This window comes from Clostridium cibarium (assembly GCF_014836335.1).
GTDB lineage: Bacteria > Bacillota > Clostridia > Clostridiales > Clostridiaceae > Clostridium > Clostridium cibarium.
The window spans coordinates 1-57,671 of sequence record NZ_JACSRA010000030.1 but is presented as its reverse complement, the minus strand read 5'-3'; the positions used below and the strand labels follow the sequence as shown (position 1 = coordinate 57,671).

Annotated in this window: 47 protein-coding genes and 1 riboswitch (1 of these 48 running past the window's edge); of the genes, 4 read left to right on the top strand and 43 right to left on the bottom strand. The window is 29.4% G+C overall.

The features are described 5' to 3' along the window. From H9661_RS16205 to H9661_RS16115, 19 genes are all read right to left on the bottom strand, one after another. The coding region annotated (locus tag H9661_RS16205; protein ID WP_191769813.1) for a non-ribosomal peptide synthetase crosses the window boundary (this coding region is incomplete at its 3' end): on the bottom strand, nucleotides 1–5,651 show 5,651 of its 6,431 nt. 780 nt of the annotated region lie to the left of the window's left edge. Nucleotides 5,652–5,759: 108 nt separating this feature from the next. Continuing rightward, a complete protein-coding gene (gene kamA / locus H9661_RS16200; RefSeq protein WP_143316421.1) occupies nucleotides 5,760–6,953 on the bottom strand; it encodes a lysine 2,3-aminomutase in 1,194 nt (397 codons plus the stop codon). Between the two features lie 427 nt (nucleotides 6,954–7,380). Beyond that, the gene (locus H9661_RS16195; protein WP_185966778.1) at nucleotides 7,381–9,075 is read right to left on the bottom strand and encodes an ABC transporter ATP-binding protein; all 1,695 of its coding nucleotides are present in this window, start codon (nucleotides 9,073–9,075) and stop codon (nucleotides 7,381–7,383) included. 674 nt (nucleotides 9,076–9,749) lie between these two features. Beyond that, on the bottom strand, nucleotides 9,750–10,805 hold the full coding sequence (locus H9661_RS16190) for a glycosyltransferase family 2 protein (RefSeq protein WP_191769812.1): 1,056 nt from the start codon (nucleotides 10,803–10,805) through the stop codon (nucleotides 9,750–9,752). A gap of 17 nt (nucleotides 10,806–10,822) precedes the next feature. Next, the gene (locus H9661_RS16185) at nucleotides 10,823–12,157 is read right to left on the bottom strand and encodes an MATE family efflux transporter (protein WP_191769810.1); all 1,335 of its coding nucleotides are present in this window, start codon (nucleotides 12,155–12,157) and stop codon (nucleotides 10,823–10,825) included. After that, entirely contained in the window at nucleotides 12,150–13,472 is a 1,323-nt protein-coding gene (locus H9661_RS16180) for a DUF6271 family protein (RefSeq protein WP_191769808.1), read from the bottom strand. The genes H9661_RS16185 and H9661_RS16180 overlap by 8 nt, the downstream gene beginning before the upstream one ends. Nucleotides 13,473–13,510: 38 nt before the next feature. After that, entirely contained in the window at nucleotides 13,511–14,827 is a 1,317-nt protein-coding gene (locus H9661_RS16175) for a nucleotide sugar dehydrogenase (RefSeq protein ID WP_191769805.1), read from the bottom strand. Nucleotides 14,828–14,843: 16 nt separating this feature from the next. Further along, the gene (locus H9661_RS16170) at nucleotides 14,844–15,713 is read right to left on the bottom strand and encodes a GNAT family N-acetyltransferase (RefSeq protein ID WP_191769802.1); all 870 of its coding nucleotides are present in this window, start codon (nucleotides 15,711–15,713) and stop codon (nucleotides 14,844–14,846) included. Next, nucleotides 15,713–16,831, bottom strand: a complete 1,119-nt coding sequence (locus tag H9661_RS16165; protein ID WP_143316428.1) for a PLP-dependent aminotransferase family protein — start codon at nucleotides 16,829–16,831, stop codon at nucleotides 15,713–15,715. The genes H9661_RS16170 and H9661_RS16165 overlap by 1 nt, the downstream gene beginning before the upstream one ends. Nucleotides 16,832–16,947: 116 nt before the next feature. Then, nucleotides 16,948–18,111, bottom strand: coding sequence for a M20/M25/M40 family metallo-hydrolase (locus H9661_RS16160; protein WP_143316429.1), 1,164 nt, complete (start codon nucleotides 18,109–18,111; stop codon nucleotides 16,948–16,950). Then, on the bottom strand, nucleotides 18,104–19,045 hold the full coding sequence (locus H9661_RS16155) for a TIM barrel protein (protein WP_185966779.1): 942 nt from the start codon (nucleotides 19,043–19,045) through the stop codon (nucleotides 18,104–18,106). The genes H9661_RS16160 and H9661_RS16155 overlap by 8 nt, the downstream gene beginning before the upstream one ends. Then, the gene (locus tag H9661_RS16150) at nucleotides 19,038–20,021 is read right to left on the bottom strand and encodes an NAD-dependent epimerase/dehydratase family protein (protein WP_191769800.1); all 984 of its coding nucleotides are present in this window, start codon (nucleotides 20,019–20,021) and stop codon (nucleotides 19,038–19,040) included. The genes H9661_RS16155 and H9661_RS16150 overlap by 8 nt, the downstream gene beginning before the upstream one ends. Before the next feature lie 33 nt (nucleotides 20,022–20,054). After that, entirely contained in the window at nucleotides 20,055–21,200 is a 1,146-nt protein-coding gene (locus H9661_RS16145; RefSeq protein WP_191769798.1) for a DegT/DnrJ/EryC1/StrS family aminotransferase, read from the bottom strand. Nucleotides 21,201–21,497: 297 nt separating this feature from the next. Further along, the gene (locus H9661_RS16140; protein ID WP_191769796.1) at nucleotides 21,498–22,463 is read right to left on the bottom strand and encodes a tRNA dihydrouridine synthase; all 966 of its coding nucleotides are present in this window, start codon (nucleotides 22,461–22,463) and stop codon (nucleotides 21,498–21,500) included. Between the two features lie 78 nt (nucleotides 22,464–22,541). Beyond that, on the bottom strand, nucleotides 22,542–25,340 hold the full coding sequence (locus tag H9661_RS16135) for a sugar-binding domain-containing protein (protein ID WP_143316434.1): 2,799 nt from the start codon (nucleotides 25,338–25,340) through the stop codon (nucleotides 22,542–22,544). A gap of 232 nt (nucleotides 25,341–25,572) precedes the next feature. Further along, entirely contained in the window at nucleotides 25,573–26,754 is a 1,182-nt protein-coding gene (locus H9661_RS16130) for a DUF4179 domain-containing protein (protein ID WP_143316435.1), read from the bottom strand. Between the two features lie 9 nt (nucleotides 26,755–26,763). After that, a complete protein-coding gene (locus H9661_RS16125; RefSeq protein ID WP_191769794.1) occupies nucleotides 26,764–27,312 on the bottom strand; it encodes a sigma-70 family RNA polymerase sigma factor in 549 nt (182 codons plus the stop codon). Nucleotides 27,313–27,477: 165 nt separating this feature from the next. Next, on the bottom strand, nucleotides 27,478–28,179 hold the full coding sequence (locus tag H9661_RS16120; RefSeq protein ID WP_143316437.1) for an MBL fold metallo-hydrolase: 702 nt from the start codon (nucleotides 28,177–28,179) through the stop codon (nucleotides 27,478–27,480). Nucleotides 28,180–28,231: 52 nt separating this feature from the next. After that, on the bottom strand, nucleotides 28,232–31,198 hold the full coding sequence (locus H9661_RS16115; protein ID WP_191769792.1) for an MMPL family transporter: 2,967 nt from the start codon (nucleotides 31,196–31,198) through the stop codon (nucleotides 28,232–28,234). A gap of 171 nt (nucleotides 31,199–31,369) precedes the next feature. On the opposite strand from H9661_RS16115, the gene H9661_RS16110 reads away from it, so the two are divergent. Then, on the top strand, nucleotides 31,370–31,933 hold the full coding sequence (locus H9661_RS16110; protein WP_191769790.1) for a TetR/AcrR family transcriptional regulator: 564 nt from the start codon (nucleotides 31,370–31,372) through the stop codon (nucleotides 31,931–31,933). A 145-nt stretch (nucleotides 31,934–32,078) separates the two neighbouring features. Here H9661_RS16110 and H9661_RS16105 read toward each other — a convergent pair whose 3' ends face one another. From H9661_RS16105 to H9661_RS16040, 14 genes are all read right to left on the bottom strand, one after another. Further along, complete coding sequence (locus H9661_RS16105) at nucleotides 32,079–32,582, bottom strand: RNA polymerase sigma factor (protein WP_185966780.1); 504 nt, start codon at nucleotides 32,580–32,582, stop codon at nucleotides 32,079–32,081. A gap of 16 nt (nucleotides 32,583–32,598) precedes the next feature. Further along, nucleotides 32,599–33,330, bottom strand: coding sequence for a signal peptidase I (gene lepB / locus H9661_RS16100; RefSeq protein WP_191769788.1), 732 nt, complete (start codon nucleotides 33,328–33,330; stop codon nucleotides 32,599–32,601). Nucleotides 33,331–33,503: 173 nt separating this feature from the next. After that, nucleotides 33,504–33,755, bottom strand: coding sequence for a kinase to dihydroxyacetone kinase (locus H9661_RS16095; RefSeq protein WP_143316442.1), 252 nt, complete (start codon nucleotides 33,753–33,755; stop codon nucleotides 33,504–33,506). 40 nt (nucleotides 33,756–33,795) lie between these two features. After that, complete coding sequence (locus H9661_RS16090; RefSeq protein WP_191769787.1) at nucleotides 33,796–34,440, bottom strand: flavodoxin family protein; 645 nt, start codon at nucleotides 34,438–34,440, stop codon at nucleotides 33,796–33,798. 302 nt (nucleotides 34,441–34,742) lie between these two features. After that, nucleotides 34,743–35,309 carry a flavodoxin family protein gene (locus H9661_RS16085; protein ID WP_143316445.1) on the bottom strand — a complete coding sequence of 189 codons (567 nt, stop codon included), beginning with the start codon at nucleotides 35,307–35,309 and terminating at the stop codon, nucleotides 34,743–34,745. Nucleotides 35,310–35,571: 262 nt separating this feature from the next. Beyond that, nucleotides 35,572–38,055 (bottom strand): ABC transporter permease, encoded by a 2,484-nt coding sequence (locus H9661_RS16080; protein WP_191769785.1) that lies wholly within the window; start codon nucleotides 38,053–38,055, stop codon nucleotides 35,572–35,574. Then, nucleotides 38,055–38,726: an ABC transporter ATP-binding protein gene (locus H9661_RS16075; protein WP_143316447.1), complete on the bottom strand. Its 672-nt coding sequence runs from the start codon at nucleotides 38,724–38,726 to the stop codon at nucleotides 38,055–38,057. The genes H9661_RS16080 and H9661_RS16075 overlap by 1 nt, the downstream gene beginning before the upstream one ends. A 57-nt stretch (nucleotides 38,727–38,783) precedes the next feature. After that, complete coding sequence (locus H9661_RS16070; protein ID WP_191769783.1) at nucleotides 38,784–39,938, bottom strand: HAMP domain-containing sensor histidine kinase; 1,155 nt, start codon at nucleotides 39,936–39,938, stop codon at nucleotides 38,784–38,786. After that, a complete protein-coding gene (locus tag H9661_RS16065) occupies nucleotides 39,926–40,603 on the bottom strand; it encodes a response regulator transcription factor (RefSeq protein ID WP_191769780.1) in 678 nt (225 codons plus the stop codon). The genes H9661_RS16070 and H9661_RS16065 overlap by 13 nt, the downstream gene beginning before the upstream one ends. A gap of 239 nt (nucleotides 40,604–40,842) precedes the next feature. Continuing rightward, nucleotides 40,843–41,904 carry a galactose ABC transporter substrate-binding protein gene (locus H9661_RS16060; protein ID WP_191769778.1) on the bottom strand — a complete coding sequence of 354 codons (1,062 nt, stop codon included), beginning with the start codon at nucleotides 41,902–41,904 and terminating at the stop codon, nucleotides 40,843–40,845. Between the two features lie 119 nt (nucleotides 41,905–42,023). Beyond that, nucleotides 42,024–43,208 carry a serine hydrolase domain-containing protein gene (locus H9661_RS16055; RefSeq protein ID WP_191769776.1) on the bottom strand — a complete coding sequence of 395 codons (1,185 nt, stop codon included), beginning with the start codon at nucleotides 43,206–43,208 and terminating at the stop codon, nucleotides 42,024–42,026. Nucleotides 43,209–43,341: 133 nt separating this feature from the next. After that, nucleotides 43,342–44,196: a transporter substrate-binding domain-containing protein gene (locus H9661_RS16050; RefSeq protein ID WP_191769774.1), complete on the bottom strand. Its 855-nt coding sequence runs from the start codon at nucleotides 44,194–44,196 to the stop codon at nucleotides 43,342–43,344. Nucleotides 44,197–44,238: 42 nt separating this feature from the next. Further along, complete coding sequence (locus H9661_RS16045) at nucleotides 44,239–45,090, bottom strand: substrate-binding periplasmic protein (RefSeq protein ID WP_191769772.1); 852 nt, start codon at nucleotides 45,088–45,090, stop codon at nucleotides 44,239–44,241. Between the two features lie 34 nt (nucleotides 45,091–45,124). Continuing rightward, on the bottom strand, nucleotides 45,125–45,967 hold the full coding sequence (locus H9661_RS16040) for a substrate-binding periplasmic protein (RefSeq protein ID WP_143316454.1): 843 nt from the start codon (nucleotides 45,965–45,967) through the stop codon (nucleotides 45,125–45,127). A gap of 190 nt (nucleotides 45,968–46,157) precedes the next feature. On the opposite strand from H9661_RS16040, the gene H9661_RS16035 reads away from it, so the two are divergent. Beyond that, nucleotides 46,158–46,388, top strand: a complete 231-nt coding sequence (locus H9661_RS16035; RefSeq protein ID WP_143316455.1) for a DUF3892 domain-containing protein — start codon at nucleotides 46,158–46,160, stop codon at nucleotides 46,386–46,388. Between the two features lie 124 nt (nucleotides 46,389–46,512). Here H9661_RS16035 and H9661_RS16030 read toward each other — a convergent pair whose 3' ends face one another. After that, nucleotides 46,513–48,705 carry a heavy metal translocating P-type ATPase gene (locus H9661_RS16030; protein ID WP_191769770.1) on the bottom strand — a complete coding sequence of 731 codons (2,193 nt, stop codon included), beginning with the start codon at nucleotides 48,703–48,705 and terminating at the stop codon, nucleotides 46,513–46,515. 26 nt (nucleotides 48,706–48,731) lie between these two features. Continuing rightward, nucleotides 48,732–49,094 (bottom strand): ArsR/SmtB family transcription factor, encoded by a 363-nt coding sequence (locus tag H9661_RS16025; protein ID WP_143316457.1) that lies wholly within the window; start codon nucleotides 49,092–49,094, stop codon nucleotides 48,732–48,734. Between the two features lie 246 nt (nucleotides 49,095–49,340). On the opposite strand from H9661_RS16025, the gene H9661_RS16020 reads away from it, so the two are divergent. After that, nucleotides 49,341–49,769: a hypothetical protein gene (locus H9661_RS16020; RefSeq protein WP_191769768.1), complete on the top strand. Its 429-nt coding sequence runs from the start codon at nucleotides 49,341–49,343 to the stop codon at nucleotides 49,767–49,769. Nucleotides 49,770–49,900: 131 nt separating this feature from the next. Here the strand turns inward: H9661_RS16020 and H9661_RS16015 are convergent, their stop codons facing one another. Together H9661_RS16015 and H9661_RS16010 are read right to left on the bottom strand one after the other, a co-directional pair. Next, nucleotides 49,901–51,259, bottom strand: coding sequence for an amino acid permease (locus H9661_RS16015; protein ID WP_143316459.1), 1,359 nt, complete (start codon nucleotides 51,257–51,259; stop codon nucleotides 49,901–49,903). Nucleotides 51,260–51,393: 134 nt separating this feature from the next. Next, nucleotides 51,394–51,496, bottom strand: a riboswitch (glycine riboswitch). 203 nt (nucleotides 51,497–51,699) lie between these two features. Beyond that, nucleotides 51,700–52,962 carry a hypothetical protein gene (locus tag H9661_RS16010; RefSeq protein WP_191769765.1) on the bottom strand — a complete coding sequence of 421 codons (1,263 nt, stop codon included), beginning with the start codon at nucleotides 52,960–52,962 and terminating at the stop codon, nucleotides 51,700–51,702. 192 nt (nucleotides 52,963–53,154) lie between these two features. Between H9661_RS16010 and H9661_RS16005 the strand changes: the two genes are divergently transcribed. Beyond that, nucleotides 53,155–54,123 carry an alpha/beta hydrolase gene (locus tag H9661_RS16005; RefSeq protein WP_191769763.1) on the top strand — a complete coding sequence of 323 codons (969 nt, stop codon included), beginning with the start codon at nucleotides 53,155–53,157 and terminating at the stop codon, nucleotides 54,121–54,123. Between the two features lie 42 nt (nucleotides 54,124–54,165). On the opposite strand, the gene H9661_RS16000 is transcribed toward H9661_RS16005, so the two are convergent. The 6 genes from H9661_RS16000 to H9661_RS15975 all read right to left on the bottom strand — a co-directional run bounded on the left by H9661_RS16000 (nucleotide 54,166) and on the right by H9661_RS15975 (nucleotide 57,416). Continuing rightward, nucleotides 54,166–54,450 carry a hypothetical protein gene (locus H9661_RS16000; RefSeq protein ID WP_185966781.1) on the bottom strand — a complete coding sequence of 95 codons (285 nt, stop codon included), beginning with the start codon at nucleotides 54,448–54,450 and terminating at the stop codon, nucleotides 54,166–54,168. 229 nt (nucleotides 54,451–54,679) lie between these two features. Continuing rightward, complete coding sequence (locus H9661_RS15995) at nucleotides 54,680–55,102, bottom strand: N-acetyltransferase (RefSeq protein WP_191769761.1); 423 nt, start codon at nucleotides 55,100–55,102, stop codon at nucleotides 54,680–54,682. A gap of 31 nt (nucleotides 55,103–55,133) precedes the next feature. Further along, nucleotides 55,134–55,595: a hypothetical protein gene (locus tag H9661_RS15990; RefSeq protein ID WP_191769759.1), complete on the bottom strand. Its 462-nt coding sequence runs from the start codon at nucleotides 55,593–55,595 to the stop codon at nucleotides 55,134–55,136. A gap of 19 nt (nucleotides 55,596–55,614) precedes the next feature. Then, entirely contained in the window at nucleotides 55,615–56,385 is a 771-nt protein-coding gene (locus H9661_RS15985) for a GNAT family N-acetyltransferase (RefSeq protein WP_191769757.1), read from the bottom strand. An 81-nt stretch (nucleotides 56,386–56,466) separates the two neighbouring features. Next, entirely contained in the window at nucleotides 56,467–56,823 is a 357-nt protein-coding gene (locus H9661_RS15980) for a RidA family protein (protein WP_191769755.1), read from the bottom strand. Nucleotides 56,824–56,867: 44 nt separating this feature from the next. Continuing rightward, nucleotides 56,868–57,416, bottom strand: a complete 549-nt coding sequence (locus H9661_RS15975) for a GNAT family N-acetyltransferase (RefSeq protein ID WP_191769753.1) — start codon at nucleotides 57,414–57,416, stop codon at nucleotides 56,868–56,870. Between the last annotated feature and the right edge of the window lie 255 nt (nucleotides 57,417–57,671).

Sequence of the window (57,671 nt, the reverse complement as noted above, 5' to 3'; positions counted from 1 at the left end):
ATTTCATTCCATATAACACTAAGCCTTTCTTCTATCTCATTCCTTGGTTCTATATATTCTGCAGATATTATCATATTTTCTTCTAACTTAAGTAATTCTTTTCTATCTATCTTACCATTTGCTGTTAATGGCATCTTCTCTACCTGAACAAAATAGTTAGGAACCATATACTCTGGCAATTTCTCTTTTAGAAAAGTGCACAAATTATTCTTTGTAATAATTTGATTATCCAAAATATTTATTTTTCTTGGTTCATAGTAATCCTCTTCATAAACTGTTGAACTAATATCTTCCTGCTTTTTTATAGCAAAAACATTATATATATTAGTATTTTCAAATTCGCTATCTTTATCAGTCTGAACTTTATATCCATGTCCCTCAAATAAATTTACTACTGTATTTAATCTGCCATTTGAATCATTTACTTCAACGACTACCTGTTCGATTTTGTCCCAATCTCTATCTGAAATACCATCTAAAACATCCATCTCACTTTTTTCTACATCAATTTTTAATAAATTAATTTTATCTATATTGTTTTCTTTAATTATTTCAGATATAGTTTTCATTTTACAAACAATCTCTTTTGCTTCAAATCTACCTTCTAACATCTCACTATAATAATTTTCTTGCTCTTCATTTACTGTTTCTTCATCACTTTTCAGTGTTTGAATAAAAGTTTCTTTATCACTTTCTATATTTCCATATTTATTAGACATAATTGAAGCTTTTGGATAGAATGTAAACACCGTTTCTGTATTTTTATTTGAAAGTCCACAATTAAATACCTTCGTGTCTGTTCCGTACAATCTTGCATTAATTTCTAGTAAATTAAATAAATCTGGTATAGGTTCAAAAGCAAAAACTTTTACATTCTTGCATATGTTATTTATTAATAAACTAAATAAACCTATATTGGCACCTATATCAAATATGCAATCTCCATCTTTAATGCTGATACCATGTTTTAAATCGTTTTGCTCCTCAAAGATTTCTTTATACATAAAGTCAGTTTCATTTTTATTAAGATGAGCTATGGACATATTATTAGGAAGTGTATATCTTACTTTTCCATCAATTATAGGGAAATTGTTTATATCTGTTTCTACATATGCAGCTATATACTTACCCTTTTCCTTAGACTCTTTTTGTAATACAACCGCATTTCTTATAACTGGATGTTTTTTAAGATTATCCTCTATATCACCAAGTTCAATTCTATAGCCTCTAATTTTTACTTGCTCATCTCTTCTACCTAAAAATTCTATATATCCATCCCTATTGAATCTTCCCCAATCACCAGTCCTATACAACATTCCAAATTCATCATGCATTATAAATGCTTTCTTAGTTTTTTCTATATAATTAATATATCCATTAGCTAAACCAATACCACCAATATATAATTCACCTGTTACCCCATAAGGACATACTTCCATTTGCTTTCCAAGAACATAATACTTTTGATTAGCTAATGGCATTCCATATGGAATACTAACCCATTCGTCTTTAACCTCTTTAATTGGATAATATATGGACCAAATTGATGCTTCTGTAGCCCCACCTAAACTTATTGTCTCAGCATTTGAAAAATGTTTTTTTATTTCATTAGGCAATTCTAAAGGAATCCAATCTCCACTTAGCATCACTAATTTCAAGCTTTTATTTAAGAATTCATCTTTTACACTTTTTATAAGCATATACATTATTGCAGGTACTGAATTCCATACTGTTATACTATGTTTTTCTAATACCTCTATTATCTCATTTGCATCTCTCTGATCTTTAATCTCTACTAAAGTTGCTCCTACAATTAAAGCACCAAATATATCAAATACAGATAAGTCAAAACATACTGATGATAAGCCTATTATTTTATCTTCTTCATTAATATTAAATTTCTGATTAATATCCAAAATTGTATTTATTACCGAACCATGAGTAATAATTACTCCCTTTGGTTTTCCTGTGCTTCCAGAAGTATATATTATATAAGCTAAATGCTCTGGTAAATTTACCTTTACTAAATCATTATCATCTTCTTCATATATAGATTTATCTTCTATATCTAATATATCTCCATTTAATTTTACTTTTTTCATGAATTTATTTTGTGTTATAAATATATTCATTTTACTATCATTAACAATGTACTCTATTCTGTCTTCTGGATAATGAGGATCTATTGGTACATAAGCTCCTCCAGCTTTTAACACTGCAATTATCCCTACTATCATTTCTAGAGATCTTTCCACCATGACTCCTACTAAGCAGTTTGGTTTAACTCCCTTTCGTCTTAAAGTTCTTGCTAGTTTATTGGCTCTTTTATTTAATTCCTTATATGTTAATTCTTTTTCTTCAAATACTACTGCTACTTTATTAGGTGTATTTTTAACTTGCTTCTCAAACAATTCCATTAATGTTGTGTTAGAATTATACTCCACATAAGTATTGTTATATTCATATATAAGTTTATTTTTCTCTTCTTCTGATATTATTTCTATATCACTTATCTTCTTGTCTACACTTGTTGTTATTTCTTTTATAACATTTATAAAATGCCTAATAAAATCCTCAATAGTTTCTTTTTTAAATAATTTTGTTGAATATTCAATAGTAAATTGAATTCTATTTTTCTCCTCTATTGCTTCTAAAGTCATATCAAACTTTGATTCACTATTATTTATAATAATAAGTTGTCCATTTATCTCCTTTAGACTTTCTTCCTCAGATGTCATATTCTGATATCCAAACATAAAATCAAATATTGGATTTCTGCTCGTATCTCTTGTAGTAACTATATTTGTTACAAAATCCTCATATTGATAATCTTGATTTTCGTAAGCATCTAACACGCATTCCTTTACTTCAGTTAAAAACTCTCTAAATGTTTTTTCTCCCTTAGGTTGATTTCTCATAGCTAGAGTGTTTGCAAACATACCTACTACATTTGAAACCTCATCACGTGTTCTTCCTAAAACAACAGAACCTATTACTATATCTTCTTGTCCTGTATATTTATTTAATAACACATTAAAAGCTGCTAACAATACCATGTACATAGTATTACTATTTTTATTTGCTATCATATTTAATTTTTCTTTTAAATCTTCATCAATGCTAAATTTAAGGGTCTCACCTTCAAAGCTTTGAACTATTGGCCTTGCAAAGTCAGTTGGCATATTTAATACTGGTATTTCATCTGAAAATCTGTTTAACCAATATTCTTTTTGCTTTACCATTTCTTCTGATTTTAAAAATTTACTTTGCCAATCTGAATAATCCTTGTACTGTATTCTTAAATCTTCTAATGTATCTCCTTTATAAAGTTTTACTAATTCCTCTTCTATTATTTGTATAGACATACCATCAGCTATTATATGATGCATATCAAATACTAATATATATTTTTCATTCTCTATCTTTATAAGACCTACCCTAAATAAAGGTGCCTTTCCTAAATCAAAAGGTCTTATAAATTCTCTTATTGTTTTCTCTATCTCACTAGCTGTCTTATTTACTTTTTCTATATACTCTACCTTAAATTCTATTTTATCATGTATTTTTTGAATTATATTTCCGTTATTTATTTCAAAGTATGTTCGTAAACTTTCATGCCTTTTTACTATATTATTAAATACTTCTTCAACCTTCTCTTTATACATTGAACCATTAATTAAAATTGCTGTAGGCACATTATATACCGTACTTTTTAAATCGTGCTGCTGAAGCATATACATTCTCTTTTGAACAGAAGAAACTTTATAGTATTCTTTTTCTTCAGTTTTTTCTATAGACTCATATACATTCCTTTTCGTGTTACTTATATACTCACTAATTTTCTTTATTGTATTTAACTTAAATATTTCTTTTAATTTTAATTTAAAATTAACGTATTTATTTAGTTTAGTTATAAGTATAGTTGCCTTAATTGAGTCTCCACCTAATTCAAAGAAATTATCATTTATTCCAACCTTATCAACTCTTAATATATCTCTCCAAATCTTTGATATTATTTGTTCTACTTCAGTTCTTGCTGCTCTATACTCTGTTCCAGTATTTATCCTTCCATAAGGTTCTGGTAATTCTCTTTGATCTATTTTGCCATTAATTGTTAAAGGGATTTTTTCTAATTGTATATAATAAGAAGGAAGCATGTACTCTGGTAATTTATCCATTAAATGCTGTTTCATTTCCCCTACTGTCAATTCTCTATCTGCTACAAAATAGGCACATAAATATTTACTGCTACTTATATCGTCTCTAGCTATTACTACTACTTCTCTTATTAACTCATGCCTCAATAAGGCACTTTCTACCTCATTTAATTCTATTCTATATCCCCTTATTTTAACTTGCTTATCTATTCTTCCCAATAGTTCAATGTTTCCATCTTGTGTCCACTTAGCTAAATCTCCTGTTCTATACATTCTAGTACCCTCTATAAAAGGATTTTCAAGGAACTTTTCCTTTGTTAACTTTTCATTATTTAAATATCCTCTTGATACTCCTCCTCCTGATATAAATACTTCTCCTGCCACTCCTATAGGAAGAACGTTAAGATCCTTATCTAGAATATATACCTTATAATTATTTATTGGCTTACCAACAAGTACTTTAGATTTTTCATTACTATTACATTTATAGTAAGTTGCACAAACTGTAGTTTCAGATGGACCATACATATTATATACATTAGAATATGTAATAATATTCGAAAAATATTCACTCTTCAAAACATCACTACTACTTAAAAAAGTATGTACAGATGGCATAGGATCTAGATTATTAAATTGACTTAAAATTAATGGTGAACAACTTAATATGGTAACCTTATATTGTATTATTAAATTTCTTAAACTTATTGCATCTTTTACTTCTTCATTTTTAGGAACAATTATTCTTCCACCTACAAACAAAACACTATATATTTCTTCTACAAAACCGTCAAAAGTAAAGGATGCTTGTTGTAATGTAGCATCAATGTCAGTCAATTTATATAATTTAATAAATGAATTTGTATATGTTACTACATTTCTATTCTCTGTTATGATTCCTTTTGGATTTCCTGTTGTTCCAGATGTATATATAATATAAGCCGCATCCTCAGGTGATTTTATATTTCCTAAATTACTGCCATCACCTTTATATAATAGTTCATCATCTAGATTTATTATCTCCCCTGAAAACTGAATCTTATTCCTTACCTTATTATGAATTAATAGCATATTAACTTTAGCTTCATTTATAATATACTTTATTCTTTCCTCTGGATATTCTGGATCTATAGGTAAATATGTGCCACCTGCCTTCAATATACCTAGTACCCCTATAACCATCTCCAAAGAACGTTCAACCATTATTGCTACTATATTGTTAGAACTTATCCCTTTCTTCCTCAATATTCTTGCAATATTATTAGCCTTTTCATTTAATTGTCTATACGTCAACTTCTTATCATCAAATATTACTGCAATATTGTCTGGAGTCTTCTCAACTTGTTTCTCAAAAATTTTATGTATAGTTTTATTCTTTTCACATTCTATATATGTATCATTGAAATCATAAAGTATTCTCTTCTTTTCTTCTTCTGTTAAAATATCAACATTATCTACTAATAACTCCTCATAGCCCTCTTTTTTTAATACCATGCTTTATCTTTAATGGGAACCTTATACTTCATGTATATCCCACTAAATATTCACCCCTTTTCAAAAACATTCATATAATTCACTTATCACTTTATGTAATATTTTTTATTACACATTTTCAAACTCTAAAATATCTGAGAGTTTAATCCAATTTTCTTCTCTATTATCGCAAGATTTGCACCTTTCATTATTGCGTATTGGTTCTTGATAAGTTATAATTTTCCCCTCATAATTTCTTAATACTACTTTATTATCCCCTTGATAAATCATGTAGTTTGGCATTAGTGGAATTTTGCCACCACCACCTGGCGCATCTACAACAAAACTTGGTACACATAATCCTGATGTGTGACCTCTCAATCCTTCCATAATTTCTATTCCTTTTGATACAGATGTCCTAAAATGCTCCAAACCTACAGAAAGATCGCATTGATAAATATAGTATGGCCTAACTCTTATCTTAACCAAGTCATTTACCAGTTTTTTCATTATATCAACTGAATCATTTATATTTCGTAAAAGTACCGATTGATTACCTAAAGGTATCCCTGCATTTGCCAACATTTCACATGCTCTTTTTGAATCTTCTGTTATTTCATTTGGATGATTAAATTGTGTATTTAACCATATTGGATGATACTTAGATAACATTTTAACTAATTTAGGAGTAATTCTTTGTGGCATAACTACAGGAACTCTTGAACCTAATCTTATAATTTCAACATGAGGTATATCCCTTACCTTACTTATTATGTATTCTAATTCTTCATCACCCACAAGTAATGAGTCTCCCCCTGAAATAAGTACATCTCTTATCTTAGGAGTCTTAGATATGTATTCTATAGCTTTATTTACCTCATCAATAGGAAGTGCTTTATCTTTTTGTCCAACAAGTCTTCGTCTTGTACAATGCCTACAATACATACTACATTGATCCGTAATTAACATTAATACTCTATCAGGATATCGATGAACCAATCCTTTTACAACAGAACTATTCTCCTCTGCTAACGGATCCAAACTTTCTCCAGGAGCTATATGTAATTCTGATACTGTCGGAATTGCTTGCTTTCTAATTGGATCTTCTGGATCATTTTCATCAATTAAACTCAAATAATATGGTGTAATTGCCATTCTTAATACTTTAAGCTCACTTATTCCACTTTCCTCTTCGGGAGTTAATTTTATGTACTTACTTAATTCTTCTATAGTCTCAATCCTATTTTTAAATTGCCACCTCCAATCATTCCATTCTTCATCACTCACATCGTTAAAAATTTCAGATCTTCTATTAACTCTCATTTCCTAGCCCCCTCTTTTATTTTTCCCCAATTTAAATTATAAATTTTTGTAACTCTTAATATTACAACTAATTATTCCTTATATTTCTCATATTATTGTTATTTGTTACAATTTTGTCATTTTTTTCATATGATTATATTATAATGTATTCTTGAAAATAATCAAGCTTTTCATTTTAATAAATGGCTTAAAATTATACCTTTTAACCCTTATTTAGCTATATGTAACCTATTAATTAAGCATCAGATACAATTTAGCAAAAACAAAACTATCTAGTTTCTTTTAAAAGCAAAAAAATAACACCAAATTTATTTCAATAAATCCTCTTGAAATAAATTTGGTGAATAATTAAAATTCATATATAATCTGCTATTTTTTTATATTAAATTATCAATTACACTATTATTGTAATCTACAAAATAGTCATCTATTCGCATCCTTCTGCTACATAATATAAACTATAAAAATACTCTTTCTTATTAATTAAACTGTAGAAATCACCTGTTTCTATTACATTTCCTGCATTAACTGCTATAATTTCATCATAATCCTTAAGGGTATCCTCCATAAGTTTATGAGTAATTACAATTAAAGTCACATCCTCTAAATGTAAAAGAGATTTTTCTATACTATAAGCAGTCTCATTATCTAAAGCTGATGTTGATTCATCAAGAAGCATTATAGACGATTTCTTGATTAATGATCTAGCTATAGCTATTCTTTGCTTTTCTCCACCTGATAATTTACCTCCATTTTCACCTATTTCTTCATAAATTCCATTTGGTAATCTTTCTATGAGATTTGAAAGTCCTGCTTTCTCTATTACATCCATTATTTCTTCATCACTATAGTCTTGATATAAGGTAACATTATCTTTAATCGTTCCATCAAACATAAATACATTTTGTTGTATTACTGAAATATGTTTGTATATATCATCTAATTTTATATCTTCATTATTAATTCCATCAATAAATATTTGACCTTTAAAATCATTGTAATATCCTAAAATAAGCTTTACGATTGTAGATTTACCGCTTCCACTTCCTCCAACTATGGCATATTTCTTTCCTTTTTCAAATTCTATATTAACATTTTCTAGTGCTAGTTTACTTCCATCATAGCTAAAAGAAACATCTTTAAACTCTATATTTTTTTCAAAACTAGTTAATTCATATTTTCCTCCACCTTCACATTCCCCTGTTGCTAAAGAATTTATCTTCTCAGATATACTGGTTAAAGATTTAATCTTATTTATAATTTGTATGCTTTGAACAACTGGGTTAGATAAATAATTCATTAATTGAATTAACCCTATTAATGTACCCATAGTAATTTCTTTTTTTATTAATAAGTATCCTCCAAATATTAAAGGAATAATAAACATTAGAATACCTAAAAATTCAGCACAACAATCAACTATTCCGTTATATATTGAAAACTCCTGTTTTTTTATCTCTACATTAGAATTGCTTTCATTATACATTTTTTTAGCTTTTGAGAAAATATTGAAATTTCTTACTACCTCAAAACCTGAAAGTATATCCTTTGTTTTACTTGTAAGTTCTTCTAATGACCTTGAATAGACTTTCTTCTTACTTGATAATTTACCTCCAAATAATTTTGGAATAAACATAGCTATTAAAGCAAGGACAAGTATTGCAATAGTTATTGATAAATTTAAGTATATAGCAGAAATTAGCGCTGCTATAAATGATACTAAATAGTTAATTAAGTTAAACATATTAAGAAAACAATCTTGTTCTAGCATATTTACATCATTTGTAAGTAAAGAAATATAGTTTGCACTATTTTGCTCATTAAAGGTTTTTATATCTTTATTTAATATATTAGAAAACATATCATTTTTTAAATAAGTCATAGTTTTTCTTATATATATTGCTTTAGAAATATATAATGCAAATTTAAATATTAGCGACACTCCTGTATAAGCCCCTAAAAGTACTACACCTCTAAAAAAAATATTTATATTATCCCCCTCAGCTAAATCAATAATATACTTTAGCATAAATGATATAGCTACACTAATAACTGCATCTATACTTACTAATAAGATAGTAGTCGCAAGCAAACCTTTAAATTTAAATATGTATTTTTTCATAACGCCCCCCTTTTTCATATATAATTACTCTTTTTGTAAAACACTGAACCCACATGCTTTAAGCAGTTTCATTAATTCAAACATAACCTAATGACCAATCTCTTCTCATGAAGTTTGACGGAATAACACTAAAAAAAGACAAAGCTCTGATAGGATAAAATGGTTGTACTTAAGATTTTACCTTCTCTAAATCAACTTCAACTACGCTTCAAGTTCAATTTTATTAACTGATATGTTTGTCATAAAAACCTATTTTTTTCTATATTTATGTAAATAATACTTTTATTAACATAAATATATACTTACCTTACACATTTGTCAATAATAATTTGGAATGTTCATTTTTCTCTCCCTGTCTAAGCTGTTGGTGTCAATAAAAATTCCCCGAAAAAGGGAAAAAATTTTCCACTTATATGATGAGTTTGATTATATCTTTCATAAACTTTTTACACTCTGGAATGTTTGTAATTTTATATCAAATGCACTTTCATCTATATTAATATAAATAGGATTGACTAACTTTTTATCTAACTTAAATATACTATTTAACGCTTCAATATATTCATTAAATATAAAAATCCACGACATTCCTGTCGTGGATTTTGGGGTGTAGTCGAATCTTACCGTTTCAAATGCACAATTTTTATTTAAAAAGACAAGATACTTTAAATATATTAATTAAAATCAAAGTTGTAAATGTCATGTTTCTTGGAAGAAAAAACACATCTGCAGAAAAATTTGAAATTACTAAAATTTCTATTCATGAAAAATAGTTTTCTTGCATATTTTACAGATTTAATCCCTGGTGAATTGATAAATGCTAATGTATAATATTTTTCTTCTATACGCTTGTTAATAATATCAATACACCTTGTTCTATTTTTTATATTATCAGATTTATTAACCAACAGCTTTAAATATTTTCTCATATTATTTTTATTTTCTCCATCAAAAGTGAGTTTAGCTACAATTTCTTTATCTTTCATCACTTTAGAAATCTCTACGTTTTCTCTATCAATATAAGAATACAAATTATTATCACCATCATCATAATAAATAAAATGAGCTTTCTTGTGTATGACAACCTTACACTTATCAATAATTCTTAATACTAAATCTACATCTTCACTTGTAAATAAATCTTCTCTAAATTTTCCTGTTATATTTATATTTTCTCTTTCCATAACTAGAGTATTTATATGATAACAATAAAAATAATTGATTATTGAAAATTCTAAAAAACTTTTTTCTAAACAAAAATAATCATTATAATCAGTCACACATGAAGCTTGTACAGCAGAATTTAATTTCATTTTTATCTCTTCTGAATCACCAATGTCCTCGATTGAATCACCATGTTTCTCATGCCAATAAGCAAAACATACGGTAGAATTTGTTTTCTCAATTAATTCTATTGATTTTTCTAAGTGAAAACATTCCCATTCATCATCAGAATCTAAAAAAGCAATATATTTACCAACTGAATTTTTAATTCCGCTATTTCTAGCACCTGCTACACCTTTTGTATTAGTGTTTACTATATATTTTATTCTTTTGTCTTTCTTCATATATTCCGTAATCATATCTTTTGTATTGTCAGTACTTCTATCATCCACTATTAATAGTTCAAAATTTTCAACTGTTTGATTAAGTACTGAGTTTATAGACCTCGGTAATGTTTTTTCCCTATTATATGTGGGAATTATAACACTAACTAATACTTTATCCATAATTTAATATCATCTCCTTAAATCACAACAGGGGAATTAGCTGATATATTGTTAGTCATGTAATGAAATTTTATATAATTTATAATGGATCTAACCAGTTCATCAATGAAAAATGTAATAAATACTCCTAATGTTCCAATGCCAACTTTAAATACTAGTAAATATGACACAACTACTGTAATAGATGTTCCAATGATTTGAGTTAGTAACATCCACTTAACATTTCCCATGGCACGTATACTACTTCCTATTATTACATTCAAGGTTTTAGGAATTAATGTTACAAACATTACAATTAAATATATATTAGACTGAATAATAATTGAAGTTTCATTTGTAAATATATTTAATATCTGATATCTAGCTATATAAGAAATTACTGATAAACTACATATAATTAAAAGATTCAACTTTAAACAATCACCAAAAATATTTCTAATTTCATTACTTTTTGATTTACTTATATTACGACTTATTAAACTTAGCGTTGCAGTACCAAAAGCGGTACAAAACACATATAAAAGCATTTCAATACTTGTAATCAAAGAATAAATACCAACCTCATTTTCACTTAATATATTTAGAAATTTTGTTACAACAAAACTTCCAACATACCAAAATAGTGATTCAGCACTAGTTGGAAGCCCTAGCTTTAATATTTCTACAAAATGCTTTATATCACTTGAAATTGAACTTTTTATCCTTAAATTAATCACAGACTTGTGCATCAAAAGATACCAAAACAAGTATATGGTACCCACAGAATTTGCTATTGCAGTTGCTATTGCAGCCCCTTTTATTCCAAAACAAGGAATGCCAAAAGGCTCACATATAAACAGCCAGTCTAAAATTATGTTTACTACAACCTTAATAATTGATCCGTATAGTATAGGATATGTTACCCCTAAACCTTGTGATAGTGATTGAAGTGTTGAATCAACGCCACATAAAATTAAGTAAAATGAAATATAAAACATATAATCCATACACATAGGTAAAAGAGTTGGACTTACATCAATTATTCCAAACAAAGGTTTAGAAATAAACTTCCATAGTATAAATATAAGTACCCCAAATAGTAAATTGTATTTAAGTGCTGCAATGGTATATCTTGATACCTTATCTTTTGATTCATGGTTTTGACCAATTAATATTGTTACACCTGTACAAACTGCGATAATAATCGCATAAGTAATATTTAATGGGTATGTTACATTACCAATTACTGATATAAAACTAAAATCAATTTTCCCAAGAAACATTTTATCTACAATTCCTTGTATCTGAAAAACAATTTCTTGAATAACTATAGGTAATGCTAGCATCAAAATTTTCTTATATCTACTATTCATTAAATCCTCCAATAAATTTTCTTATATCAATTGTTTTTGCCTTTGAAATTATAGAATTCCAATTATCAAGTAACATTATATGCTTTTTATAATCATCATCAGCTTCATTAATATATCCTTCTACATTTTTTAATAAATTTTCACCAATCTTTCCGTAAGACTCATCAAAGGGAATCAATACCTGACTTGCTATCTGCTTAATTCTATCAATACGTTCATCTTTGCTTAGATTTTCAAATTCTGATATGCTTTCTTTAAGCATATTCATAATAGGTTCAGAGATTAATTTTTTTTCTGAACTAAATTCGTCATTAATATTATCATTATATATAGTTCCATAATTATTGAAATAATCAGCAAACTTAGCTACACCATACCAGTAACGATTTTTTCTTTCAAATTCAAATCTTTCTGAATGATATTCATGAAATACAGTACGAGTATGATGAAGAGATGGTAATCCTAGCGCTGTTGCAGTATCAAACATAAAATAATCAGCAGCTAATGTATTTTTTCCTGGTACATTAGGCAAGTACTCAAATAATTTATATACAGCCACATTACCACAATCAGGGTTCAGTCCATCATTAACTGAAGTAACTAATGTTAATTTATCTCTATCTTCAAATTGTACATCAAATCTAAAAGCCTCATCGCATATTTCCTTAATACTATCTTTTTCAAACCCTAGTAATTCATATAACTTATATATAATTTCAAAAGATTTTCTAGCAAAGTCTTTAACATCAAGATTCCATTCACCAAAGTAATTACCGCCTACAACCGTAATTTCTTTATCCTTATTAACCTCATTAGGTACACTGATCCCTTTATCCGCCAATTCTTTAATCCTTTTTCCTAAATACTTCAATTCATATTCTATTGGATAAACGTTACGAACATCTGACATTTCATCAAATATCAAGCATGTATCTGAATCTCTCCTATGAAAGGCTTCTGCTCCTAACGAACAAGTTAATAAGGAAATTTTATTCATAGTTGTACCATAATTTGATTCAGTATTAGTAAATATGTTTTTTATTTGCTCTCCACTTTCTATGCCCTCAAATAATTTATCAAAATATTTTTTTTGAATATCTGTAGTCATATGAATAATCTCAACATTTGGATACTGTTTTTTCAAATTTGCTAAAACTTTGTGATTTTCTTTTACAAAATCAAAGTCATTAGTTTCAACAACTATAAAAGGTATATCTAGAGAATAATTTTCTTTTGCATAAACTATCTCTTTAATATAGCTATTAGCACACCTTTCTATCTTTCTATTGGTAGGAATAAAATACGCAGATTTCATTTTTATCTTCCTTTCTTATCTTCTATTCTTTGTAAAAGTCATAATGAACAATATTTAAACTGATTTTTTATTGCAGCATTATTACGGAAAATTCCTTTTATATCAACTAAAAGTTTATTAGAACTATCCCTATTAAACTTCTCATTTAATTTTTCATTATCGTATTCTAAGTATTTATTATGTGAAACAGCTACAATCAATACGTCAATATCTTTAACAGAACTCTCTGGTACTAAGTCTATATCGTAATACCTTTTTACCTCATCTTTATCAACATAGTCATCTGATACAATTATATTTATTCCATACTCCTCTAGGGATTTTATTATAGAATAAACCTTTGTATTTCTAACATCTGGACAATTTTCTTTAAAAGCAAATCCCATCACTCCAATTTTTGCATTAGAGATAAACATATTATTTTCAATCATTTTTTTTATAACGAGTTGGGATATAAATTTTCCCATATTATCATTTACTTTTCTGCTTGCTGACAATAATTCTGGCTTATATCCTTTACGCTCTGAAGCATAAATTAGATAATAAGGATCAACACCTATGCAATGTCCCCCTACTAAACCAGGGTTAAACCTTTGAAAATTCCATTTAGTTTTTGCTGCATCTAATACTTTAGATGTATCTATACCCATCTTATTGAAAATAACTGATATCTCATTCATAAATGCGATATTTACATCTCTTTGGGAATTTTCAATAATTTTTGCCGCTTCAGCTATTTTTATATTTTCAGCTTTATAAACTCCATTTTCTAAAATGGTCATATACACTTTCTCAATAACTTCAAGAGCCTCATCATCAATTCCAGAAACAATTTTAACTGTATTTTTTAATTTATGCTTCTTATCTCCTGGATTGATTCTCTCTGGTGAATATCCAACTTTAAAATCTTGTCCACACTTTAAACCAGATTCTTTTTCAAGAATAGGTATACATACTTCTTCTGTTATTCCTGGGGAAACAGTTGATTCATACACCACAAAATCACCTTTTTTCAAATGCCTTCCAATAAGCTCAGATACTGAAACTAAAGGTTTTAAATCTGGTCTATTATCACCATGAATAGGTGTAGGTACAGCTACAACAAAGAAACTTCCTTTATCTAAAGCTGATTCTTCAGATGTAAAATTAACTCCTGAATTTTTTATCACATCATTTCCAACCTCATTTGTACAATCAATACCATCTCTATATAGATCTACTTTATGTCTATTAATATCAAAGCCAATAACATTAAAATGATTAGCAAACTCTACTGCTAAAGGCATTCCTACATATCCTAACCCTACTACACAAAGGTTTGCTTTCCTTTCGATTAAATTCTCATAAATACTCATTCTTTACTATCCCCTTCTAATTTTTTTTATTTAAAACAAAATATTTTTGCAATTCACATCCCCAGCCAAGTTTAGTTTTTAAAATATTATCATTATGTGAATATCCAAAATTGAAATATTTCTTTTTTTCTTCAGCTGCCTTATCAATAGCTGTTTTTAAAATTAAATAATTTCCTCTTAAAGAACGATATTTATATTCTGAAGCATTAATCCAATAAAATACATGATTCTTATTTTGAAGAAAAATACTTCCGGATATAATTTTGTTGTCTAGACAAGCCAATAATAAACATGCAGCTTTTTTATCTATAATTAACTCTTTTAACATCTGCTTTGGTGTATAATAGGTTGAACCTACACGATCCATAGTTTCTTTATAAAAGATATAAAATTCTTCTATATCTTCTTCTGAAGTACATTCTCTAACAGTAACATTATGTTTTATTGAATAACGTATATCTGTCCTTACACTTCCTTTAAACATACTATCTGACAATTGTTTATATTTTTCTAAATCTAGTACAGCAGTTTCCAAGTATGAAATACTGTATTTGTCACTAACTTTATTAAAAAAATCATTATTGACCTTAACAAATGGAGGTAGCACCATTTTTGATATATTTCCATACTCGTTATTTATAAAATCAATTATTTCTTTAAAATCATCATCACTATGAGGAAAAGGGAATATTCCTCCATATCCAACTGCCCCTATCTGTAAGTAATCATCTTCATTTTTAAATAAATTCACAAAATATTCTTTAGCTTTCAACTCTATCTTGCAAGGAATATATTGAAAACTTAAGTACTTATCTATTGATTTACAGAATTCTTCACATGAAAAAGGACTAAAATACCTAAACGACTCTAACTGGCTTTCATCCATTATAAAACTCCTCCCATTTCCTCAAGCATCATTTCAATTTTTTTAGCATCATAATCTAAATTACATGGCAAAATTAGAATTGATTCTATGATTTCTTTTGAATTTTTATAATCACACTTACTAATAGCATCTATATATTTATTTTCATAACGTTTAATAAATTCAATAGGCAAATAGTATAAAGTTGTTTCAATTCCCATTTGTGATAATTTAACTGCCACTTCATGCCTTCTATTTTCATTTATAAATAAAGCAAATATACTTTGATTCTTTATAGCTGATTTTATTAGCTTTAACGAATCCTCTCCAAATTTGTTGCAAAATAATTTTATAATTTCTTCTTTTAATAAGAGGATATTTTTATCTTCTGCCCATTTCATATAATCTTTAATACGAATACAAGCACATTTTTCTTGAAAAGTAGAAATTCCTATAGGTTCTTTATTTCTAAAGACAGAATTTTCTTGCAATTTTTCTAATGAATCATATATCTTTTGTTTCTTTAATGTCTCTTTAATAAATTTTCTTAATATATGATTACGTGATAACTTAGCTAATAAAATTCCATTGAACTCATCCACTAGATCCCCAAAATATCTTTCATCATTTTTTTTCACTTGTAAGTCTTGTCCATTATCCTTAAAATGAGTTATTATTGCTCCTCCACCTACTGATGATATTGGTTTTGAAATTCCAAAGGATATAACTGAATACCACTTTTTCTTACTCTTTCCACAAATACGTGGAGTAATTGGAAAAGATTGCGCTTCATCAAATATAACAATATACTCCTGCTTTTCTAAGTAATGATATAAATCTTCACTTAAATGATTTAAACCAAATAATGATGGCAGTATTAAAATTAAATCTTTGTTCCCTTCTATAGATTCAAATAATTCTTTTACGGGATTTAAATCTTTATCTATTTCATATAGTACAAGTTTACATCCCGCTGATATAACTGCATCTGCTAGCTCTGTGCAAGAGAATGCTGGAATATAAACTTTATCAATTTTATTAAATGCCTTATGGTATGCTAATATTTTAATAATAGCTTCACTTTCAGAATGAAATAAACTTACCATTTTCTCTTCAACCTGAAAAATGTTAGCTATCATATTTTTCAAATCACCTCTAGGCGATAATAACAATTTTAACCAGAACTTTAAGGATGATGATCTTCTATAAAGGGGATATCTTACTTTTTTTACACTTACAAATCTTGTGTCCATATCTAATCAAAATATTCTCTAACACATTTGTAAAACTGTGTTAAATACCTTTCTATCTCTGATAGTAAAATATATTCTTTTCTAGTATGTGCCTGCTCTAAACTACCTGGTCCAAATACACAAACAGGTATGTTATGATTATAAAAAACAGATGCATCACAGCTGCTTTTAAACAAATCCCCTTTATACAAACTTTTCCCAAAAATATTATTTGAAGATTTTACTGCATTTATTGAAATGCCTGGTATAAATATATCTGCACCACAATCTGACAATACTTTTTCTACATAATCATTGTTATGCTCAGCAGTCGTTGCAATAACACCTTTCAAAAGCAAATCCTCCATTGGCAGACTTGCATCATTTCCTCCATGTATATACCCAACATTAACATTAAGTTCATCATCAGATATTTGTAATTTAGCTAATTCATTAAAAATATTTGTTAGCTTAAAGAAGTTCATTTTATTTCCTTCCCCATTCATATGCTTAATTTGACTTTTACATGAAATTATAAAAGGCAAAAATCCTAATGTTTCATAACAAATATTACAGTCTGATGGTTCAGAAATTATACATTCAATTGGATATTCACTTTCTAGAAAACCCTTTTCTCTCATCCACTGACATGCTCTAATAGAGCCATTCCCACCAATTTCTTCATCTACTACTGCAGTATAAATAACTTTTCCACTCCATGAAATATTATCAAGATAATTTTTTATTGTAGCTAAACTACATAACCCACTTAACATATCTGTAGAACCTCTACCCCATAAACGATCACTTGATAAATATGGCTCACAATTTTCTAACGGGTTATCTTTATCAATAATATCCACATCTATATGTCCATTTAAAATTAATGTTTTTCCAGGTATTCCACTATCAAGAATTCCATATAAATTATATTTTTTTATCTTCTCGTAGCCTTTGTAATAATCATCATATTCCCAAGGCTTTTTCATAATCTCATTCTTTTTCAAATCTTCAAAACCATATTCATCTAAATAGGTTGTCCACCCTTTACTATTTAAATAATCTTGAAGTATTTTTTGCCCTTCAAATTGTCCATGATTGGCATACATGGGATGAGATGGAATTAACTGTTTTGTAAGATTTATTACTTCACTATAAGATTTGCTAACTATATCATCACTATTCATCTTTCTCACCTTGCCTCATAAACCAATTTGCCGTTTTTAGTACATTTATTCTATGACTATAATCCTTATCCTGCACTTCAAATATAACGCTTCTCTCATCATCAACTTTATTATTTTCTATTATGAATCGAGCTGCCTCCTTAAATTTGTCTTCTCTTACTTTTTTTGACTCCCAAGGGCAGCATCCTTCTCTACATATTTGATTACTTAATGGATTTGCAATATTATCAAATCCTGAAAAATGCCAGTGAATTATCTTGTCTTGAATTTTCTGAAAATCCATATAATCACAATCACCATAAAAGCTAGGCATTTTCTCTTTGAGACTTCTATTATTTTTTGCTTCTTCCATTGTTGCAACCACGTTAAAATAATGGTTGATATCAAATGTTATTTTTATTCTTGGATGATCTATATCTTTAAAATCTGATGGAAATATAAATAATGGATCTGCATCATCATTACGATTCCCTATAGGCGGCATATTTTCAAGTCCAATTACCATACCTTTATCTGTTTTATCTACAATATTGTAAAGTTCGTTTATAAAGTTTATCCTCATACTACTAACATCAACATTCTTCCACTCATCTAATAATAGTCTTTGATTTGCATGTAATACTACAAGTCGCAGTCCTAAATCAGCTGATCTATTTATAGCTTCAATGAGTCTACTTCTAACAAATTTATCATATATATAATCGCAGTCATCTACTGGAAAATGAAAACTAACATTATTTTCTCCATATATCTTAGATGCTTTTTTAATATTTTTCCATGCTATAGACCAATTTGTATCTTCTAAATCTTGCCGACTAAATAAAATTGCTTCAATTCTTCCAATTGCCTTCCTTGCCTTAGAATCCATTTGCGTATCATCAGGTGCGTAAAAAGTATAGCCTAAATATTTTGCTATATCCTCCATATTACTCATATAACTCTCTAATTCTATCCTCATCTAATTTTTTTGCCCATAAATACATTTTTTCTATTCCGTCTTCTAGACCTATACTTGGTTCATAGCCAAGATCTCTTTTAGCCTTTTCTATACTTAAAGTACGATTTTTTACATCTGGGACATACACTCCTGATATATTAATCTCTGACTTAGAATCAGTAATTTTTTTAATGAGTTTTGCAAGATCTAATATGCTAATTGAATTATTAGGATTACCAATATTATAAACTTCCCCGCTAGTATTAGATTCTAATGCATTAAGTAAACCACTAACAAAATCTTCTATATGGCACCAAGTACGAATCTGCTCTCCATTACCATCTACTGTAATTGGTTCATTTAACATAGCTCTAAATAAAAAGGCAGACATTGCATTTGATCCTACTCTGTTTTCTCCAAAAACATTAAAAGGTCTTATTATTACAGTAGGTACACCATGTTCTCTATTATATGCATTGATTAAATGTTCAGAAAGAATCTTACTGGCTGCATAGCACCATCTAGCTTCATTGGCTTGTCCAACAGTCATGTCCTTTTCTTCACTTGCCATATCTATATTTCTTCCATATACTTCACTTGTGCTAAAGGATAAAAACTTTTTAAGATTCTTTTGTCTCCTTGCAAGCTCCAAGGCATATTTACAAGAAGTATAATTTGTATCAATAGTTAAAATTGATTTTTCTACTACCTTGTGAATTCCTAATATGGCTGTTGCATGAATGATATAATCAAAATCTTCTCCTAGATTAATTGTACTTTCATAATCAGTAGCATCTAAAACTACTTTCTTTATTGAAGCCTCATTAGATAAACCTGCTAATTTTAAACTTGATTTCTCAAAGTTACATTTATCAGCTATAACAATTTCATTATCCTTATATAATCTTTTTGTTAACGCAGTACCAATAAACCCTGCACCGCCTAATATCAATATTTTTTTGTTACTTATCATAATATTTATTAAACCCCTTTTATAACTTATAATCTATTTCACTTTTAATACTTTTTTAATACAATCAACTACATACATCAAGTCTTCTTCTGCCAAACTACTACATAAAGGCAAAGATAATATTTCATTAAATACCTCTTCTGTTTTAGGTAATACTGCTCCATATTTTTTATAATAAGGATGCATGTGAACAGGTATATAGTGCACACTTAAACATACCCCTAGTTCTTTCATATCCTCGATAAATTCATCTCTATCTATGGGTGCATTTTTTTTGATTCTAATTGGAAATAGGTGACATGAATTTTCAATATTATCATGATCTAAAACAGGTAATGAAATATAGTCCTTTAAAGAACCTAATTCTTTTAAATACATTTTAAATAATTTTCTTCGTGCCTCTTTCATTTTTTCAGCACGTTTTAATTGACTAATACCTAAAGCTGCCTGTATATCTGTCATGTTATACTTATAGCCATGGTCAAGAACACTATATCCCCAATTTCCTGGATATACATATCTATCCCAAGAGTTTTTATCTATACCATGCCAACATAATTCTCTGGCTTTTTTTGCATGATCTAAATCCTTAGCTATTAATACCCCACCTTCACCTGTAGTAATATTTTTGGTAGCATAAAAACTAAAGCATATAAAATCTCCATGATTTCCAATATATTTCCCATCATATTTTGAAGTAAAGGCATGTGCTGCATCTTCAATCAATACTATATTATGTTTTTTACAAATATCCTTTAAAGCATTTAAATTGCCCACATTACCACCAAAGTGAACAACTATAATAGCCTTTGTTTTTTCATTTATTTTTTCTTCAATCTTTTTAACATCTAAACAGTAATCATTTTCATCGATATCAACAAATACTGGTTTTGCTCCAACATGTTCAATAACATTTGCTGTTGAACAAAAAGTAAAGCTTGGAACAATAACCTCATCATCTTCAGATAGCCCTAATGAAAGAACTGCCAAATGTAAAGCTGCAGTCCCAGAATTACAAGCTATAACACTTTTTTCATCAACTCCTAAAAATGAAGCTATTTTTTCTTCAAATTCAAGTACTCTTGGCCCCTTAGAGATCCACCCTGACTTCAATGTTTTAACTACTTCTGATATGTCATCATCAGTTATTTCTGGTACCGCAAACGGGATTTTTTTCATATTTTTCTCCTCCTTTTTATTTATATCACTGTAAAATTACAATTTATTAAATCATATTTTGCATTATTGAAATATATTTTACCCTATTTTACACAATGTTGTAATTACTGTCAACTATTCATTATTTATCATTTTCTCTTATTATTTGGTAAGTTATTGTTTCTATTGCTTGCCTTAGTGCAGTTTTTCTATCTATTTTCTCAAATACCCGCCTTATTTTTATATAAAAAATAAATGTCCAAAGTTGCATATTATTACACCTTTGAACATTCATCTCGTATATATTGATAAAACTATTTAATATTTATTATAAAACATTCCAGCTCCCTCTATAATCTCTTGTTCTAAAAACAAGCTTGAGACAGCTTCCCTATAATCACTTACCTTTTGTGCCTTCTTTATTTTTTTAGCATATTTCTTATTGTCAGAAAATATATAAATCATATATCCCCATAATTCCTTCATCCTAAACATAGCATTTTTATCTTCATTGAAGACTTTTATGTAGGTATCAAAAACATCATCATGAAAACCCTTTAATACCTTCTTATCTAAAGGAGCATTACTCTTTATCAAATTCATAAGTCCTGGATTTGCAAGTATTCCGCGTCCTAGCATTACTGTTTTTAATTCTGGGAAATCTTCCACTAATCTTTTATGGTCATCTACGGTAAAAATATCACCATTATAACATACTGGGTTAGTGCTTAAAGCTAGTGCATCCTTAAAAACCTCTAGATTAGGTTTATTTCCATAAAAATCTTCCCTCGTTCTAGGATGAATAATCAATTCTTCCATGGGATATTTATTGTAAATCTTAATTAACTCATAGAATTCTTCTGGACTATCCTTACCTATCCTAGTCTTTATTGAAATTTTCATATCATCTATTTTAAATATTTCCTCTAAAAACTTGTCCAATTCATCTCTCTTAGCTAGAAAGCCTGAGCCCCTATTTTTTGAAACAACAGTTCCAGCAGGACAACCTAAGTTTAAATTAATCTCATTATAGCCTAGTTGTTGAAGTTTTCTTGCTGTTATAATAAAACCTTCTGAATCATTAGTAAGTATTTGAGGTACTACATTTAATCCCTTATTATTTTCAGGCAAAACATCTCTAAGCTCTTTAGTTTTAAGGCTTTTGCTGTTATTTGGAACAATAAATGGTGTAAAATATTTATCTATATTACTAAAAAACTTTTCATATGAATTTCTATATATAAATCCCGTTATTCCTTCCATTGGTGCTAAATAGTATTTCATTTAATAACTCCTTCTATAAATATTCTAAACCTATTATATCAGCATGACCTTTTCTTATCTACTTAATATTATTTACACTTAGCTTAAGAACCTTTTTATATCTGAAATACTAATAGCAGCTTCTGGCTTAAATTCTTTTGAAGATGCATAATTTAAAATGCTAAAAAGAAATTGTCTTCCTTCTGGCTTATCTCTTACTTTTTCAAAATCACAAGTACAAACTAAGAGTTTACCCTTTAAAACATTACATTCAAACAATAGCCCAAGCTTATGATTTCTCTCAAAATTATCGATAGTCTGAACCATAGGACTAAAATTTTTAGAAGTTCCATCTAGTATAACTGAAGATGAATTTGAAACTATACTCCACCACTCATATGTTGAATAATCCTCACAAGGAAAATCCTTAAAAACAGGGTGAGTATTATTGATAAGCAACCCCATAGTACCAACTGGCACTTCCTTTTTCATACTTTCAGATATTGAGCGAAACATTGGATAGCACCAAAAATCTGATGAATAAAAGCCTTCAATAGAATTTGTTAAACTATTTAACTTTGGAAATAGAATTACGTTTTCTCCTTTTTCTAGTAATGAAATCGCCTTTTTTGATAACTCATCAAATATATTTAAACCTGATTTATCAATATGAATATTTTCAGAATACACCCACAAGTTATAATGTTTCCCTATATCCATCCCCTCTATTTTAAGGGATAATGTAAGCTTTTTCTTTGATTCTACTTTTGGCATTTTAAAACTTATGTCGCAAATATCAATATAATTTTCATCTCCAATATGTGCTATAAATGCCTCTCCCTCTTCATATACAATATTCTCATCCTTTAACTTCCACAATAATTTCAAGGTTTTCAATCTTATATTCCTATAATAACAAAGTTCAATATGTGCATTAAAGCTTTCTTTCTCTAAATAGTTATACTTTTCAAATCTTGCTAAAAGCACAGCATCTGAGCAAAAGCTCCGCCACTCTTTAGGTGATATTATGCCTTTAGAATCCATAAATGCATCAAGAATTCCAACTAAAGCTGTTCCTTGTCCAGGAAAGTCTTGTATATCTAAAAGCTGAAATCCACCTAGCTTTCTTGAACGAAATGCTGATTCCAATTCTTCCTTATAGCACTGAATCGCAAGCTTCCCTGAAGAATTAAAATACTTTTTTGCCAAGTGATCTAAGTTTTTTTCTTTAAGTCGCTCATTAAATATTTCAAAGTTTTTTGCCTTTAATGAACCTTTATATTTTTTTATTTCCTCAAAATTAGGGAAAGTTTCATATTGCCCAATTTCATGAGAAACTACAGGAATTTGTGGTATAAGCTGCTCCTTAGAATCAGCTGTCTTTACCTTTTTTACCCCTGTGCCAAATTGTATTTCTACAATGTCTTCAGCCTTAACATCATGATTCTTATTAATTATTGATGGAAAAATATCCTCATCATAATCCTTTATTGTGCTTGGCATATCTGTTTGAACATGTCCTAGTGGAGCATCACACATAGCATAAGAGCCTCTTATAAGACGTTCCTTAGAAAATCTTACACCACAAAAGAAATCATCATTTTCTAAAATAGTAGGACTAAACTGAAAGTTATTTGATCCTTGAGTATAAAGGTGTCTATTATCAAAACTCTTGTAATTCTTTAAAATCATATTTAACTTATTCCTACTGCCCCAAAGCTCATTACCTAGAGACATCATAACAAATGAAGGATGATTCCCAAAACTTTTAAGGATGGAAAAACCCTCGCTAATTAAAAAGTCCTGTTCTGCCCTATTATGGTTTTCATCATTTTCATCAGTAATAGTTCCCCAAAAAGGTAGCTCTGGCTCCATATAAATTCCAAGTATATCAGCAGCTATAAAAGCAGCTTCAGGTGGACAGCAAGTATGAAAGCGATAATGATTTATGCCATATGACTTTGAAATATTCAATACATTTAGCCATTGATCCAAGTCCATTGGTACAAACCCCTTAAGTGGAAAAACCAAGCCATCATGCTTTCCTCTAAGAAATGTTTTTGTGCCGTTTATGGTAAACTTATCTCCTGATGTTTTAAACTCACGTAAACCAAAGGTAACTTCCTTTATATCAACAGTTAGTCCATTTATAATCATTTTAATATTAAGTTTATATAAGTTTCTATTATATTCACTCCAAAGGAAGGCCTCATCACCTAAAGGATACTTTATAAGTATATCCTTTGAATTAAAGCTGAAGATTTTTTCTTCTACGTTATGCTTAATTTCACTATTAAAGCCTACTGCTGAAACTGCTAAAATACCTTTATCTGCTCCAATAATCTTTGATTTTATTGTTACCTCTTTATCTCTTATGTCAGAATAAACCTGAACATCATCTAAATAAGCTTTATTGAATATCTGCAGTTCAATTTTTCCTATAATACCATTCCAATTGGTTTGTGTATCTTTAGAAGTTAAATGACCACCTTTAGTAGGATAATCTGTGTTATCAACTAGTATGGTAATTCTGTTTTTACCCTTTGATAAATAACCTGTAACATCATAAATATGTGGAGTGCAAAGACTGTTTTGTGTACCAACTTTAATATTATTTATCCATAATGTAGTAATACGTGTCCGTTCCAAATAAAGAAAATAGTTCTTATCACATATATCATCTGTAATCTTCATTTCTCTTGAAAACCAAGCATATCCTTCAAACTTGTATTCATCTGTCAAGCAACCAATCTCAACACTTTCGTTTTTCTTTCCCTTTTTTGAATCAGAGGTTGTCCCTGGAAGTATAATAGTATCCTTTAACGGTTCACTTATCCCTTGCTTTTTCTCATCTAATTGAAAATCCCAAATACCACTTAAATCAATAGCTGCATACATGAAATCACCCTTTTTCTAATAATTAAACATAACAACTTATTAAATTGTATATGTCATATATTTAACATTATTATATTTTTAACTTTTTAGAATGTCAATTTAAAGGTTTTATTCCATATAAATACATAGATATATTATTGCATCAATTTCATATATGTTATAATATTTAAAAAGACTGTAGTACTACCTTTTTAATGCTACAGTCTTTTACTTTAATTATTCTTTTAAAGATCTATTGAATTTTTACGTTAAACTCCTCACCTACTGGGATGAAATCATCTCCAACTTTTCCTGAGTTCATTGAATTATCAGCATATAACCTAAGCTTCAAGTTAGTTACCCCTTCTGCTAGGTATTGTCTATTATTTGACTGCCCATCATATAAGTCAAATAATACTTCACTTGTATCTTTTTCAGTATTTATAGATGTATTTCTAGGATACATTAATATATTATTTCCTAAATTGTCTACCCCTTGCAAACGTATTATAGGCATTTCCCTATCCTTAATCGTAGTACCAAAAATTTTAATACCTGTATTTGTGTTAGCATAGCTATCAATTGTTACCATACTTCCATTTTTAAACTTATGACCATAATCTTTATTTAGACTAGTCTTTGGTATATCACTAACATCACCTTCAGCCTTTATCTTATAATCAATTGTCCATGGACCTTTAATTTCTTCACCAGCGTTATTCACTATTTTATCGTATTCTATTTTTATATTTAGATCATCCTTTATTGTAACTCCTTCAACATAAAAAATAAGTTCCTTTGTAATTGAATTTTCACTTATTTTAATATCCTTTGACTCATAATTCCATATCCCATATTTATAATTATCATAATTTAAACGATCTAAATCACTAATTACCCAGTCATTAATGCTAACTTTTGAATTTTTAACGATACCGTTATTTTCATAATCTACATATTCATAACTAAATCCTTTAACTACCTCTTCATTAGTCCTTATTCTTTCTTTTGCCTTTACAGCTTCAGGAACTCCATTTTCAAAATTCATTGTGTATACTAATCTTATTTGACCAACATTACGATAGCATTCATCAAGCTTTATCTCAACACCATCTTTGCTATAAGATTTACCTAAAGCTACAACATAATCTGCATTATAATTTTTATTTGGATCAATCTTACTTATCATGTTACTAACACTAGCTACTACATTAGTTCCAAAACTTGAATTATACATTCCTACAACAAGTATACAAACAGCAACTGCTATAGATATTCTAACTTTATTGTTTTTCTTTTTTGCTTTAGAATTTCTCTTTACATATCTTTCTATCTTTTTAACTGTAAAATCATCAAACTCTTCTTTATTTATATTTTCATATTCTTCTTCATTAAATTGCCCATTATTTAATAAACTATATATATCCTTTTTCATATTTACCTCCTATTTAATTACAAATCCCCTTACTTCCCTAATCTTCTTTTTTCCTTTATATATCCTGTTATATATGCTATTAGTGGTTAATCCTAACTTTGTTGCAATCTCAGAGGGATTCATATCTAATAAATAATGCTTTACAAAAATATCACGGTCCTTATCCTTTAAACAGCTTAATAAATTTTCTACGTCTTTACGCATCTCTTCATTAATTATTCTTACATCCGAATTATCTGGAATTCCTATTTCTAAGGAGTCATATTCCTCATTACTTATATCCTTAATATACTTTCTTTTATAATCAATACTTCTATATTCAGAAATCCCTATAACCCAATTTTTAAAGGTTCCCTTTTTCCCATCAAATTTATCTATGTTGTCCCATATACTTAGAAATATATCATTAATGCATTCTTCTTGAATATGCTTCAAATTATATAATTGTTTTGAAACTACAGCTTTTATAAGCCATCCATATTCTTTAATCACATACCTTAACGCATCTTCATCTCTTTTTATAAGCCCTTTTATAAAATTTTGTTCATTTATTTCCATAACTCCTCCTAATTATATTTGCAAATATAAATAACCTTGTCATATAATACTACGTAACATAACTTATATATCTCACTAAAATCTTTTAAATTTTTTTAAAACCCCATGCAAATCTAAAATTCAGACTTGCATGGGGTTTATAATATAGACCAAAGTGATTAATTTTTAAAATAAATAAGAAACTATTTTATCTCTATATGTTTTAGAACAATCCATATCTTTTATTCTATCTATTACAGAACTATCATCCCAAAAATGCATTGGATATACCTTATCCGTATCAGTATTTTTCATAAAATAATCAAAACCTAAATGGAAGTATTCCTCTTGTCTAGAATCTAAGACAACAAAGGCAACATCAAAATGTCTATTTTTGATTTTTTCTATTTCTTCTTCATAAATTTCCTTAGTATATTCTCTAATCTCTTCACTCTTATGGCTCCAAGCCCATAAATTAAGATCTCCTGCATGATATATTGTCTTGCCTTCAGCTGTAACAATAAATGCTACTCCTTCATCTGTTGACTTTAAGGTTTCTACCTTTAAATCAAAGGTTTCAAGAGTTTTGTTACTGTCAATAAACTCTATCTTTTCATAAAGATCATCTTCAACACCATGAGTATTAAAAAACTTTCTTCCAAACTTTCGTTTAATATCCTTTGAGAGAATATACTTAACATTTGGATATCCTTTTAATAACTGAAAAATTGACATATCAAAATGGTCATGGTGATTATGACTTGAAAACACATAAATTGTTTTTTCTTTATTAAAATCAGGAAGTTGTCCTTTATAGTAATCAAAAAGTAAAATAACCTTCTCAAGTTCTACGGAAAAACAACTATGTTCAATATATGTAACCTTCATTTTTATCATCCCTTGCATGTTTCTATTTCACTCATTATATCACCTTTTCATGTTATTTATCTATATAAGTTAATCTAATATATGCTGATATAGTAATCGGTAAAATTATTAGTAGTACCAATAGTCCCAAAATTACTCCTACAGCAACTTGGATAAGAGTTGTTACCCCTGATGGAATTAAGGCTGCAAAAGTACCACTTAAAATAATTGCAGCTGAGATAACTACAGCTCCTATGACTGTAGAAGCATTTAATATACTAAGAGTTTTTGGCACCTTACTATCTACACTTTCCTCTCTATACCTCATCATTAAAAAGATACTATAATCAACACCTAATGCAATAATCATGATAAATGTAAAGAACGGTGCATTCCAAGTTAATAAATCTTTTCCAAGGAACATACCTGACAAAAGTCTTGTGATTCCAATAGAAGATAAATAAGCAACCATCAATGTAATTATAATTACAACTGGCTGTAAAATTGATCTTGTTACAAATACTAGAGCTACACCTATACCAATTAACATGATAATGGCTGTTCTCGTAAAATCTTCATTAGAAATTTGTTCTAAATCAGAAGTTTCTGATGTTTGTCCACCAAAAGCAATTTTTGCATCTTCCAAAGAAGTTCCTTTCACTCTTGCCTTAATATCATTTTGCAAATTTTTTATTACTTCAGTAGCTTCGCTACTGCTTGGATCATCTGTTAATACCACAGTTATTTGAGCTATTTGCCTATTTTTTGATAAAAAGGCTTTAAAGGAATCTTCAAGTAAGTTATCTGCTAAAACAGACTTTGTCACATAAAACTTATTTCCAATGTAAGAGTCACCTAACTCTTTTATGTAAGACTGTATAGTACTTAATCCTTGAGAAATAGTTGAAATTCCTGATACTGCAGAACCCAAGCCTCTTTGTAAGTCAGCTGTCTGCTGTCCTAATGTCTTTAATTGATTATTTAATTCTTGTACACCAGCATTTGCACTCTGTACACCAGAATTTACTTGTTTTGAACCTTCTCTTAAATAAGAGCCATTACTTGTTAATTCCTCACTTCCTTCAGCAAGCTTCTTAACACCATCTGAAAACATTGGTAAACTTTCATTAACTTGATTTAATGCTGCATTTAAAGTAGAATACCCTTGATTTAATTGCCCTACTAAGTTTGGTAACTGAGTTAATATGCTTGTACTATCTCCATTTCCTGCTGTTGGATTAGCAGAAAGTAATAAAGAAATCTTTTGATTTATATCAGATAAATTTGCTATTTCATTATTTATAGTGTTAATTTTCTCTTGAAGTTCATTGCTACCACTAGTAATTTGATTCATGGTATCAACTAAGGGTGTTGTTCCAGATTTCAATTCACCTAAGCCACTATTTATTTGATTTGTTCCATCAACATATTCATTAATGCTATTATGTAATTTATTTGAGCCATTTGCCAGTTCTTTAGTTCCATCTGCTAATTGCTGAACCTTTGCTAAATTTTCATTGATTCCAGCATTGCTTAGCTGGGTATTTGCACTTGATAAACCAGACTTAATTTCTTCTAATCCTCTTTTTGCATCTTCTACACCTGAAACTACAGTTTTTAATTGATTCTTTAAATATAAATCATCAATTTTTTCTCCAGAAGGTTGAGTGGCTGATAAAACTTGTTTTACACCTTTTTCGTTTTTCAGAAATTCTGTTATATCATCAATAGTAGCTAAGTCTTCTTGATTATCCAAAGTCTTATCACTATCTATATAAAGAGTTGTTGGCGCTGCCTTACCTTTTGAAAAATCTTCTTGGATAATAAGATAGCCTTCTTTTTTAGGGTTTGAATCTGCAATTTCATCAGCTGTATTGAAATTTAATTTATCAGAATTATTAACCATAAAAATTCCACCGAAAATTGCAATAAGGCTTAACATTAATATTGGACGAGCTATAGAAATTTTTGAAAGTCCATGCCATAAATGACTAGAACTATTTCCTGCAAATTCCTTTGCTGGCCAGAACATTTTCTTACCTAAGGTTGCCATAAAAAACATATTTAATGTTAACAAGACTCCCAGTAAGACAGCCACCCCTATAGCAACACCAACAGCTGATTGATAAAATGAAAACTTAGCTAATCCCAAAACTGCAAATCCAATAAATACAGAAAGACCACTATAGAGCATAGTACGCCCAGCTGTTTTTCTTGAGGTAATTGCAGCATCTATTTTGTCCTGATCTTTGCTTAACTCTTCTTTAAATTTATCATATAGCAATATATTATAATCTGTGCCAACTCCGAATAATACAACTACTAGAAAAACTTGAGTAAAATCTGAAATTGGCAAATCAAAATATTTTGCTAAATTCATGATAATGCTTAAGGATATTACTAATGATACTCCAACGGTTGTAAGTGAAATTACAGGAACGATTGGAGATTTAAAAACAAGAACCAATACGACAAAAATGAAGATTGCTGCTATAATTTCTGTCTTTTCAATTCCTTGTTCTGTAGTATTAGAGAATTCATCTGATAAGATTTTTTCACCTGTTACATAGGTTTCAACTCCATCTATTTTAATTGCTTTCTGAATTTTGTTAACTGCTTCTTCTAAATTTTCACTACTTGAAACAGTAACTAAAGCTAATTCTGTCTTATTATTTCCTGAAATTAATTGTTCAGCTGTTTCTTTATTGTCTTTTGCACTAGTAATACTATCAATTCCATATGTTTCTTTATTGTCCTTTAATTCTTCCACCTTTGAATTAATTGCATTTTTTTCTTCTTCTGTTATCTTATTCTCATTGTGAAAAACTGCAATAATTTCCGTTGTGGATGTTTTTTCATTACCTGTAACCTTCTTACCAATTTGAGCAGCTATTTCACTTTCTACGTTTTTAGGCAAATTATTTTGCCCCTTATCTTTCACTAGTTGAGAAATATCAGGCATTACTAAAAGTGAAATAATCAATATTACTATCCATGTTATAAGTGATAAAATGTGTTTTTGTTTTATTTGTTTAAACATGTCCAATCCTCCTCTATCAAAAATGCAACTTCTTACGATTTATTTAAATACTTTCCCTTTGACAGTACCCTTCCGCGGTGTTACAATTGTATTGTCGTTATAAGTGTAACGTGCGTCTATGAAGCTGTCAATGCATGAACATGAAAAGTACACAAACAAGGAGGAATTGTAATGTCAGAAGGAAAATCTGAAATTGAAAATAGAAATGTTTCAAGATTATCTAATAAGGAATCAAATAAAATAACTAAGGAATGTATTGAATCTGCATTAATTTTATTAATGGAAGAAAAGGAATATAGCAATATTAGCATTTCAGAGATTGTCAAAAGAGCTGGTGTATCTAGAACAGCCTATTACAGAAATTATGAATCTAAGGAAGATGTATTAAAAAATTTGCTTTATAATCTAATAACAGATGTTACTGATGCAATGGATAAATTCACTTATAGTACTGAAAAGGAATTATATTGGAAAACTTTATTTATTACCTCAAAAGCTCATGCCAAGCCTTTTCGTATTTTATTGAAGGCTGGTTTTGGTAATACAATATTGGAGGAAATCACAAAACATATGGTTAGTAATGCCAAGACAGAAGATGTTAAAGATAAATATGATATGATTTTTTGGAGTGGTGCTATTTATAATGTATTGGTTAGATGGATCCAAACTGGCATGGTAGAAACAGAAGAACAAATGGTGGAAATATGCTTATATATTTTGGAGAATTGTGTATAGTAGTTTTTATTGAAATTTATTAGATTTAATACTTCTCTTATACAAATAATATACTACGAAAATATTATTTGTATAAGAGATTTGAAAATTACTGATAGTCAGGTTATATACCAGAGGGATTTATTATGCTTTGTTAAAGAACTACTTAAAGCATTTTTGTAAGGCTCTTTTTCAACATTTCCTTCCCTCTATAAAATATTACTTTTGCTGAATTTTCTGAGATATTCATAATAGCTGCAATTTTTTTAAATGGCATGCTCTCATATAGTCTATATACTAGTACATCTCTATATTTATCATTCATATTAATTATGCCCTTTAATATTATTTCATTAAGCTCCTTACATAGTACTAGCTCTTCTGGGGTTTTTTCTACTATATTTATAACTTTATTATTAATATCTTCCGAATCAAAACTTACACTTATAGGATTTTTTCTAAAATATTTAAAACATACATTTTTAGCAATCTGACACATCCATGTTTTTATATCACTTTTTCCTTTAAATCTATGTAAAGATATAAATATTTGATAAAAAGTCTCTTGGGTAAGCTCCTCTGAAACACTTTTATTATAATTAACTAACTTATTTATGAATCTGAATATTTCATAATAATATTTTTCATAAATATCTTGAAAATCATTCATCATTATTCACCCTGTGTTACCATGCAAAGCAAACCTTTCCAAGTACATTTTTTTCGTCTATACATCCAACCTCTTCAAACCTACTATCATAACTAATATTTACATTATCTCCCATAACAAAATACTTTCCATCAGGAACTGTAATTTCTGTTTTAGCTATTCCACCATTTTTTATATATTCATAAACATCTTTCTGTTTTTCTTCACCATTAACATATAATACACCATCTTTAATAAGTATCTTATCTCCTGGAATGCCAACAATTCTGCCAACATCTTTGAATTCATAATGGAAACTTGGATCTTCTCTTAACAAATAAACAAGATCACCTTCAATAGGTTTAGAAAATTTATAAGACATTTTATTGATAAAACATATATCCCCCATTTCAATTGTTGGCTCCATAATTCCGCTTAACACTTTATGAAATGTGAAAATAGAACAAAAAAGCATAATTACTAAAACAGTGCTAAAGGCAGTTATTAAAGCATTTCTAATTCTTCTCTTTTTTAATCTACTAGCGATATTTTTATAATTTTGTACTTCACGCTTTTCAAATTCAGGCATATTATTGTCAATTGAACCTGATTTAGATAATTCACCAAAAACATTATCTTTATATTTCCTACAAGAATCACATTTTTCAATATGTTCTTCAACTGCTTCTACAGATAACTTGCTTAAAGCCTCATCTTTATATAATGGTATTAAATCTTTTATTACTGAACATTCTTTATTTTTATCCATATTATATATCCTCCAACATTTAATTATTTTCCACAAATGCATTTGTCTTACATATATTAGTACAAATAATAAAGAAAAGGTTACAGTAATTTATAAATTTAATATAATATAAGGGAAACTAAATTTGAATTAACTTCAAATTCAGTTTCCCTAAATAGTATTCTTTTTTATGTTTAACCTTTAAGTCCATTTGCCTGACGTTCCATGTTTTCTATAACAACGTCATGAATATCACCTAATGAAGCACAATACTCAAGTACCTTCCATGGAGCATTTGTGTGATAATGAATTTTTATCAGTTCCTCATCACCAACTGCAAGTAAGGAATCCCCTTCAAAGTTCTTTGTAATATATTCATTTATTTCATCTTCAGAAAGATTTTCTCCTGCAATTAATAACTGGGTATCAAATTTATATTCAAGCATAGTTTATCTCCTTTTCCTTTACAAATTTTTAAGTATCTTATCATATTTCAACTAGTCGTTTTCCTAATTCAAATGCCTTTTTGCAATCTTGCGGAAATACTTCTTCCCTACGTTTTAATTTATTACCAGCATCAAAAGCTGTTGAAACATATTTTGAATAATCATCAAATTGATAAGTATCGGTTACAAAAAGTGATTCTGCTTTTCCTAAAAATCTTTCCACTAAAAATTCATTGTATTTAATGGATTCTTGCCATTTTGATTGTTTCAATCTTTGTTCATCAACTCCAAAGGTATAAATTAATCCTACAGAAATTTTTTTAGGAAAAAGTGAAGAATAATTTTCATCATAAACTAGATATGGAAAAATTAATCGTTCCATAAAAGATTTCATTTCACCTGTAATTGATCCTAAATAAATTGGAGAACCAAGAATTATAGCATCTGAGTTCTTAATTTTTTTTAGAATTGGACTTATTTCATCATTAATAGAGCAATTTCCATAACTATTACCATTTATTAATTTACATGCAAAACAACTTTTACATCCTTTGTAATTTAAATCATATAAATGGAATATTTCTGTTTCTGCTCCATTTGAAGCTGCTCCCTCAAGAGCTTTATTTAGCAAAATTCCTGTATTTCCGTTTTTTCTTGGACTTCCGTTAATAGCAATTATCTTCATGTTTAAAACCCCATTTCCTATTTTATAAAATTAATTATATTAATAGTGTAATGGTTGTAGTATAGAACAATGTCAATAATTATTTATTAAAGATTTAAAAAAATCGCATTCACCTAAATGCTTGTTTTCCTTTACTTTATTCAAACTTTTTCTCCTTGCTTATTACAATAATTTAGAAAATTAAATACAATCTTTTTTGAATTAACCTCAAATTCAGTTTCTCTAAATAGTCTTCTTTTTTATGTTTAACCTTTAAGTCAATTTGCCTGACGTTCCATATTTCCCTAACCACTCTGCATGGTTTAATTAATTTTCTTTAATAGCCAAGCCATATTTTGTCCCAAATTACGCATATTTTCCATTCCTTCTTCATCTCTATATACATCACCTACATCTTTTCCATAAACCATATTCCAATATGTAGACCCTGCTATGATAACTTCTTTATTTAACAAGAAATGGTTCATTGTATCTACTGCTGTCATTCCTCCACCTCTACGAACAGCAGATATAGATGCACCAACCTTATGTTTAAGCAAACCTGGATTTGTAGCAACAACAACTCCTGCTCTTTCTAAAAAAGCTTTCATATTTGCTGTTACATCTGCTGAATAGACTGGAGATCCCAGAAGAATACCATCTGCTAACTTCATTTTTTCAAAATATTCATAAAACATGTCTTTCTTAAAAACACAGTTATTCTTCCCCTTACATGCAAAGCACCCTTTACAAGGCTCAATTATATTTCCAGAGAATTGAACCATTTCCGTTTCAATTTCCTCTTTTTCCAATTCTTCAAAAACAGTCTTCATAATCAATGCCGTATTTCCATCTTTTCTAGAACTGCCATTAATTCCTAAAACCTTCATCCCATGCACATCCTCCCTAGTTAAATTTTAAATCCGCCAATTACTTCAAAAATAGCGCCCCACTTCCAAATATAGAACTATTATATCATATTCTACCTATATTACTGCTTAATTTAATACCATTATATATTTTTAAAAGTCCAAAATTTAATGCCTTTACTTATTAAAGACGAAATACTGAAAATGTTGAAAAAAAGAGTGTCTTAAAATAAATAAAAATCATTCTAAGACGCTCATATATTTAGCAACTTTAAACTAATGGTTATTCAACTATGTCAATAGAATTAACAATACTCATTCGCGTTATTTTTCTTAATGGAATAAGTGTTGTAATTAAGCAAGAAATAACGGATATAATTGTTACTTCTAATATAGAAACTATTGGTATTGCCACTAAAGCTATCTTCTCTGTAGTTGCCGCTTGCACAAAAATAGTACATATATATCCTGCCAAGGAGCCAACAATTGAAGCAATTATACCATAATATACTCCTTCCCATAAAAATGTCTTATAAAGACTGCTACTACTCATTCCAATAGCTCGTAACATCCCAATTTCATCAATTCGAGTATGAATATTAGTATATGTTGTATTAATAATATTCAATAAACCTATTAAGCCAATAAAAATAATTAATCCCCATGCTAACATCTTTATCTGTTGGCAGCTTTCCTCCAATTGCTTATCAGTGTTATTGAAAGAAATCCAACTACTTTCTGGAATCTCGCTGCAAATATCTTTAAAAATCTGTTCAATAGCATCTTTATCTGCATCCTTTGCTAGTATTGGATATAGTTCTGTATACTCATTTTTGCCTGTCAATTTATCATATATTGTATCATATACAATAACTTGAACACCATTTGAATAACCCTTGCCCACCAATGATACAGCTTCTGTGTTTCCAATAACATCCATAGAGCAATCTTGCACTGTTATTCTATCCCCAGGTTTAAAAGAAGTAGCCTCATGGACTTCCCCTTCAATTGACATTGATACAGGATTTTTAATTAAGCAAGCTATACCAGACTTCAATGCTTGATTCTCAGCCTCTGTCATATTTGGATATAACTTTTTCAATCTTTCTTCATCTACACCAATAACCTGAATCGTTTCGTATGGTTGCTTTAGCTGAAAATCTATTTTAATATCTAAAGACCTATTCTTATTTTGATGATATTCCATAAATTTAATTGTAGATAAGGAAGCTACGCCTCTTTGTTCTCCAATTTTAGCAACAATCGAAGGCGAAAATCCTACCGTCTCATTGGTCAATGAATAATCACCGATGTGCAATTTTTGCACTTCTTTAGAAGAATCCAAAAGATTAGAAAATGCATTTAATGCAATAAATACAGTAATACTCATAACCAAAGAAATAATTGTTATTGCAGATCTTCCAGTATTACGTTTTAAATTTAAATTTGCATAAAACATCTCGAAATTTCTAATATGTTTTTTCTTTCGATTTTTACGCTTTATTTTCACAAAAGTTTCAGCCATAGCAACTGTAGGTGATACCTTCCCTGCATATCTAGCAGCAGGTATTGCAGCTAAAAAAGCAAAAAGCAATGTAATTAATGCACTTATAAGCAAAGGTAATAATTTACTAGAACTATTTTGTTCAATTAAAGTTATCACTTCTTCAACACTGCTTGCCATAAAAGCATCTGGTGGAAATGAACTTGTTACAATTTTGGTAATCCCTTTAGCTGAAAGAGTACCTATAATAGCTCCTAATGGAATTCCTATTCCACATAGTATGCAGATTTGTTTTACCACTAAATAGTAAAGTTGTTTCCGATCTGCACCTATTGCTCTTAAACAACCATATTCTTTAATACGTTTCCCCACTGCAATTTTTAGTATATTGTAAATTACCAGACCAGCTGCTAGCAACACTAAAAAACCTATAAGAAAACCTGTAACAGTCATAAAAGAAAATCCAGAAGTCTTTCCTTCCCTATCACTATTTGAATCATAATTAATCCCCAACGAATCTAAATAAAGCCAATTATATTGAATATAGTCTTTGTCAATATGAAACTCATCTGCCAAATTAAGTACTGTTCGCTGAAAATCTTTTTTGTTTGAAGTTATAAAATCAAGAAAATATACTTGATATTTTTCAGGAAGAATCTCTTTGGCAGTTCCACTGCCTGCAATACCAACTACTAACCCACTACTATATCCAAGATAATTGTTTTCCAAAATACCACACAATTTAAAATCAGCTCCGTACTTATAAGTGGCATTTTTATCTTTTAATAAAGAAATATCTAAATCTAAATGAATTGTATCTCCTATACCTCCACTAAAGTTCATAAGTTCTAATGTATTTTGAGATAATGCAATTTCACATGCATTTTCAGGTAACCTACCGGATTTTACCTTAGATATTCCTGGATAAGCATTTATTGAATTTTTATCATATTCGTTTAGTGATATAGTAACACCACTATTTTTCAACTTAGTAGTTCCAAGAAGAATATTACTACCTGTCCAAGATAAACGCTGGTCCTTTGATAATTCATTTATTTGGTTTTCATCAATATTGTGAAAGGTTGCATACCTGTAGCCATTTAGTTGCACCGCTTGCTGCTGCCTCAAATACCTTAAAATACCTAATGATTGTCCAATTGCTGTCGTCATTACAGTTGATAAAACAATGGCAATAAGTATAAGTATAGACGTAACTTTCTGTGCTTTTAATTCTTTCCAAGCTAAAGTGCTATATGATTTCATCAAACTGTCACCTCCGATAATACCCCATCCACAATTACAAATTGTCTTTTAGCCATTTTCGCAATCCTATTATCATGAGTAATTATTATCAAAGTCTTTCCCATATCCCTCCATATACTGCATAAAAGCTCCATAACCTCACTACCACTTTTACTATCTAAATTACCTGTTGGTTCATCTGCAAAAATAATATCAGGTTTAGAAATTAGTGCACGTGCAATAGCAACACGTTGTTGTTGTCCTCCTGAAAGTTCACTTTGTAGATGCGAAAGTCTCTCGCTAATCCCCAACAAGTCTGTAATCTGTTTTAAATAAATTTCATCAGGTTCTTTCTTGTCCAATAGTAATGGCATAATAATATTTTCTCTTGCAGTTAAAACTGGTATAAGATTAAATTTCTGAAATACAAAACCTATTTTTTCACGTCGAAACCTTGAAAGTTCCTTATCACTTGTATTGTAAATATCTTCACCATCATAAAAAACACTTCCAGATGTAGGCATATCCAAACCACTAAGCAAATGTAACAATGTACTTTTTCCACTTCCTGAAGGACCCATAATAGAAATGAAATCCCCAGATTCAACTTTAATATTTACTTTATTTAGAGCAACAACTTCGTTTTCCCCAACACCATAAACTTTTAACAAGTTTTTTGTTTCAATGAACATAAAAACACTCTCCTTTCTTTCATATGGAGAGTATAACAATCAAATCTCAAGATTCTCTCAAGTTTTTTTGCAAATATAAAATTTAGCTTTGCACAAAGCTCCTGTAAAATTATTTTGTAATTCCAATACACCACCATGCTTTTTACACATCAACTGACAAATATATAAACCAAGACCAAAATGTTCAAAATGCCTGTTTATTTCTTCCCCTCTTATAAAAGGTTCTGTACCATGCTTTAAAATTTTTTCTGGGAACCCAACTCCATTATCTTGAATTGATAAAATTATTTCATTCTTATTTAAAGAAAAATCTATTTGAATTTTAGTTTTTGTATATCTAATAGCATTTGTGATTAAATTTTCAGCAACGTTAAGTATAATTGCTTTGTCAATCCAAACAATACTGTTTTCTTTTTCTATATTTATCAATACGTCAATATCTGTCCCTTCTACTAACAGATGAATACTTTCATAAAATTCTTCAACAAAAGTATTCCAATTTGTTGATTCCAAAACACATTGAACATCTTCTAAGCTCTGGACAGTATTCATATTCTTCACATAAATTTCAATACGTTTTATATATTTATCTATCAAATTCAGATTATCTTGTGCATTTTGAGCTGTAATTTTTCCGTTCAAAAAGCCCTTTTCAAGTATCTTTATTGCTCCTTTTAAAACAGTAATAGGATTTCTCAAGTCATGTGAAAAAGCTGCATTTAATTGTTTTCGTTCTTCCACTTGTCTCCATAATTCTTTTTTGCTTTTTAACAATTCACATCTCATAGATTCAAATGTAGTACAGAGACTCCCAAGTTCATCATCCGAATATTTTTTAATAGTAAAATCTAAATCATTTCGCATGATTTTTTCTGCTCCATTCTCTAATATTGCAAGAGGTTGCTTCAATTTTATATGATAAAATACAATATCTGCTGCTAATAGAGCAACTATAATAAATATCACAGGTAGAGCAATCTGTATAATGTTCAACACATTATACCAAGTATTTATTGATCTATTTGAATCAGTTTCTAAGTCAGATGTTAATTTATTATTTTCAATATCTATAGAAATTGCTGGAGCAATTGTTTGCTGAATTTTACTACATCCTAAAAATACTAGAATACTTAAGATTATTGCAATTAGCAAGAAAATTAGAATAAGACAGAAAAATGACTTTTTTAAATTCATTTGTTTTAACCATTCCATTTATATCCTATCCCCCAAACTGTTTCGATATAATTATGAAGTGTATATCTTCCTAACTTTGCACGAATTTTTCGAATATGTTCCATGATTGTATCACTATTACCTTCCCCGTCAATCCCCCATACTATATCGTAAATCCGATCACGGTCAAAGACTTGTCCTGAATTCATTGAGAGAAGTTCTACAATATCAAACTCTCGTTTAGATAATACAACTGAATTTTGATTTATAAAAATCTCTCTTTCAGAATAATTAATTGACAATTCTTTAAAGAATCGTACTGTTGGCTGATTTTTCTTTCTCTGTTCGCGACGTAAATGTGCTTCTACTCTTGCCCCTAACTCATCAAAATCAAAAGGTTTAACTATATAATCATCTGCCCCCATACGAAGCCCCTTAACCTTGTCACTGCTTTCAATTCGTGCTGTAAGAAAGAGAATAGGACAAAAAACATGATCTCGAATTCGCTGACATGTGGAGAATCCATCCAAATCAGGCATATTAATATCCAATAATATTATATCTGGCTGACAAGATATTTTTTCAAGAACCTCTTTACCATTACAAGCTGTAACTACCTGATAATCTGACATCTCAAAATAGTTTTTCATTGTACTTACTATGCCCTCTTCATCATCAGCAATTAATATTTTCCACTTTCTCATATTGCCTCCTTATATAACATATAGTTATATTCGTAATTCATTAAAGTCTACTTACTATAACTAAATACATTCTAACACCTATTTAACTCAAACTCCAATATAGTCCTTTTATGATATATAATGTTAATAGATGTATTATCATAGTCTAGTTCTTGAAAACCCCCATTTTACCAGCATATTCTTAAGAATATCAGAATATATATTCTAAGGAATATTACCATAAAAGAATATTCATAACTTTACTTTTTAACTACAGCTTCTTCAAATGGTATAAAAACAACTTTACCCATTTCATCAAATTCATAATTAGTGTCTTTAAGAGGATTTTCACCTAAAACCAAATTCATTCCTATTTTATAAATAGCCTCTGTAAGTAAGCGCGTATTTTGTACAACCGTACCTGTCATATAACCATTTTTTATTAGCTCTTGTGCTTCAGATACTCCCCCAATTCCAAAAACTGATATATTCTTCCCCTTACTCCCTTTATTAAATCCATACTTTTGAAGTGCATTAACAGCACCTATTGCCATAGAATCATTATTGGATATTATAGCTTCAATTTTATTACCATATTTAAAAATCAATGGTGTTATTGCACTTTCAGCTATTTCTATATTCCAATTAGCAGTTACTCTTGCAAGTTCCTCTGTTTCTATTCCTGCCTCATTAATTGTGGAAATAGAGTATTTTGATCTTACAATACTTGCATAACTTTCCTTTTCTCCTTCTATTAAGATGTACTGAAGTTTATTATCACCATTTTTATCTATGCTTTTCCTATCATTATTCCATAGATCAACAATCATCTTACCTTCTAGAATACCTGCTTGAACCGAATCAGTATTTATAGCAAGTGCCTTTTCATAACCTTTAATTGAATCTAATTTAGAAGGATTTATATTAAAAAATATCAGTGGAGTATTAGTCTGTTTAGCTTTGTAAACTGACTCTTCTACTAGTTCAGCTGTACTTTTATCCACAATACCTAATACCAAAAGATCATACCTGCTTGCAATCATATTATTAATAATTTCACTTTCTATGGCAATATTACCTTCTCCATTAAAAAAAACAAATTCTATTTGATTTTTATTTTCTTCTTGAATTTTTTCTAAATCACTCTTAATCTGTAAGTTATATGGATTATAAAAATTATTTAATAATACCCCAACTCTAACTGGCGCTGTTTTATACTCATGAAATATAGCAACTGTAATTTTTTCATTGCTACATGCTAATATACTTGTTACTATAGCTAAAGTTATAATAGAAATTATTATTTTTCTTAATATTTTCATTTTTAGCCTCCCATAATCATCGTCCTATGCCTATTATGTGCTATAAAAAAGAAAATATAAATTAAACCCTAGGCAAAAAATTGTCCAGGGTTTAATTTATATATTATGAATATGTTATACTAAATTTCACAGCAAGAGCTTAATATAATATTTCTTAACTTTCTAGTAAGTGTAGTAGTACCTGCATCAGTCTTTTGAATCATAAACAAGAATATTAAATCATCCTTTGGACAATTGCCAAAATATGATCCAAGCCAGCCATCCCATCCATATTCTCCATGACTTCCAAGGTCTCCAGCTCTACTGCAATCTGTCATTACACGCATAAGATTGCCATAACTATGTCCACATAAGGTAATCCAATTATTAAAACTTTCTTGCTGAATATCGTTTAACCTTCCCGATGTTAAGTATTTCACTGTATGAGGCTTTAAAATTTGAACACCATTAAAACTTCCTTTATTCATAAGCATCCTTGCAAAATTTGAATAGTCATCGATAGTAGAAGCTAAACCAGCTCCTCCAGATTCAAAGGCTGGCTTCCTATCCATCTTATTAATTATCCCTAAATGATTTTCAGTATAAAGCTCTAAATCTCCATTTTTATTATCTGCATAAGTTTTTACAAGCCTTTCCCTCTTTTCTTCAGGCACCCAGAATCCAGTATCTTTCATATCTAATGGCCCAAATATTTCTTCTTTTAAAAACTCTCCAAAGCTTTTGCCACTAACTACTTCTATAATAGCTCCAAGTACATCTGCAGAGGTTCCATAGTTCCAAGAACTACCTGGCTGAAAAGCTAAGGCACACTTTCCCAATTTGTTTATAATCTCTATAGTGCTCATTGGTGAATCACCAAGTAACCTTCTGTCTATTTCCTTAAATAAAGCTTCCGTATCTTTGCCAGCCCTACTACTTCCATCATATACTAGCCCTGATGTCATAGAAAGTAGATCCTTAATCATTACTTCTCTTTCTACTGGAACTAAGGTATCACCTTCTCCGACCATTTGATCTTTAAAGCCTGGTAGATACTTACTTACTGAATCATATAAATCCAGTTCACCTCTTTCTAAAAGTATCATTACAGCAGTTGCTGTAATAGGCTTGGTCATTGAATATAATCTAAATATAGAATCTCTTTTTATTGGAGACCTTGTCCCCCTATCAGCTAACCCATCTTCATGATAGAAAATTTCCTTTCCATTCTTTATTACCATTAAATTTGCTCCAGCTATAAAATTACTGTCTATACTATCTTTTAATACTTTTTTTATTTGTTCCCTCTCCATTTTATTAAGCATCTCAATTTCCTCCCATCTATAGTTTATACCCTTATTATACCAAAATAGTAATAATATAAATGCAAATTTTAGATTATGTTAAATTAAAATTTCCATAACACATTTCTGCGCTATGGAAATACTTCTGAATTTATTATGGAATATAATGACCTAACAAACCATGCTCAGCTAATATCTCATATAAGGCACCATCTTCTTTCATCTCTTGCAATTTTTCATTAATTGCATTTAGTAAAGTCACATCCTCTTTTTTCAAAGGATATCCCACACTTAAATTAATGTCGGGTTTATATTGATTTGGAGATAATAATCTAAACTTTGGATTCTCTTTAAATAAAACATTATATTCTGCTATTATAGAATCTGTTAATATAGCATCTATTGCCCTATTCTCCAATGATATTAATACAGAGTTATCATCATAAAAAATTATATAATCTTTTATCGCCCCTTTACTTTTCCAATCCTTAGCTAAATCTTCATAAACAGTACCTACAAGTACACCTATTTTTGCGTTTTTTAAATCATCTTTACTTTTTATTGTGGAATCCCTTCTAACCATTATTGCATCATTACAAGCATAAATAGGATTTGTAAAATTCACAAGTGCTTTACGCTCCTCAGTTTGATATATTCCTTGAGCAAATAAATCAATGTCGGGATTTTTTATTAATTCATTTATTGCATTAGGAAAGGTAGTATATTTTACATCTACTTTTTTTAGTCCAAGACGCTTAGCTACCTCCCTTAAAATATCTGCATCGACTCCAGTAAATAAACTTGTTTTAGGATCATCGTAAGAATAAGGTTTATCATTTGCCGAAAGTAAGGTTAATACTCCTTTCTCCTTTATCTTCTGTAATCTATCTATTTGCTGTGCTGAAGACATAATATTTTCATTTTTTACTTTTATTGTTTCTCCCTTTACACCTGTTCCAAAGCTTAGAATCACAATTAATGAAACTATGAATTTGAAATAACTTTTCACTAAAACTCCTCCTAAATAATATATAGTCCACCTTTAAGTCTTTTATGGAACGTAATGTGCTATTAATCCATATTTAGCTAATATCTCAAATAAAGTTCCATCCTCTTTCATCTCCTGCAATTTTTCATTAATCGCATTTAATAAAGTTACATCCTCTTTTTTAATAGGATATCCTATATCAATATTTATCTCGGATTTATATTGACTTGGAGATAATAATTTAAATTTTGACTTAGGCTTTAACAAGATAATGTTCTCTGCAATTAAGGAATCTGTTAAAATGGCATCTAATGTTTTATTTTCTAATGCCATTGTCAAAGAATTATTATCGGGATAAACCCTATAATCTTTTATAATCCCTTGATTTTTCCAGCCTTCAACTAATTTGACATACACTGTACCTGCAAGAACACCAACAGTTGAATTTTTCAAATCCTCTTTACTATTAATATTGGAGTCTTTTCTAGTTAATACGACCTCATTCTCATAATAAATTGGAATAGTAAAATTCACCAAAGCTTTACGTTCTTCTGTTGCATATATTCCTTCTGCAAATAAATCAATGTCAGGATTTTTAATCAATTCTTCCAATGCATTACTAAAAAGAGTGTACTTTACATCTACCTTATTAATTCCTATACGTCTAGCTACTTCTTTTAAAATATCCGCATCAACTCCAACAAATTCACCAGTTTTAGGATCTTTATAGGAATATGGTTTGTTATTAGTTGCAACTACAGTTAATACCCCTTTTTTCTTTATTTTCTGTAATCTATCTGTTTGCTGCCCCGAAGCTACATTTTCATTTTTTGCCTTTATTACTTCTCCTCTAACACATACTGAAAAACATAAAATAATAATTAGCGAAACTATACATTTAAAATAACTTTTCAATAAAACTCCTCCTAGTACACTTAAATTCTATTAATTATGGAATGTAATATCTTGACACCCCATTCCTTGACATAATTTCATATATGGTTCCATCCTCTTTCATCTCTTGCAATTTTTTATTAATTTCATTTAAGAATTTATCGTCACCTTTCTTCACAGGATATGCTGTATTATAATTTATTTCTGATTTATATTGACTTGGAGACAATAATTTAAAATTTGACTTATATTTAGATGATAGAATATTTTCTGCTATTATAGAATCTGTTAACACAGCATCTACCAACTTATTCTCTAGGCCTATTATTAAAGAATTATTGTCAAAAAAAGACATATAATCCTTTATAATTCCTTGTTCTTTCCACTTCTCAGCCAATGTTCTATATACTGTGCCTTCAAGCACACCAACAACTGAATTTTTCAAGTCTTCTTTGCTATTTATCCCAGTATCTCTTCTAGTTACTACCACCTCACTAGCATTATAGATTGGGATTGTAAAATTGACTAAAGCTTCACGCTCACCTGTTATATAAAATCCCTCTGCTATCATGTCTACATCAGGATTTTTTATTAATTCATTTATTGCGTTACTAAATGGAATATACCTTACATCCACTTTGCCTACTCCAAGCCTCTTTGCAAGCTCCATTACAATTTCTGCATCCACTCCACGAAACTCACCTGTTTTAGGGTCTTTGTAAGAATATGGAGCAGTGTTAGCTGAATATACTGTTAATACCCCCTTTTCCTTTATTTTTTGCAATCTATCTGCTTGCTGCACCGAAGCTATATTGTCCTTTATCATATTTGCACTTACCGGAACTCCTAAGCTTAAAATAACAATTAACGAAACTATAAATTTAAAATAACTTTTCAACTAAATTCCTCCTAAAAAATCTAATCTTATACCTATAAATATTTTTATATTCCCCTATTCTCTTCCTCATTATTATTTAAAAATAAGATATTAAATATACCATTTAACTTAAATACATTCTTACTTAAGTTTTTTAATAAAAACCAATATAATTACAAATAATATTAGAAAATAAAAGTGAGGTGCTAATATGGATGATAAATCAAAAGTAGTAAAGGTAAAGAAAAATCCTGATGGAGATATAACTGATGTAATGCTTGAAAATGGTAATGTGTATTCAATTGATGAGGCCATAATGATGGCTAAGGATCATCTAATTGAAGGCGTAAACGTTGGAAAGTCAAGAAATGGAAGAGAATATTTAAGAAGTAATCCTAATGATAACGAAAGTGATAACTTAGATAATAAGCCAACCTTTTAATATTTTTTTATTAAATAAAAAAGGAGCTATATAGACAGATATTTCTTCTGCTTACATAGCTCTTTTAACATTATTAAAAAAAGTGCAGCCACAAATATTATGACTACACTTAATTTTAACATCTCTACATATTTTCTATTTTCATAGCTCTCATGGCATTTAAGACTGCAAGTAACGCTACTCCAACATCTCCAAACACCGCTTCCCACATTGTTCCCATACCAATTGCTACAAGAGCTAATATTACTAGCTTGACACTTAATGCAAAAACTATATTTTGCATTACTATTCTTCTTGTTTTCTTTGCTATTTTTATAGCTGAGGCAATTTTTGAAGGTTCATCTGTCATTATAACTACATCAGCAGCTTCAATTGCTGCATCTGAGCCTACCCCACCCATAGCTATTCCTATATCTGCTCTAGCTAAAACAGGTGCATCATTTATTCCATCACCTACGAATATCACTTTACCCTTTGGTGATTTTTCTTTAAAAAATAATTCTAGCTTTTCCACCTTTTGATCTGGCAATAATTCAGAATAAACTTCATCTAAGCCTAGTTCTTTGGCAATTATTTCTCCAACCTTTTTGTTATCTCCAGTAAGCATAACTGTTTTCTTAATGCCAATTTCTTTTAATGCCTTTATAGCCTTAGCTGAATCTTCTTTAACCTCATCTGAAATAACTATATATCCAGCATATTTCTTCTCTATTGCTACATGGACTACAGTACCTATAGTTTCAACTTGCTTATACTTTATATTTTCCTTATCCATTAACTTATAATTACCTGCAAGTACTTCTTTTCCATCAAGGGTAACCTTAACTCCATGACCTGATATTTCTTCATAATCTTTTATTTTTTCTTTTATTATTTCACTTCCATATGCTTTTAATATAGAAGTTGCTATTGGGTGATTTGAATAATTTTCTGCATAGGCTGCACAAGCTATAAGTTCATCTTTAGAAATATTTTCTTCAGGTTTTACTTCTGTAACCTTAAATATACCTTTTGTAAGAGTTCCTGTCTTATCAAATACAACCATTTCTGCTGAATTTAATGCCTCAAGATAATTTCCACCCTTAACAAGTATTCCATTCTTTGATGCTCCACCTATTCCTCCAAAGAATCCAAGAGGTATAGATACCACTAAAGCACATGGACAAGATACCACTAAAAATGATAACGCCCTGTAAATCCACTCTGAATAAGTTGCTCCTTCTATAACAAGTGGTGGGATTAAACCTAATGCCAATGCTGCAAAAACAACAGCTGGGGTATAGTATCTTGCAAACTTTGTTATAAAGTTTTCTGTTGGAGCTTTTTTGCTGCTTGCATTTTGAACTAAGTCTAATATTTTTGCAACGGTAGAATCTCCAAATTTCTTTTCAACCTCTATAGTTAAAAGTCCATTTTTATTAATAACTCCATTTAAAATATTATCTCCTACTGAAACTTCTCTTGGAACACTTTCACCAGTTAATGCAGCAGTATCAACCATAGATTTTCCTTCGATTACCTTACCATCTAAAGGCACCTTTTCACCTGGCTTTACTACTATAATATCACCTATCTTTACATCTTCAGGATCTACTTTTTTAAGATCACCATCTAACTTTAAGTTAGCAAAGTCTGGCCTAATATCCATAAGACTTGAAATAGATTTTCTTGATTTATTAACAGCCATGTCTTGGAACATTTCTCCTATTTGATAGAAAAGCATAACTGCTACTCCTTCAGGGTATTCACCTATAGCAAATGCACCTATGGTTGCTATACTCATTAAGAAGTTTTCATCAAATATTTGTCCTCTAATTATATTTTTAAAAGCACCTAAAATTACTTCTCCACCAACAAGTACATAACTTACTAGATACAATAATAATTCTATTGGCTGAGAAAGCTTCATAATAGTTGCTACTGCAAAAATCAAGGCACCAATGATAAGCCTAATAATTTCGCTCTTATTACTTTCTTCTTCAACTTCTTCATTTTTAGCTTTTGATTTATTCTGAATGCTATCCATATCCATAACATTAACATCAGGTTCAATCCTCTTAACTATCTTCTTAACATCATTAATAATATCATTTTGTTTTGATGGGTCTTCTATTTCCATAGTTAACTTTGTTGATACAAAATCTACTGATGCTGATCTTACACCATCCACATTACCTGATTCCCTTTCAATTTTTGCGGCACAATTGGCACACCCAAGCCCTTCTAGCATAAATTCTTTTTTTACAGATTTAAGACTGCTTGAGTTTTGTGACTTATTATCAGTAGAACTAGTTTCTAATTTTATATTACTTGTCATAGCTTTTTCCCCCAATCTTAAAATTATTATCTTTCGGATATGTGACTTAAGCCTTGATCAAAGATACCTTTAACATGATCATCATCTAGTGAGTAGTACACTACTTTACCTTCTCTTTTATACTTCACTAATCTAGCTTGTTTTAAAACTCTTAGTTGATGTGAAATAGCTGATTGAGTCATTCCAAGAAGTGCTGCTATATCACAAACACACATCTCAGCTTCAAATAATACACATAATATTTTTATTCTCGTTGAGTCTCCAAGGACTTTAAATAAATCTGCCAAATCATAAAGAGTTTCCTCTTTTGGTATAGATTCCTTAACTTTACTTACTATATCTTCATGAATTACAGTACAACTACAAAATTCATTATCATTTTTTCCCATATATATCCCTCTTTTCCTTTGAACGTATGAATATTTGTTCATATGTTTATTATATGCAACTCTATCCTATTTTGTCAACATAAATGAAATTAATTTTCAAACTTTTAATGAATATATTATTTTTAAATTATTTAAAAACCCAATTTTCTCAATAATATAAAAGTGGATAATTAACCTTTTTTGAAAATAATACTTATAACAAATTTGTCGCAATCCAATATATTAAAGTATGGAGGAGATACAAGTATGAAAAACAGTGATGATGAGAAGGCATTGCAATTAATAATTTTGTTAAATATGGAGTCACTTGGAGCAACAATAGGAATAATTGGATACTTTTTTATTATAAAAGCGGCCCAAATTGGGATTTATGAAGAAATTGCAAAAATCAAGGATTACGATATTGACATAAAAGAAATAAATTTAATTCAAGAGAAACTATCTGCTTTAGGTGAGTTTTTCTTACTAATTGGAAACTCTATACTATATTTAGTAGCAGCATCAGAGTTGGATTTGGAAATGGCATATAATAATTCAAGGGATACTTATAAGTCTTTAGAGCCCCAATTAAATATTGCATTTGGATATTTTTCCAATGTTATTTCTGACTTAATTAAAGTTATAGGAGCTCAACAACGAGTAAATGAAGGTGGAGAGGAAATTACTATACTTTAAAACTTTCCTTTAATATAATATTAATTGGAACTTATATAAGACTAAAAAGAGGGCTGATTTCCTTAAAAAATCAGCCCTCTTTATTTTTAACTTATATATAAAGTTTATACTCTATTCTATTATTAATTTTCTTAGTTTTTCTTTGATTGAAGTATCTTATAAATCACTCCAAGGATTATAAACCATACAGGTGTTACAATTAATGCTACACGAGTTTCCTCATTAAGTGCTAGTACACCTATAACAAAAGCTAAAAATCCTAAAATTATGTAATTCATTATAGGGTAAAATGGCATTTTAAACTTATTCTTTTTAGCAAGTTCAACGTTAGTTTTACGATATTTTAAATGGCAAATAACTATAATCGCCCAGATAAAAATAAAGCAAAATGTTGATACACTTGTAATTAATACAAATACCCCTTCTGGCATAACATAGTTCAATATAACTGAAACAAATATAACCACTGAAGAAACAAACAATGCATTAGAAGGTACACCATTAGAAGTTAATTTTCCCATTGACTTAGATGCATTACCTTCTCTAGAAAGAGAATAAACCATACGACTTGTACTAAAAATACCGCTGTTACAAGCAGATGCTGCTGAAGTTAATACAACGAAATTTACTATACTTGCTGCTGCTGCTATTCCCACTGCTGCAAACACTTGTACAAATGGGCTCTTCTCTGGATTTATTGAGTTCCATGGATAAATGCTCATAATAACTAAAAGTGCTCCTATGTAGAAGATAATAATTCTAATTGGAATATTATTAATAGCCTTTGGAATAACACGTTCTGGATCTTCAGTTTCACCAGCAGTTAAACCTACTAATTCAATTCCTGTAAATGCAAACACTACCATTTGGAAAGAAAGAATAAATCCTTTTACTCCATTTGGGAACCATCCACCATGACTCCAAAGGTTTGTAAAGCTAGAAGCACCTGCATCTGTAGAAAATCCTTTTATAATCATGAATGTACCAATTATAATTAAGGCTAAAATAGCTATGATTTTAATTAATGCAAACCAAAATTCCATTTCACCAAATAATTTTACTGCAGTAAGATTCATAATAAGTAAAATTACAAGAGCTATAAGGCTTGGAACCCATTGAGCTATATTTGGAAACCAATACTGCACATAAAGTCCAGCTGCTGTTAAGTCAGCCATAGCAAGTGAAATCCAACAAAACCAGTATGTCCACCCAGTAATAAATGCTGCTTTATTTCCTAGATAGTCATGTACAAAGTCTACGAAAGAATGATAATTTAAATTAGAAAGCAATAATTCCCCAAGGGCACGCATAATAAAGAAACAAATTACCCCTGTTATCATATAAGCAAATAAAATTGATGGACCAGCCAAATGAATTGATCTCCCTGAACCTAGAAATAATCCAGTACCAATTGCTCCTCCTATGGCCAGTAATTGAACATGTCGATTTTTTAGTCCTCTTGATAAGTCTTGTTTTTGTGATTTTTCCATTTTATCCCTCCATTTACGTCATGAGGTGTTTTAATAACTACCCCTTCGATAAGTATTTTATGATTGGAGATACAAATGGGAATAGATAAGATCTAAACTAAGTAATTAATATTATATTACTTTTATAAGATATGTTACCTGTCCCTGTCCTTTTACCTGAGAGTTTCGCTATAGGTTGTTTTTCCATATAACTTTCTCCTTCGGTGCTCTATTTCGAGTCTCTCCAAGGGTTCATCCAATAACGGTCATCTCTAATTTAATAGGTACCTGAAAGATTTACTTCTTCGGTGTATAGCTATGCCATAACTCTCCCGCTATCTTCATCTGAACTTTATTTAATTTTACTGTTATATCGTAATATATTTTCAATATACTTGCAACATTTTTTTTATTTTCGTTAAAATTATAGTTTTATTTTGTCATATTGATTAGAATAACACCTATTCTAATTCTTCTGCTCTCTTCTTCCAAAACTCACCTATATTTCCAACTATAGATTTCATATGTTCTTCTGGAGTCTTATCCTCCCATTTGTCAAAACGACTAAAGGTATATCCTCCTGCAGATGTAGTTGCCCCTTCACTTGTGTTAAAAGGTCCCGATAATCCTGCCATCCATTTACTTTCTTCTGGATCTTCTTCATTTTCACATCTAAAACGGAACAAATAATACTCATCATCACCATCAGTAAATACATTCATAAGTTCAATTTCATCTGGTACTCTTCCAAGCTCTGTTGGGTACACAAGCCAATCAACCATATTTGATTCTGCAAAAAAACTTTGAGTATTATATTTTTCAGGATAAACCTCTAATTTATCAAGTCCTTTAAGGTTAATATAGAACCAATTTCTTGTTTCATTATCTCCTGCTATCTCCAATGCATCTTCTTCACTTAAATTTTCACCTAGTTTTATTAATGAAACTCCAGCAAACATCTTAAGCCTCATATCCTTAATTTTCATTAAACCTCTTAACGATAATATAACCTCTGGATCATTTATATATCCACCTAAATCAAAGTATACTCCAGCAGAGTATCTAAGGTCTAAATAATCATCATTGTCCCATAAAGATTTATCATCTTCATTAAATTTATAATTTATAATTCTATGAGCCATATCCACTATATCTTGAACTATAACTGCCTTTGAAGATTCAATTTTTTCCTCACGAATAAGTCCGTTATTAAAGCAAGTCAATAATATCATATATATATCTACTGCTATGTCCTTATTATCGGCGAACTTTAATATTCTTGGAAACAAAATATCTATCCCTCTTGGATTTCCATTCAAATTACCTACAGGCAAGCTCATAAGCTTCTGACAATCCTTTTCTAAAAGCTTAACGTAGCTTATTAAGGCCTTTTCATTATCATAACTTGCTAAAAAGTTTAACGCAGCTATTTTTGCATTATTATTTAAATCCTTATATATATTTTCTATTTTCAATATATATTCACCATAGGGCCTTGCTGCACAAATGGCAATAAGATCTGATGAAATATCCTTCCACTCATACTTGCTTTTTGGAAATTCACCTTTGCATGCTTCTAACAGCTTAATTCCTTCTGTTAAAGTTAACTCCATTTCAGAAATTGCTTTTAACGCTTCTTCTCTCTTTTCTTCATTAGGATTTTGAAGCTCTTCAATAAGCTTGTCTACCCTTTCTTTTCCCTTAAAAAAATCTAGTATCTTCATAATTCCCCCTATTTCTTTAGTTCTTATATTATTTTTTCTTATGTCTTCCAATATTTCTATTCTAAAACAATTGCTAAGAAAAATCTACCATCTGCTTAAAATGATGAGGAAAATTGTTGAATTAATTGTTATTATCATCTAACATAATACTTAACTAGCTGCTCAGCTTTTACCAACAAGGAGGATAAGCATATGAAAATAAAAAGTACTATGATTGATAAAGATTTAAGAACTTACGGTAGAATGATTAAAATAGTTAATAATCTATGTAATAACAACTTAAGTTTGCGTCTAATGTATAAGCTAGGAAAAAAAATCAAATTAAAGATGAATGACGATTCCATGGAATTCATAGAAAAGAAGATCTCAAGAAAAGATGGTTCCATGATGCGTGTTTGTATATTTAAATCTAAAACCAAAAAAGAAAATCTCCCAGGAGTTTTATGGCTCCATGGAGGAGGTTATGCAATAGGAACACCTTATCAATCAAAGCTATATGCAAAAGAATTTATGAAAGTTAGAGATTGTATAGTAGTAGTTCCTGATTATCGATTATCCATTGAGGCACCATATCCTGCTGCTCTAGAAGATAGCTATGAAACTCTTTTATGGATGAAAGACCATGCAAAAAAATTAGGAATCAATGAAAATCAGTTAATGGTTGGTGGAGATAGTGCTGGTGGTGGTTTAACAGCTGCACTTACACTATATGCAAGAGATAAGAAGGAAGTTAATATTGCCTTCCAAATGCCATTATATCCAATGATAGATGATAGAATGATAACTGAATCAGCAAGGGATAATAACGCTCCAGTTTGGAACTCAAAATCTAACTATAATGGCTGGAAACTATATCTTGGTAATCTTTTTGGCAGTCCAAATGTTCCATGCTATGCAGCTGCTGCAAGGGAAAAAGATTACAGTAATCTTCCACCAACAGTTACTTTTGTTGGTGATTTGGAACCTTTTAGAGATGAAACCATTCAATATGTAGAAAACTTAAAAAAAGCTGGTGTTGAAGTTCAATTCAAAATGTATAAAGGTTGCTTTCATGGCTTTGATCAAATGTGTCCTAATGCTGAAGTGAGCCAAAAGTCATTTACCTTTCTAACCAATTCATTTATTTATGCAGTTGATCATTATTATGCAGAACAAGAATAACACCAAAAATGGTAGGGTATCAAAACCCTACCATTGTAAATTTTATAGTAACTCTTGTTTTTTCAATTCTTTTCTACCTGCATTAGTTAAAGAAAGCTTCTCATAATCTATAGCTACTACATTATTTTTATATTCACTTACCTCTTCACCACTTGTTTTAGCCCAATCTCTTCCTAAGAAATATCTTTTAGATACCAGTCTTTTAAGATAATATGCTATTTCATTTACTGCATATGCTTCTTCTACGTCAGAATTATATCTGACAGTTTCATTTCCATTGATTTTTTCATTTACATACTCTAGAACATATAGTTCTTTTTCTCCCATTGTTTTCACCACTTTCTTACTTTTTATATTATACACAATTTCTGCAGCTTTTGTAAGTATATCATAAATCCATATTTTTAATAAACATCCTTTTAAGATTTACCTATTAGAAATATTAACCATTTTTGCGTAAAATAAAACCTTTTTCTGTAATTAATGGTGAAATATATATTTTGTTAACATTATAAAACTTACCCTTTAATTCAAATTTGTAAGTTTCTGCCTATGATCATTTTTTCCATTTCATAACCAACTCTATTTCTCCAGTATTTTCATCTACTTGTTCTGTTGAAATTGTAAAACCTTCTCTTAAATAAAATCGTACTGCATCATTATTCTTTTTATAAACACATAAAGACAATTCATTGTGTTTAGATTTTGAATAATCAAGTAGTAACTTCCCAATTCCTTTTGATTGAAAATTACTTGACACAAAGATTCCTGCTACAAAACTCTCCATTAAACCGATGAATGCCTGTATCGCACCATTTTTCTCATATACATAAATTGTTGCTTTAGGCATCATTTCCTTAACTGCTTCAAAGTTATCTTGCCAATACTTACTGTCAATAAAATTATGTGCCAAAATATTTGTATCAATCCATAGTTGCATTATCCTATCAATATCTTTTGTTCTAAACTCTCTAATCATAATTAATCTCCTTGCTATATAAAATAAATTACTATTTATCATATAACTCTCCTAGAATTGGGTAATATGTATTTTTAAAAGGCCAATGATTTTCTATCCACTTTTTAACCGTTTTATAAAGAAGCATATCTGTCACATGGTCTCTTGTCCACATAGTAATTTCAGCATCATAGCAATCTGATGGATCAATATAAATGCAACCTAAACAGTTTTCATTTTGGATATCAAATACAGTATAAGCAAAGGCAACTCTCTCATTAAATTCCTTCTCGTGCCGTTTTAAATCATTCTCATCTTCTTCAAGTGTTAGATTATCAGCTGGCCATCCATTTGTATATTCTTTCGTATAAAGCTCATGAATATGATCTCTAGCTTCCATAACAGCAATGTAATCCTTCTGTAAATCCAAAACAGTAAGCTTTCTTATGGTAAAATTCTCCGTTTTATATATAGTTGGAACAACAAATTCATCTGGTATAAATGATCTTCCCATTTCTACAAATTCTCCTCACTTAATAGTCCGTTATTTCATATGCTACATATTCTTTATCAAAATGATACCCAAGTTTTTCAGCTAAAGCCACAGAACCCTTGTTTTGTGCATCCCAACTTGGATATAAACCTTTATTTAAACACTCTAGAATTAATTTAGCACCACAAGCTAATGCCAAACCTTTTCTTCTATAATCCTTCCTAGTGTCAATTTCTATCTCTATTCCTTCTTTGTATACAGTATATGAAGATGCCCCTGAAACAATCTCTCCATCTTTCATTACTACAGCTCCAATGCCTCGTTTTTTGTAATCATCATAATCCCTAAACTGAGAGCATAAATCCTCTGACCATTTACTGCCCATAACTTGATTATAAATATCTTCATCTATCATATGAACACTAAATGGTTTCTTTATATCTTCAACTATTCTTTTTAATTTCACAATATCGAATATATCAGTTTCCTTCTTAATGGCATAACGATATACTTTTTTTGCTCTTTCTTTATAGGTTCTTTCAATAAGATTATTCCACTCATCATTCTCTGAAGTCATAATTATAAGATTAGATTTATAATCATTTGGCTTATTTAGCACAAGTTCACTATTAACCTCACCTGCAAAGAAACAAAAGTCAGCTACTACGATTTGAGCTGATTTAGGACTCCTAACACTATCTGCATATGCCCTTCCCATATATCCTTGCAAGCATGACCAAATTAATGTCTCCTGCCAACCTTCAAATAACTTCTCTAAACATTTTGTATCTCTAATCTCGTAAACACTCATATTGGTTACCCCATTTCATCTTATATAAACAAGTTACATTTGATTTAATCATCTATAATCATACTAACAATTGTAATTTATTTAATTCTCTCTGAAAGCTATCGCATCAACCTGAAATTCAATTCCATCTCTAATAAACTTTGTTTCATATGCCTTTCTAGCTGGATATTTCCCTTCAAATCTTTCCTTAATTATTTCTCCTAAAAACGATAAATCTTTAATATCTCTAAATAAGCAATCCATTTGCACTACAGATTTCAATGTCAAGCCTATCTTTTCAAGTCTTTCACTTAAAACATCAAATGCACCATTTATTTGGTTTTCTATTGATTGTCCCTCACCCTTCATACAATAGCTGATATAAACATAATCCTCTGCCTCAACAATCGCAGAGTGTGCCCACTCTTTGTCTATTTCTGTTCTTATAATTTCTCTCATTCTACATTCTCCTTGTATTCTATTTTTGTTACAGTTAATAACTACTATATCATTCTTCCCATTATGATTTCATCACGATATGTTCCATCTTTAAGCCTAAATGCATTTTTCGTAGTGCCCCAAGCCTCAAAACCATGCTTTTTATATAAAGCAATTGCCTTCTTATTATCTGAAAATACACCTAGCTCAATCTGCTCATATCCAATTTGTTTTGCTTGATTAATTATTTCTTTAATAAGTGCATTTCCAATGCCATTATTCCAGTACTTTTCTTTTATAGAAATTCCAAATACTGCTCTATGTTTAAGTTTAATAAAGTTTCTTACACAGCTGATTCCTGCATTACCTGCAAGTTCATTATTAACAAATGCTCCAATCATCATGTTTTCACTGCTATTTAAATTATCCTTAAGAATCTCTATTTCCTTGTCAATTGTAATATTAATTTCCTCAGCACATCTAATCATAAAATATGTTTCTTCTGATGTCATTTTTAAATATTCAATCATTTTTTCTGCATCATCTTCATTAGGACTTCTTAAAATACATATTGTCCCATCTTTTAGCTTTATTTCTTTTTGTTTAAGTTCCATTAAAATCCTCCTTTAAATTAATTCTAACTGCACTTTCATTTAAATCATGCATTAATATATATTGAAATTTATTTTTCTATGTACTCGCCATGGATACATCCTCTTCCATTACCTTGTTGCTAAATCGAGTAGGAGGTAGATAATTATTTTATCTACCGACCTCTCACACCACCGTACATACCGTTCGGTATACGGCGGTTCATTAGAATTTAATGCATCATTTGATATGTTTGTGTTAGACTAACAAATCCTAGA

Coding starts and splice junctions, on each gene's coding strand:
- H9661_RS16105 (WP_185966780.1), bottom strand. CDS start 32,582: ATGAATGATTTTCAAGATATTTATGAAAAATATTATTATGAAATATTC.
- H9661_RS16025 (WP_143316457.1), bottom strand. CDS start 49,094: ATGGGAAAAAATGATAATGAATTTTGTAGTTGTACTGTAATTCATGAA.
- H9661_RS16170 (WP_191769802.1), bottom strand. CDS start 15,713: ATGGATGAAAGCCAGTTAGAGTCGTTTAGGTATTTTAGTCCTTTTTCA.
- H9661_RS16000 (WP_185966781.1), bottom strand. CDS start 54,450: ATGGGAGAAAAAGAACTATATGTTCTAGAGTATGTAAATGAAAAAATC.
- H9661_RS16035 (WP_143316455.1), top strand. CDS start 46,158: ATGGATGATAAATCAAAAGTAGTAAAGGTAAAGAAAAATCCTGATGGA.
- H9661_RS16120 (WP_143316437.1), bottom strand. CDS start 28,179: ATGAAGGTTACATATATTGAACATAGTTGTTTTTCCGTAGAACTTGAG.
- H9661_RS16180 (WP_191769808.1), bottom strand. CDS start 13,472: ATGAAATCTGCGTATTTTATTCCTACCAATAGAAAGATAGAAAGGTGT.
- H9661_RS15990 (WP_191769759.1), bottom strand. CDS start 55,595: ATGGGAAGATCATTTATACCAGATGAATTTGTTGTTCCAACTATATAT.
- H9661_RS16155 (WP_185966779.1), bottom strand. CDS start 19,045: ATGAGTAATATGGAGGATATAGCAAAATATTTAGGCTATACTTTTTAC.
- H9661_RS16090 (WP_191769787.1), bottom strand. CDS start 34,440: ATGAAGATAATTGCTATTAACGGAAGTCCAAGAAAAAACGGAAATACA.
- H9661_RS16165 (WP_143316428.1), bottom strand. CDS start 16,831: ATGATAGCTAACATTTTTCAGGTTGAAGAGAAAATGGTAAGTTTATTT.
- H9661_RS15995 (WP_191769761.1), bottom strand. CDS start 55,102: ATGATTAGAGAGTTTAGAACAAAAGATATTGATAGGATAATGCAACTA.
- H9661_RS16140 (WP_191769796.1), bottom strand. CDS start 22,463: ATGAAATACTATTTAGCACCAATGGAAGGAATAACGGGATTTATATAT.
- H9661_RS16115 (WP_191769792.1), bottom strand. CDS start 31,198: ATGTTTAAACAAATAAAACAAAAACACATTTTATCACTTATAACATGG.
- H9661_RS15975 (WP_191769753.1), bottom strand. CDS start 57,416: ATGGAACTTAAACAAAAAGAAATAAAGCTAAAAGATGGGACAATATGT.
- H9661_RS16145 (WP_191769798.1), bottom strand. CDS start 21,200: ATGAAAAAAATCCCGTTTGCGGTACCAGAAATAACTGATGATGACATA.
- H9661_RS16065 (WP_191769780.1), bottom strand. CDS start 40,603: ATGAGAAAGTGGAAAATATTAATTGCTGATGATGAAGAGGGCATAGTA.
- H9661_RS15980 (WP_191769755.1), bottom strand. CDS start 56,823: ATGAGAGAAATTATAAGAACAGAAATAGACAAAGAGTGGGCACACTCT.
- lepB (WP_191769788.1), bottom strand. CDS start 33,330: ATGGATAAAAATAAAGAATGTTCAGTAATAAAAGATTTAATACCATTA.
- H9661_RS16185 (WP_191769810.1), bottom strand. CDS start 12,157: ATGAATAGTAGATATAAGAAAATTTTGATGCTAGCATTACCTATAGTT.
- H9661_RS16150 (WP_191769800.1), bottom strand. CDS start 20,021: ATGATAAGTAACAAAAAAATATTGATATTAGGCGGTGCAGGGTTTATT.
- H9661_RS15985 (WP_191769757.1), bottom strand. CDS start 56,385: ATGAGTGTTTACGAGATTAGAGATACAAAATGTTTAGAGAAGTTATTT.
- H9661_RS16070 (WP_191769783.1), bottom strand. CDS start 39,938: ATGGAATGGTTAAAACAAATGAATTTAAAAAAGTCATTTTTCTGTCTT.
- H9661_RS16195 (WP_185966778.1), bottom strand. CDS start 9,075: ATGAAAAAATACATATTTAAATTTAAAGGTTTGCTTGCGACTACTATC.
- H9661_RS16095 (WP_143316442.1), bottom strand. CDS start 33,755: ATGCTTGAATATAAATTTGATACCCAGTTATTAATTGCAGGAGAAAAT.
- H9661_RS16135 (WP_143316434.1), bottom strand. CDS start 25,340: ATGTATGCAGCTATTGATTTAAGTGGTATTTGGGATTTTCAATTAGAT.
- H9661_RS16080 (WP_191769785.1), bottom strand. CDS start 38,055: ATGAAATCATATAGCACTTTAGCTTGGAAAGAATTAAAAGCACAGAAA.
- kamA (WP_143316421.1), bottom strand. CDS start 6,953: ATGAGAGTTAATAGAAGATCTGAAATTTTTAACGATGTGAGTGATGAA.
- H9661_RS16160 (WP_143316429.1), bottom strand. CDS start 18,111: ATGAATAGTGATGATATAGTTAGCAAATCTTATAGTGAAGTAATAAAT.
- H9661_RS16005 (WP_191769763.1), top strand. CDS start 53,155: ATGAAAATAAAAAGTACTATGATTGATAAAGATTTAAGAACTTACGGT.
- H9661_RS16060 (WP_191769778.1), bottom strand. CDS start 41,904: ATGAAAATATTAAGAAAAATAATAATTTCTATTATAACTTTAGCTATA.
- H9661_RS16190 (WP_191769812.1), bottom strand. CDS start 10,805: ATGGATAAAGTATTAGTTAGTGTTATAATTCCCACATATAATAGGGAA.
- H9661_RS16055 (WP_191769776.1), bottom strand. CDS start 43,208: ATGCTTAATAAAATGGAGAGGGAACAAATAAAAAAAGTATTAAAAGAT.
- H9661_RS16010 (WP_191769765.1), bottom strand. CDS start 52,962: ATGAAGATACTAGATTTTTTTAAGGGAAAAGAAAGGGTAGACAAGCTT.
- H9661_RS16110 (WP_191769790.1), top strand. CDS start 31,370: ATGTCAGAAGGAAAATCTGAAATTGAAAATAGAAATGTTTCAAGATTA.
- H9661_RS16020 (WP_191769768.1), top strand. CDS start 49,341: ATGAAAAACAGTGATGATGAGAAGGCATTGCAATTAATAATTTTGTTA.
- H9661_RS16075 (WP_143316447.1), bottom strand. CDS start 38,726: ATGTTCATTGAAACAAAAAACTTGTTAAAAGTTTATGGTGTTGGGGAA.
- H9661_RS16125 (WP_191769794.1), bottom strand. CDS start 27,312: ATGGAAATAAATGAACAAAATTTTATAAAAGGGCTTATAAAAAGAGAT.
- H9661_RS16015 (WP_143316459.1), bottom strand. CDS start 51,259: ATGGAAAAATCACAAAAACAAGACTTATCAAGAGGACTAAAAAATCGA.
- H9661_RS16030 (WP_191769770.1), bottom strand. CDS start 48,705: ATGACAAGTAATATAAAATTAGAAACTAGTTCTACTGATAATAAGTCA.
- H9661_RS16085 (WP_143316445.1), bottom strand. CDS start 35,309: ATGAAGGTTTTAGGAATTAATGGCAGTTCTAGAAAAGATGGAAATACG.
- H9661_RS16175 (WP_191769805.1), bottom strand. CDS start 14,827: ATGAGTATTTATGAGAATTTAATCGAAAGGAAAGCAAACCTTTGTGTA.
- H9661_RS16130 (WP_143316435.1), bottom strand. CDS start 26,754: ATGAAAAAGGATATATATAGTTTATTAAATAATGGGCAATTTAATGAA.